Consider the following 56574-nt stretch of genomic DNA (forward strand, 5'->3'; position numbering starts at 1 on the left):
GCGAAACGCCCTTATCGGCTGCGGTTTGATCGGACCGTTATGGTCCAAAGCATGCGGTTCGGCTGGCCCCTCATGGCAAGCGGCGCGGTGATGTTTCTGGTGTTCAATGGCGAACGCGCCATCGTCGGGCGTCTTCTGGGGCTAGAGGCGCTGGCCCTGTTTTCCATGGCCGTCTCGCTGACACTGACCCCGTCGCTGGTCCTGATGCGCAGCACGATGAGCCTGTTTCTGCCCCGCCTGTCAGCCAGCACCGCGCGCCAGGAATTTCGGGCCCAGGCGATCACCACGATCCAAAGCCATATCGTGCTGGCTGCGGGAATGGTCATGGCAGTCAACCTGCTTGGCGGTTCCTTCGTGCACCATGTGTTGGGCGATAAATACCGCGCTGTGCTGCCCCTGCTGACGCTCTTGACGGCGGTTCAGGCGTTGCGGGTGGTCAAAGGCGGGTGTGCGATTGTCGCGCTGGGCGAAGGGTATCGCAAGACCGAGCTTTTGACGGACCTGTTGCGCATCGCGTTCCTACCCCTCGCGGCATGGGGTGTGCTGCAAGGCGCAAGCCTGCCCCATGTGGTGCATATCGCAGGACTGGGCGAAGCCGCGGGGCTGATGATTGCGCTGCTCTGGATGCACCGCGTGCAACGGGTGCCGCTATGGCCATTGGCCCCGCCACTGATCGGTATGGTCGCGCTATTGGCTTGGGCGGTTTTCACGCAGGACCAGCCGACGGGGTTTCGGGCCGCAGGCTTCGGTTTGTTGCTGGCCGGTCTGGCGATGGCGCTGCCTGACGTCCGCAGACTGATGATCAAGAAAGGAGCATCCGATGGGATGGAGTCCAAGGCGATACAGCACCGATAAGAAGACTTTGACCGCACAAGTGACATGCCGCGGCCAAAGCAACGGCAGCCGTTCACCATGAAGAGACGCGCCAAGCCGCCCCGCCTGTCCGAGCTTGCCATCGGGCGGGACAACCACTTTAACCTCATTCGCTTTCTGGCGGCGGTGGCTGTGTTGGTCTCTCACGCGTGGCCGCTCGCGCTTGGGCGCGGCACGGTTGAGCCTTTGAAAACAGCGCTTGGCTATTCGCTGGGGGAGCTGGCGGTTTTTGTGTTCTTTGGCCTGTCCGGCTTTTTCATCGCGGGCAGCTACGACCGGCAGGGGTCTGCCTTGTCCTTTGTCATGGCGCGGGCCGCGCGTCTGCTGCCGGGGTTGGCCGTGTCGATCTTGATCGTGGCGCTGATCATGGGGCCGCTGGTCAGCCGGTTAGATGCGGGTACGTACCTGTCTCATCCCGATACGGCGCGGTTTATCGTGCAAAATATACTCTTGTTTAAACCACAATATACCTTGCCGGGCGTGTTCACGACGAACCCCTATCCCACCGTAGAGGGGTCGATTTGGACGCTCGCGCATGAGGTCGCCTGCTATGCGCTTATCCTGTTCGTCGGCCTTGTCGGGGCCCTGTCCCGCCGGCGGGTGATGGCAGTGCTCTTGGCGCTATACCTGATTGCGTGGGTAGTCGCGCCGTATCTCGGCGATCTCATTCATCCGCGCCTACTGCAAACGCGGCTGCTGTCGTTGCCCTTTGTTTTCGGGGCCTCCTGCTGGATCTGGCGCGATTATATCACCTTGCGGTGGCCCTTCGTCGTTGGGTTGATCGTCCTGACATGGGCCGTGCACGCTACGGTTTTCGCTTTTCCAATGCTTGCACTGGCTGTGACCTACACCAGCCTCTGGGCGGGGTATTGCAAGCTAGACCCCCTGCTGATGTTCAATAGGGTCGGAGATTATTCATACGGAATATATATTTACGCGATGCCGCTGCAGGGGCTGGTGGTTTGGGTGTGGGGGGACATGACGCCAGCGCTGAACATCGCGCTGGCCTTGCCGTTGACGTTGCTTTGCGCGGTATTGTCCTGGCACTGGATTGAAAGACCCGCGCTGACCTTCGTGCGAGAGGGTTTTCTGCGCGGGTCTTTGATCACGCGGAGGATAGCACCGCGCCGATAAAGCCGCTATCGCCCAATGTATTTCCCACAAGGTCGCTCCCATAGGGGGCCTGCGCGGGTGATACTTTGGGCAGATCGGACAGTGCGTCGGGGCGGTAGTCACCGCTGCCTGTGTTGCTACCGGTGTGAGAGCGGTCGTCGACCCAAGGCGAGGCGATATGTGACGCCTCACCGATCGACGGCAGTTCCCCCAGCCACGAGGACGGGCCATAGCCGGGTTCATTACTTGACCCTGCGATTGCGACATTATGCGACCATCCAACCTTGTACCGCGCTGGCCAGTTGCCGGTAAGGGAGGTTTCGCCGGAAAATACATCGCTTTTGATATTGATGCGGTGAAACAGATTGTTCCGGAAAGAGCCCGACTTCGCCACGTTCTCGGTGCCGTCCAGATACAGCAAATTCGCGCGTTCCCCCGCGATGGTATTGTTGTGCACAACGATGTTTTGGGCTGCATTTGTGTCGCTGTCAGCGTTCAATCGCAGCGCCGCATTTGTGGAGCTCCCCCAGCTTTCCACGATGTTCCCTACAAAAGCAAAGCCCCGCGCGCCGATCTCGGCGCTTACGGAAACGATTGCATTGGTCGCGCTGCCATTGCTGAATGTGTTCCACCCTAAAAACGTGCCGGTCATGGCAGGCCGGTTGCCAATCGGCGCCCGGAGGGTAAATTCTTCAAGCCCCGAACAGCCGAGCGCCTGAAAGGTGATTGTTCCGGCACAGCTTTTGCAGCCGATCGCGGTGACCATGATTGCTTCGGTCGAAAAAGAATTGCCTTGGTGTGGATCTTCGTTGGGCACGAAGGAGCAGTTGATTTGTACAAAGCGCCCCACCCGGTAAATCCAAGCGCCGTAGCTGCCGAATCCGTTGGCGTCCCAAAGACAGTTCTTTGTTATCAAAAGATTGCCTGCGGAGTCCGCACCACTGTCCAGAAACACCGTGTTCGCCCCGCCTTTCTGCAAAGTGACATCACAAATCTTGAGGTGCGTTGGTATGCCGTTGAAATGATTGACCCCACCGTCGGTTAAGATCGTGCTATCCCGTTTGGACGGGTCTTCAGCCCTGATACACAAGGGCAGCTGTGCCGAGCGACCGGCAGCCTTGAAAGGCGTTAGGATATGCGCCCCCTCTGCCAGTAAAATCGTACCACCGCCCGCATCATCCACCCGCCCAAAATGCGCGGCATTAAATTCCTTGATCGCGTCGGCCGCGGCCGCGATTGACGCAAATGGGGCGGCAATGGCATCTGCGCGCGCAGACGCAGCCTGACCCGTCGCATCGTCGCCCATGGTTCCATCGACTTGGGCATAACATGCCCCATACCCGCCGCTCGTGTCGTTCAGCATCCGAAGCGTCGTCAGGTTGGGGGACGGATATTCATCGGCGTCGGCACTGATGGAAAAGGCGTGCCCCACCCATGGGTAGATGGTGGCATCTACAGTCAATAAATCTCCCTGGGCCAAGCCTGATAGATCAACCGTCGCTGCATAATGCGGAACATGGAGCCCCGACGCGTCAAATCCAAGACTGCTTTGCGACGACACAAGCTGCGATGCTTCGTTGCCAAGCGTATCGCGGACGATGAACCGCACCGCCGCGACGGGTTGCCCCTGTTGGGCGTATGCGTGGGCAACTGCCAGCCTTAGTATATGCGCATCATCTTCTATCCTCTCACGGTCGTGGTTTAACCACATGGCAATAGGCCGGGGCGCTGGCCTTGTGCTGTGATTGATTGCACCGTTGATAGTATCGCCCGCGTAAACAAAGTCTGAACACGCGACGGTCTTGTCAGTAAAATTTGAATGATCTGGGTAGGGCTGCCTGACACGGCTGGTGAGCTGCACAACCGAAGCCCTGCTGACAGCCGTCGCCGCCGTATCAAAACCGCGCCGGTTCACGGCCACATTCCGCGCCTCGGAAGTGGTGGAAAACGACGGTATATCTCGGTGCTCGGCCCGCCAACCATCTGCAAGAATTTCCGTGACGGGCGAAATCTTTAGCGGCAGCGACCCCGCCATCGTTTGCCCCAGTTTCATGCCCAGCCCGAGTGTCATCTGCATAGTCCATACCTTGCGATCAGAATTCGTAGGCATCGATACATATCAACCTCGCTGAACCGTTGCATTCGCAGGGAAAGAGGCGGAGGGCGGGTTAATCTTCACGCAATATTAAATGTTCAGCCCAATGGTGGTGGCACCGCCGATTCTTCTTACGAAAGGACAGATATGATTTGGACGTGAACCATATATACGCGACGGACCAGCACCGCTCTCTCAAGCGCATACGGCTATATCATCAACAGCCGGTATCACGGGTTGTGCTCGTGTATTTCGGGCTCCTGCTGGTGCCCGTCGGCTTCAATTTAGGGTCGGTCTATATGACCGGGACCAAGGCGTTGTTAGCAGTGCTGATTATTCCGCTAAGTCTCCGCCTGTTTTGCGGCCACTACGGGCGTGTTTTGTTGACAGACGTTCTGTTCTTTATGCATTTTCTCTGGGTTTCTCTGGCCTTAGCGGTCAACAACCCGGTGGAAGCGACCCAGAATGCAGGCTCAATCGGGGTGGAGTTTCTAGGCGGGTATTTGATCGGGCGCGCCTTTATCCGAGACAGACACAGCTTTGCCGCAGTGGTTAAGATCCTCACAGGACTGATCGTGTTATGCTTCCCTCTGGTTTTGATAGAGTCGCAAAGCGGGACATCTGTTCCCATTGAATTTTGGAAGATGACCGGGCTTACGACCCCGGTGGATCTGGCGATTGATCGCCGTATGGGGCTGGAGCGGGTGCAACTTTCGTTCGAGCATCCAATTCACTGGGGCTTGTTTTGTACAATCGCGACGTCCCTGTACTTTATTGGGCTGGCGGGACGGCACAGCTTGGGTTTGCGGTCCGTGGTTATGACGGTGATTTGCGCCAGCTGTTTTCTATCGCTGTCCAGCGGCGCGCTGCTGGCGGCAATCGTGCAGATAGGGCTGATATTCTGGAGCTACCTATGTCGCAGGATCGGGCGACGATGGCTAATCCTCTCAACCTGTTTTGTTATTTTTTACGTCGTGATTGATCTGCTTTCCAATCGAACCCCGATCCAAGTTTTCATGAGCTATGCGACATTTTCTGCCGAAAGCGCCTATTGGCGGTCGGCTATTTTCCAATGGGGTATGACCAATGTCTGGAGCGCGCCTGTATTTGGACTTGGGCTAAACGATTGGCTCAGGCCGGTTTGGATGCACACCTCGAGTATCGATAATTTTTGGCTATTTATCGCGATGCGTTTCGGATTGCCGGCGTTTACTTTTTTGACAGTCGGCTATGGCTATGCGCTTTGGCGTGTGGGGCGCAAAGATTTCACCATGGATCGGACCCTAGCGGCGCTACGGCTAGGCTGGATACTCTGCTTTGGCGGGCTCACGCTCACTCTGTCGACGGTGCACATTTGGGGCAGCATCTATGGCTTCGTATTCTTCATATTTGGGGCAGGACTGTGGATGTTGGATGCGAAGCCGCGATCCCCGCAGAGTGAACGTACAATTTGAAATATTGATCCTTTTCGGGTTTGCCAATTTTTCCACTTTGTAAATGAAATCACCCTACCACAGAAGTCAGGCCGCAAGGGGATGTCGGCCATGACGACTGATTGGTTTGGGGGAAGTGCAACGTGCAGACGCACAACATCTATGCCGCCGCGTTGCGATCACAGCTTGGGGGGATTGGGCTGCTTTTTGTGGTCAGTGGGTTGATCAACATCCTGCTGCTCACAGGATCGATTTACATGATCCAGATATATGACCGCGTTTTGCCTAGCGGGTCAGTGGTCACGCTGATGGGGCTCTTCGGGATTGTACTGCTTCTCTATTGTTTCTTCGGGCTTTTTGATCTGATCCGGCAACGGCTTTTGGCCCGTCTTTCGGTGCGTTTGGACCTGGCACTTGGGGCTGAGTGTTTCGCGGCTTGGGTCAGCAATGATGAAAAGAACAACGTACCGGCAAGCGCACAACAGCCCCTGCAACAACTGGGGCACCTTAGACGGCTGCTGTCTAGTCCCGCGTTCATAAGTGTCTGTGATATGCCGTTTGTGCCGATCTTTTTGCTGGCCCTTTACATCATTCACCCTTGGTTGGGGGCGATGGTTCTGGGCGGCGCGGCGTTGGCTTGTGTCGTGATGGCAACGGGCCGCTATTTGACGCGCAACACGATCAGTATCTCGGCAAATCAGGATCATACCCTCGCTGATATGTCCTATCACAGTCGCCGTCTGGCGGAGCCGCTGCGCGCCATGCGTATGCAAGATGATCTTGCCACATATTGGCGTGGGCTTCAGCGCAGCAGTCTGGCGTGGCACCAGCGTCTGCATGCCCCGCCGGATGCGCTGGCATCATTCAGCAAATCGTTCCGCCTGATGTTGCAATCCTCGATCCTGACAGTCGGGGCCATATTGGTCATTCAGGGCCAAATCTCGGCGGGGATGATTATGGCCGCTTCGGTCTTGGCGGGGCGCGTTCTGGCCCCTATCGACCAGATGATCAGCGGCTGGCGGGGGATTGCCTGCGGTTGGTCCGCGCACCGCCACCTGCACCGCCATTTTTCACAGAATATCCCGGCACGCGAGGGGGTTGCATTGCCTGAACCAAAGGGCCGGATTTCTTTCACCGCCGTTTCTCACGGGATCGAGGGGCGGGCGGAGAACAGGCTGAAGGATGTCTCTTTTGACCTGTCACCGGGGGATGGGCTGTGCGTGCTCGGCGGGCCAAATGCGGGCAAAAGCATATTGGCAAAACTGGCGGTTGGCGTTACGGCTCCTACAACCGGTGAGGTTCGGTTTGATGCCGTTAATCTGGCCCGATGGCCTTCCGCGCAGATTGGCCCTGCGATCGGCTATTTGCCCGATACCATTGATCTTCTGCCCGCGACGATTTTCGATAATATTTCCAGATTTCGCCCCGATACCACGGATGCGAAGGTGATCGCCGCTGCAAAGCTGGCCCGTGTTCACCACGCCATTATGGCTCTTCCGGATGGGTATATGAGTGTTGTGCGCGGCGGTGGGGGATCCTCGTTAACCCAAGGGCAGATACAGCAGATCGGGCTGGCGCGGGCGTTGGTCTGCAATCCGGCGCTGGTTGTGATGGATGATCCGCTGCGGTCGCTTTTCAGCTGTCCCGATGCTGAACAGATCGTGGCAGAGGTCGCATGCCATATGCGTGATCGGGGTAGCACGGTGGTGATCACGGCGCGCCAGCCCTGTGCAATTTCGGCGTTGAACAAAGTGCTAATATTGTCCGAGGGGCGGATAAGGCAGTTCGGCTTGACCAGTGATATCTTCGGGCGCGCTTTCCCTACGCGGGTGGCGGCGAAGGTTCAGACACTGCCGATCTTGGGCAATGGCACACCACGGGCGAGCGGGGGGTAATCATATGGTATAAAAAAGGGGCATTGCGCACGACCCAAGCCCCCTTCTATCGCTTTCTTCAAATGTCGCCCTATTCGGCCCAGGAAACACCGGTAAGATCGATGGCCTGCGTCGGGGCATTGCGCCAAAGGCCGGTCAGACCTGCCTTTGCAACGGACAGTGACGCCAGCTGGAACAGGAAACCATTGACGTGATCTTGGGCGATCATGGTCTGCGCCTCGCCCAGCAACGCGTTGCGTGCTTCCGGGTCGGTTGTCGTGTTCAGCTTGGTCATCAAAGCCTGAAAATCGGGGTTGTCATATTGGAAATAGTAATCAGGGTTGGCATAGATGCCGATATCCATCGGTTCGGTGTGACTTACGATTGTCATGCCGAAGTTCTTTCCCTTAAACACCGTCTCAAGCCATTGGGCCCATTCGACATTGTTGATCTTGGCGGTGATACCAACCTCGGCCAGCTGCGCGGCGATGATCTCTCCGCCGCGGCGGGCGTAGGAGGGGGGCGGCAGGTCCAGCGTGGTCTCGAACCCGTCGGCAAAGCCGGCTTCGGCCAGCAACGCCTTGGATTTTTCGATGTCATGCAGGCTCAGCGCGGTTTGATCGACATAGGCCGGGTTATGGGGCGCGAAATGCGTACTGATGGGCGTGCCGTATCCGAACATCGCACCGTCTATAATGGCTTGACGATCAATGGCATGGGCGACGGCGGCGCGCACCTTGGGGTCATCAAACGGCGGCTGTTTGTTGTTCATCGCCAGAATGGTTTCGCCCTCGGTAGAACCGACAAGCACTTGAAACCGCGGGTCCGCTTCGAATTGCGGCAGGTTCTCGGGCGCGGGGAAGCCGGCGAAGACATCAACATCTTCGGCCATCATCGACGCGAACGCGGCGGTCGGGTCAGAGATGAATTTGAACGTGGCGATATCCAGCGCGGCCGGGGTCCCCCAGTAGTTCGGGTTCTTCTCGATGCGGATATTGTCGCCCTGGGTCCAGCTGGTGAATTTGAACGCGCCGGTGCCGATGGGCAGTTGCTTGATATTGTCGATGCTTTCGGGTGCCACGATCACCGCGTCGCCCCATGCGAGGTTGAACAACAGGTTGCCGTTCGGCTCTGACAGTTTGATTTCGACGGTCGACGGGTCGACGACTGTCACCTCCGAGATCGCGCCAAACAGCGCCTTTTGAGCGTTTGCGCTGTCTTCGGCATTGATCCGGTCAAGCGAGAATTTGACGTCGGCGGCATCCATCGTCGTTCCGTCGTGAAAGGTCACGCCGCTTTGAAGTTTGAACGTATAGGTCAGGCCATCGTCAGAGATTTCCCACGATTGCGCCAGCCCGGGCACGACCGATCCGTCGCCCATAAAGCGGGTCAGCCCTTCGAAAACGTTGGAATAGAGCACCTGATCAATGGCCCCCGCCGCAGCGCTGGTCGGGTCCAGATGCGGTGGCTCAAGTTGCATCGCGACGGTGATGTCGTTTTTCGCGGCGACGCCGGTGGCCATCAGCGCGGCAGCGCAGGTGCCTAGAATAAGTTTGCGAAGATGGGCCATGGGTGTCTCCTGTTGGCAATAAGGAAAATGTTAACCAGTTCTGTCAGGTTTGACCAGCGTCGGGATGCTGTCGCAATTATCGGTTGTACCCAGCCTGTGCGCGGTTTATGCGCCGTTTTTTGAGGTTTTGAAGGGGCGCGCCATGGCTACGATGTCACCCACTTTGGGTATCGATTTCGGAACGTCCAACTCTGCCGTGGGCTATGCAGTAGACGGTGTGCCGCATTTGATTAACGTCGAGGCGGGGCAGAACACGCTGCCGACCGCGCTGTTTTTCGACAATGAGGAAAAGCGGATCATCTATGGTCGCGGTGCCCAAGAGGCGCTGATCGGCGGCGACGACGGACGCTATATGCGTGCGCTCAAAAGTCTGCTGGGCACGCCCTTGATGCGCGAAAGTCGGGTTCTGCTGGGCAAACGCATGGATTTCATCGCCATCGTGGCGCGCTTTCTGGCCGAGCTGAAGACGAAGGCAGAGCGCGCCACCGGCCAGCAGTTTGATCGGGCGCTGTCAGGGCGACCTGTGATGTTCCACAGTGCCGATCCGGCGCGGGACGCGCAGGCGCTGGTGGATTTGACCGAATGCTATCTGCAAGCCGGGTTCAAGCAGGTCCGCTTCATGCCCGAACCCGAGGCCGCGGCTCTGGCCAATCGTGCCGTGCTTGAACCCGGCGATCTGGGGCTGATCGTCGATATCGGGGGCGGTACGTCTGATTTTACCCTTTTCCGGCAGGAAGGTGACGCGGGCATTCATATCCTCGCCAGCAAAGGGGTGCGCATTGGCGGGACAGACTTTGACCGCGAGCTGAGCCTTCAGCATGTGATGCCGCATCTGGGGATGGGCAGCCAGATCAAACATGTGTTCGGTGATGAAACCCACGCCGCCCCTCATGCGGTCTTCGCCGATTTGGCGACGTGGCAGAAAATCCCGTTCCTTTACACCCGCGAACAGCGTCGCGCGGTCGAGGATCTGGCGAAATACGCGGTAGAGCCGACGCTGCTGAACAGACTGCAACGTGTGTTGGAGGATGAGCTGGGCCACGATATGGCCTTCGCGGTAGAGGCCGGCAAGATCGCGGCGAATGACCCCGATGCCAGCGCCCCGCCGCAGATCGACCTCAAGATCGTGGAGCGCGGGCTGACGGTCCCACTGCCACCGGCGATGATGGCGGCGAGTTTGGCGCAGATGGCGACAGAGATCGCGCAGGTTGCGACCGATCTGACGGCGCAGGCAGAGGTAAAACCCGATGCCGTGACCAAGCTGATCTTTGTCGGCGGGTCCAGTCTGATGGGCGTGATCGACCGCGCCATGCGCGATGCATTTCCACAGGCCGAACTGCACCGCGGGGCCGCGATGACCGCGATCGTCGACGGTCTGGCAATCGCCGCGCCACACGCCTTTGCTGACGGCTGACGGCTGAGGGCCTTAGTCTTTCGGAAGCAGCAGCGTCTCCAGCGCGGCGCCCATCACGCAGGCGCTGTCGACCATATCGTCGATGCCGATATATTCATCCGGCTTATGCGCCAGCTCTAGCAGGCCGGGGCCATAGGCGATGCAATTCTTGAGCTTGCCGATCCGGTCGATGTGTTTCTGGTCGTATGACCCGGGAGAGGCGACGTATTCAGGCGCTTTGCCTATGATATCCTCGATCGCATGGGCGACAGTTTGCACGACCGGCGCATCGCGGTCGGTCATCGACGGCAGGACCGAATTCAGCTCTGTCAGCTCGTAGTCAAAATCGACCCGCGTTTCGCGCAGACCTTCCAGCAGGGCGCGCACTTCGCCGCGCACCTGATCCAGCGGTTCTTCCAGCAAAAAGCGCCGGTCAATGGTGATGCGGCAGCTGTCTGGCACGCAATGGGCCGGTAGCCCGTCGAAATCCGGGTCGTTTTCCTTTTGCCCACCGTGGATCGAATTGATGTTCATGGTTGAGCTGCGCGCCCCTTCGGGGACCACGGGCATGTCTGTGTGACGGGCGGCCATGGCGGGGAACAGCTTGTTTTCGAACTCGGAGAGCACTGCGCCCATGTGGCGCACGGCGCAATCGCCCAGAAACGGCATGGAGCCGTGGGCGATCTCGCCCTTGGTTTCGATCTCGGCCCACCAGCCGCCCCGGTGCCCCAGACAGATACGGTCTTTCTGCAGCGGTTCGGGGATGATCACATGTTGCACGCGGTCCGGGTTGAAATGACCGTGCTCGGCCAGATAGGCGACACCGCCGTAGCCGCCGGATTCCTCGTCCGCTGTGCCCGAGATTTCGATTGCGCCGCTGAAATCGGGGTGCTGTTCGATAAAGGTCTCGGCCGCGATGATAGACGCCGCCAGCCCGCCTTTCATATCGCAGGTGCCGCGCCCGTAAATCTTGCCGTCCGAGATTTCGGCCCCGAATGGATCAAACGTCCAGCCGGCCCCGACCTCGACCACATCGGTGTGGCTGTTGAAGTGGACACATTCGCCCGCCCTGCGCCCTTCGCGGCGGGCGATGATGTTCCAACGGGGGTATTTCTCGCTATCGCCGGGGGTACCAAAGGCGCGGATCAGCTGCGTCTCGAACCCGTGCTTGCGCAGGCGGGTATCAAGGTATTCGCAGATCAGCCGATAGTCCTGACCCGGCGGGTTAAGCGTCGGGATGCGGATCAGATCTTGGGTCAGCGCGATCAGATCGTCACGCTTGGCGATAATGGCGGTAGAGAGAGTGCTTGTCATACCGCCATGTTTGAACGGGCGTTCATATATGGCAAGCGAAGTCTTCAGTTGCCCCGTCGGATTCGAGTTTATTTTGCAAAATGAAGCCGCAACCGGGCATTTATGCGGCGATGTCTTTCATCGCCGTGAGCAGGGCGCGGACTTCGTCCATGGAGTTATAATGGCAAAGCGACACACGCACCGCGGCATCAAGCCCGAGCGGGTTCAGGATGTTGCCGGAGTAGTGATCCGCCTTGCGCACATGGGTCCGGATGCCTTGGGCGTTGAGTTGGGCCACGATATCCGCCGCGGGCAGGGCGTCGAGCGTGAAGGACACAAGCCCCTCGCGGTCGGGGTTGTCGGTGCCGCCCAGGATCGTGACGCCCGCCAGATCGGCCAATCCGGCGAGGTTTCCTGTGCCGAACAGCAGCGCATTGGTCAGCTGTTGTTCGTGGTCGTGGATCGCAGCGGCGGCGGCCTCTATCCGCGCGCGGGGGGCTGTGGCGTCTGACACTTGGCTGCCGAGCCAGTCGAAATAGCGCACCACATCCGAGAATGTCGCATAGGCGCCCGTGTCACGGGTGCCCATTTCCCAATTCCCTGCGGGACCGTTCGCCAGTGTCTCGATCGGCAGCGCGGTAAGACGCTTGGACGCCCAGGCAATGCCATAGCCGTGGCGCGAGAACAGTTTGTACGGAGAGATGACATAGCCGTCGATGTCATAGCTGGCGATGTCGATATGCCCGTGGCTGGCGTGCTGGATGCCGTCGACAAAGATATAGGCGTCGCGGGCGATGGCGCGGATCGCGGCGCTGATGCCCGCCACATCATTGGCGATCCCCGTCACGGGGGAGGTGTGCAGGATCGTGGCGACTCGTACCTCGGGGGTCATCAAAGCGGCGTAGGCGTCGGGCGTTACCTGACCTGTCGCGTTATCGTGGGGCACACTGATATAGGGTTTGCCCGCCACATCGGCCCAGTGTTGCGCCGCGCTGCGCGATGCGGGGTGTTCCACAGTAGACCCGATGACGGCACCGGGGGCGCTGCCCATGACGGCTGTCCGGATCAGGCGGAACGACAGCTCTGTCCCGCTTTCGCCGACAAAGAACTGCCCGTCAGGCGCGTTGAAGAACAACGCCATATCGGCGCGGGCCTGTTTGATGATATCGACCAGCGCATGGGACGCGGGGTTGTCGCGCCCCTGATTGTCGGGGATGGCGGCGAATTTGGTCGAGGTCTCGACGACCGTGTTCAGCGTCAGCGCGCCGCCAGCGTTTTCGAAAAACACGCGCGGCCCCTGGAACGGGCAGCTGTCAACATGGGCAAAGCGGTCGCGGATTGCCGACATGAGTTTGGTATCTTCTGTGAACATTATGCGGCCCTGCTGCGTTACTTTCTGTGCTTATGCAGTTTCTGCGCTAGTTTGATGCTGGATCACAATCAGATTTTGCGGGCTCGGCCCCATTTGTTCGTAGTTTTCAGGAGCGCAGGAATGGCCCCTCTTATTCAACGCAGGGTTTCGCGTAAGAAACCACAGGACGCGCAAGCCGAGGAGAAATCGGTCAGCGAAGCGACGGCGCTGTCGCCCAAGCTGATCTACGAGGTGATCCGCCGTGAGGGCGAGGAAGAGCTGGCGCGCAGCAAACGGTCGTTGATCTGGTCGGGGATCGCGGCGGGGGTGATGATCAGCCTGTCGGTTCTGGGCGAGGCCGTGTTCCGGACCTATCTGCCCGATACCGCGCATCGTTTCCTGATCGAGAACCTGGGCTATTCGCTGGGTTTTCTGGCGGTGATCATGGGGCGGATGCAGTTGTTTACCGAAAACACCATCACCACCGTTTTGCCAATCATGCGGGCTAAGACCTGGCATTCGCTGATGTGCATGTTCCGCCTGTGGGGGATCGTGCTGGCGGCGAATGTGGTGGGGGCCTTTGCCGCGGCGATGCTGTTTCTCTGGACGCCCGCGATTTCGCCCGAGGTGCTGCCCGCCATTCTGGACCTGTCGCATCACGCAACCAGCATGGGGGCCTATCAGGGGTTCTGGCGGGCCATTCCGGCGGGGGTCATCGTCGCGCTTATCGTCTGGATGATGCCGCAGGCGGATGAGACGTCGTTCTTCCTGATCCTTGTGTTCACCTGGCTTATCGCCGCGGGGGATTTCGCGCATATCGTTGCGGGGTCGGTCGAGATGGCGGTGATGATACTGGACGGCCAGCTTGGCCTGATGGCGGCGGTGTTCGAGTTCTTCTTACCGGTGCTTGCGGGCAACATTGTTGGCGGAACGATCATCTTTACCCTCGTCGCTTGGGGTCAGGTGCGCGATGAGGTAGAAGAGGAAAAGTAGCGTAAATGTGATGTGGCAGGGGCCGCAGCCGTGGGGAACGAGGATCAAGGGTTTTGACACAGAAATCGGTGGGCACCGTAAAGCTGTACTGGGATGCGCTGAAAGCGGCGCTGGTTGATATCTCTGAAAAGAACGTCTCGCTTATCGCGGCGGGGGTCGCTTTTTATGCGATGTTGTCGCTGTTTCCCGCCCTTGCCGCGTTGGTCACGATCCTGAGCCTGATCTCTGACCCTGTGGTTGTCATCGCCCAGCTGGAAGACATGCGGGGTCTGCTGCCCGATGACGTCTATGATATTCTCAATGATCAGGTGGTGTCGTTGGTCACGACCAGCACCGGCAAACTGGGGTGGGCTGGTGCGGCTTCGGTTCTGGTGGCGATGTGGTCGGCGCGGGCAGGTGTGGGCGCGATGATGATCGGCCTGAACAGCGTGTATAGTGAACGCAATCGCAACGCCGCGCGACACTATCTACGTGCGCTGATGCTGACCTTTACCTTGGTGATGGTGGGGCTGATTGCGCTGATCACTGTGGTGATCGCACCGATTGTGCTGTCGTTCATCCCCCTGGGGGTATTCGGCTATTTCGTCGCCGAGATCATCCGCTGGAGCATCGCGATACTGGTGCTATTGGCCGGTGTTGGGGTGCTGTACCGCTTTGGCCCGAACCGTCGTGCGGCGCGCATCGGCTGGCTGACATGGGGGGCCGTTTTCGCGGTGTTTTCATGGGCGGTGGTGTCGATCGGGTTCAGCTATTACGTTGCGAACTTCGGCAATTACAATCAGGTCTACGGGTCTATTGGCGCTGTGATCGCCATGCTGGTCTGGCTGTGGATCAGCAGTTTTCTGGTGCTAATGGGGGCATCGTGGAACGCGCAGGTTGAACTGCGCACGCGCCCTGACAGCACCATTGGCCGTGACCGGCCGCTAGGCAAACGCGGGGCTTATGTGGCGGATAATCTGGTAAGTATGAGCGAGGAATAGCGCCTACATCAAGGGGCGCTTGGCCGGTTTGCTGCGCTCTGTCTCGGCGACGTCGGCGAGCTTGTCGAGGTCATTGACCTGCAGCACCTGATCCGACCAGGACGCGAGTTGCTGGTCCCGCAGCTTCGCGAGGGTTTTGTTGGTATGGACAAGCGATAGACCCAATGCATCCGCCAGATCGCGTTGCGTGAAGGGCAGGGTCATTGTGTTATTTGTCACCAACCCCAGCCCCATTCCGCGTTCAAAAAACTTGAGCATTGCCCATGACACCGCTTGCAGCGCGGTGCGTTGGCCGACAGTGGCAAGCGTTTCGCCAAGGAAATGCTCCTCTATCGCGGCGAGCCATGTGATATCGAACGCGCGGCTGGGGTTGCTGCGAAAGAAGGTCCAGAAATCCGACCGGTTGAACACGCACATGCGCATATGTGTCCGCGCCTCTACGCTGTGGCCCATTTCGCCAAGCATACCGGCCTGAAGCCCCATGAAATCGCCGGGGAAGACAAAGTTAATGACCTGCCGTTCACCATTATCCAGCGACTTATGCCGGATGCCCATGCCGGACAGCACCGTATAGAGTTGGGGGGAGTTGGACCCCTGCATCAGGATTGTCGTGCCGGGGTCGACGCTAAGCTCACCGACCTTGAATTTCTGCATGAACTCAAGCTCTTCCCTTGTCATGGTGACAAAGGCGTCCTTTTTGTGAAGCGGACAATAGCGGCAATCGATACCCATGAAAAAATTCCTAACTCGTATGTCATAGTTTAACGCGGCGCTTTGGAAATATTGCTACCTTTGCGGGATTAGAAAGGCGCGATGTGATTCCTTTTTTCGTATTCGATACTGACCCGATCGTTCGGGCGGATGTGATCGACATGCTGGAACAGGCATTCGGTGACGCCGCATTGTCTGTGTCCGAAACCCTTTCCGCTTTTATCTCTGAACTGCGTAGCTGTTCGTCTCAGGCCGTGGCGCTTGTGTCCGGCACGTCGAATGACCTGTCGGAACTCTTTGCCGCAGACCTGCCCACGAAAGATGTCGCCTATATTCTATACGGCGAAGGTCAAAGCATTCCCGACACCTACATCTATTCCGTCGTAGACCGGCCTTTCACCAATGACACCATGGTGCAAGGCATTAGCGACGCGCTTGCTTCCCTGCGTTCAGACCGTTGACGAAAGCCGTGATGATCGCGGCAATTCCGCCGACGCCGCCGGTGGCTTGCGCCTGTTGCATCGCCTGCGCGCGCAAGGCGGCTTCGCGTTTCTGACGCCGGATTGCACGGGCCCGGATCGACAGGGCCGCAATCAATACAAGGCCAACACCGAAAAACAGGCTGCCCATAATCAGACAGGCTACCAGCGGTGTGGTGATGGTAAGCAAGAACAGCCACGCGGCGACGGCAAGAAACGCCCCGCCCACAATCAGGCAGAGCATTGCGCCAAAGCCGATGGCGGCAGTTTGCGCCGTTCGGGTTGCCTTCTGGGCAACCCTATCCGTCACATATTCGAACATTAGCGGCGTGTCGCGAACAGACCGGCGATAAAGCCGACACCGGCAGCGATACCCAATGCGGCGGCTGGTTGGGTACGTACAAAATCTTCGGCTGTTTGCTGCGCTTCCAATGCCTTGTCACGGCCGGAGTTCGCCAAATCCTGCGCTGTGGATTTCGCTTGGTTGGCGGCTTCGGCGCTTTTGGCTTTGGTCAGATCGGCCATCGTGCTTGTCAGCGACGCGATGTCGTCTTTCAAAACGGCCAGCTGGACCGAGATATCATCGACAGACAGGTTGCTTGTGTTGGTTACGTCCTTGGCCATGGTGGTCTCCATTATTCATGTGTTCACCAACCAAACGCGCCCTGTAGATATAAGTTCCTTAAAGGCGTGGCTTGCGTCACACAGTATCGATAAAAAAAGGCCACGGTGGAACCACCGCGGCCTCGTTTGTTTGCGTGTATGCCGGTTTAGCTGTGCAGCGTCTCTGTCGACGAGAAGAACATCGCTTGCGAAACAGCCGATACGACCTGATCCACCGTGTAGGGCTTGGAGATCAGGAACGCGGGTTCGGGCTTGTCGCCGGTCAGCAGGCGCTCGGGGAATGCGGTGATGAAAATCACCGGACGGTTACCCAAATCGCGCAGCAGGTCGTTCACGGCATCGATCCCGGAGGAGTTATCGGCCAGCTGGATATCCGCAAGGATCAGGTCTGGCACATCCGCCTTGCCCAGTTTGACAGCTTCGTCACGCGTGCGCGCAACACCGGTCACACGATGGCCCATTTCGGCGACGATAGATTCGATGTCCATCGCGATGATGGCCTCGTCCTCGATGATCATGACCGAACCGGTAACGCTATCTGCCATTTCGCGGCGGGCAATTTGCACCAGCTCGCTGGCTTCGCCTTCTTCAACACCGATGATCTGGCCGACTTCCTTAAAGGAGAACCCTTCGATCGTGTGCAGCAACAACGCTTCGCGGCTGTGGTTGGTCAGTTTGGCGAGGTGCTTTTGCGCCTTGGCGCGGGGGCCGCTTTCACCTTCCTCGACAGGCGCACCGGCGCTGGCCCAGATGCCGTACAAAACGCGGAACACACCTGTGCGGGTGTCTACACCATCCAGAACCGACCGGTCCGTCAAAATCGCTTCGAGCGAGGCGGCTGCAAAAGCGTCGCCGCTGTTTTGGCTGCCGGTCAGTGCGCGCGCGTAGCGACGCAGGTAAGGAAGGCATTCACCCAACGCATCGCTGACACTTGGTGTTTCGGTGACATCCGTCATTTATTGTCGTCCTTTTAAAATATTTCTGGAACCAAACCCCCTAACGCTGTGTTTGGTTCCGTGTCATATGTATAAATACAGTATTTAAAGAAGGCAGGAAACTTGTTCATGCAATCAGGCCAAAACGACGAGCGTGAGCGCTTTATCGACGAAAATCTTCGCCGCGTTTATGACGAGACGATGGAAGAAGGGATTCCCGATAAATTTAAAGACCTGCTTAATCAGTTGAAAGAACAGGATAAAAACGCTGGTAAAAAAGGATGAGCAATTCTGATCCCCGCGACCAACTGGTGGAGCATTTGCCCGCCATGCGCGCCTTTGCCATCAGCCTGACCCGGAACGGTGCCGTCGCGGATGACATGGTTCAGGATACTCTGGTCAAAGCCTGGACCAACATCGAAAAATTTGAAGTCGGCACAAATATGCGCGCTTGGCTCTTCACAATTTTGCGGAACACCTATTATTCTTCCCGTCGTAAAGCCAACCGCGAGGTCGCTGATGTGGATGGTGTGTTCACCGAAAGCCTTGCCGAAAAGCCGGCGCATGACGGGCATATGCAAATGACCGATTTCCGCAAAGCTCTGGGTTTGCTGAAAGACGAACAGCGCGAAGCATTGCTGCTGGTCGGTGCATCGGGCTTTTCCTACGAGGAAGCCGCCGAGATGTGTGGTGTTGCCGTCGGTACGATCAAAAGCCGGACGAACCGTGCCCGTGCGCGGCTGGCTGAGCTGATGGGCCTGCGCGATGACGAAAGCCTCGAAATGACGGATGATGCGACGATGTCGGTTATCTCGGCATCTAAAGTGTCTTCTTTCTGATCGTGACGTCGGGGTTTCTGTCCACAAATATCTTTCGTGGCCTCGCGTTTCGCGTGCTGCTTTTTCTATCGCTTGCGTTGCTGCCCATCGGTTTGATCGCCGTTGTGCAGACTCGAGAGATTGCGGAGCAGAACCTCGAGAATGCCGAACTGTCGCTGCTTGCCATTACAGAGCAAGCGTCGGCGAAGGAAAGCGGCACCATTCAGGAAGCGTTCGGCGCAGCGGCGGCTTTGGCGTCCGTGGTCAAACTGATCAAGTCTGACAATGTATCCTGCAGCGCTTTCATGCGGGAATATCAGCGATCCTCCGACCTTTATACAGTCGCAAGCTTCATCCAAAACGACGGGCGGATGGATTGTGTGTCGACAGGCGTTTCAGGAAACGTGTCGGACCGGCCTGTATTTCAGAAGATGATCGAACACAAAAGTCGCATGGCGAATGTCACCAGCACGCCGGCGCAAAGCAAGGAACCGGTGCTGATCGTCACCAACCCGCTTAAGGTGGAAGAAGAGCTGATCGGCTTTATCAACCTGTCCATTCCCGAAAAGGTTTTTCACGACGCACCGGTGCCCGAGACAGGGTCGCAGCCGATCGCGATGCTGACCTTCAACGCGCAGGGCGACATCCTGACGACCAAAAATGGCGTTGAAGCGGCCGAGCAAGAGCTGCCCTCCTTTGCCGCGTTGAAATGGTATGTGGGCCAGTCTGGTCGCGTCTTCCATGATACCAACCAGCAAGGGCAGGACCGCGTCTATGCCGTTTTGCCCATCGTCCCCGGTGTTGCCTACGCCATGAGCGTCTGGCCCGAGGATTCCCCGCTGCTTCAGGCGGGGGCGATGACAACGCTTAGCTTCGTGCTGCCAGTGGCGATGTGGCTGGCAAGCCTTGTCGTGGCCTTCTGGGCGCTGAACCGTCTGGCCATTAAACACATCCGCAAACTTGGTCGGCAGATGCGCCATTTCGCGTTGAACAGAACCTTGCCGCGCACGCCCTTGGGGGGTGTCGTCCCGACCGAGATCGTGAATATGGAGCATGCCTTTGTCGGTATGGCGGAATCGATCCTGCGGGATGAAGCGTCGCTAGAAGACAACCTGCGCCAAAAGAATATTCTGCTGAAAGAAGTGCATCACCGGGTGAAGAATAACCTTCAGCTGATCTCTTCTATCATGAACATGCAGATCCGTCAGGCGACCACATCGGATGCGAAACGCGTGTTGCAGCGTTTGCAGGACCGGATACTCAGCCTCGCGACAGTGCACAAAAGCCTTTACCAGAACGACAACCTGACCCGCGTCGACGGTGGCGCGCTCATGCATGAGATCGTGAACCAGCTCCTTAGCGTAGGTCTGCCGTCCGGCTCTGGCGTGACGGTGTCGCAAAACTACGAGGCGGTTCAGCTTGACCCCGACGACGCCGCACCGCTGACGTTGCTGGTGTCCGAGGCGATTACCAATGCGCTGAAATATGTCGCCGCCGACGGCAAGGCAAAGGGACATATCGAGGTAAGCCTGTCTCATACCCAGCCGGAAATGGCATTGCTGTTTGTTAAGAACACCACCGGCAATATTGATCCCGAAGCAGGGACCGGCCTTGGTTCTCGGTTGATCAACGCGTTCTCGCGTCAGTTGAACGGGCAGGTAGAGATCATCGATGAAGAGGGCACCTATACGCTGAGCGTTGAATTCCACGTGCCGCTGCAGGCGAAAGAAGTCTACGACTACTGAGGGTTCGGCGCAGAAAACTCGGTAAAATTAAATTTATTTTCAGTATGTCGGCGGTGAATCCTTCGCGTCCCGGCGAGCGGGGCCTGTTGGGGTTCAACCTGCGGGATTCATGGGACTTTCGGTGGTTTCGCGATGGATGTGGTCCCGATTGCGTATGTCAGGCGACATTCGCCGTCTCAGCAAAGCGCCGCGCAAACTCTGCAATGCAGCAATTGCGCCCTCCAGCCTGTGGAACCATGTGACCCGTGGGCTGTTAGTCTCCTGAACGAGCCACACAAGCGAACAGGAGGCATCAATGACGACAGATTTGTTTATCGCTTCATTTTTGATTCTCGCTTTGGCCGCAATCGCTATCGTTTCGCTGACCACGCAACGGGGCAGCGAAGAGAAAAAGCGCCAAAGATCGTCATTGCATAGCCATTCCCGGCGCGACGACGAACGATAATCAAAGGTTTAGTGCGGGCCATCCGCACGTCAAGAAAACGAATTCAAAAACTCGGCGGCGTACATGCACTTACGACAATGCATTGTACGTCGCCGATGTTTCTGAACCGGTGCGGCAAGCGGCTGTCAAAAAGATAGCCATCCCCCGGTGCCAGCACGGCGACGGCATCATCGACCGTCACCTCGATCTCTCCGGAAATAACGACACCAGCTTCTTCGCCCTCATGCACCAGCAGTTCGGGGCCTGTATCCGCGCCGGGCGGGTAGGTTTCGTGCAGCACCTGCAAGGAGTGTTGCTCCGCATTGCCAAGCTGGCGCAATGACACCTGACCGTCATAGGTTGGGGAGACTTTGGTAAACTCACTCTCGCGGTAAAAGACCTTGGGCGATTGCGTATCTTCCAGCGTTGAAAAGAATTCAGCCATGCTGATCGGGATCGCGTCCAGCAGGCTTTTCAAAGACGCGACCGAGGGGCTCGTCTTGTTCTTCTCGATCAGGGAGATGGTGCCATTGGTCAGCCCTGCCTTGGTCGCCAGTTCGCGCTGAGACAGGCCGCGTTCTTCTCGAATCGATCTTAGTCTTTGACCTATGTCCACGTCCGGTCCCCGGATTATTTCTGTCAGCTTCCTAACCCGTATCTTGGTGCGATCACAGGCAAATTTTGGCGCAGCCGATTCAACTGACGCGCGCTGAGGCAAATCTATATTGACAATTAAATTAAACGCAATAAGAGGATTTTAAACGCGGGTCGCGTTTCAACAAGAGGATTTGTATATGCCTAGTACTGTCAAAAAGCAGCCGCGCAAGGCCGCTGCAAAGAAACCGGCAAAAAGCAGCGTCGTGCCCGACATGCTCGATGCAAATGTATCTGTCGAAACCAACGCTCAGTTGATCGCCCGCCGTGAACAGGCTGTTCCACGTGGCGTTGCCTCTGCGGCGCCGATCTATGCGAAATACGCCGAGAACGCGGAACTTTGGGACGTGGATGGCAACCGCTACATCGACTTCGTTGGCGGCATCGGCGTGCTGAACACCGGCCACCGTCACCCCAAGGTGATCGCGGCAGCCAAGGCGCAGGAAGACCAATACACGCACACCAGCTTTCAGGTTGTGCCCTACGCCCCCTATATCGAACTAGCGGAAAAGCTGAACGCGCTGGCCCCCGGTGACGCGCCCAAGAAAACGCTGCTGGTCACAACCGGTGCCGAGGCGGTGGAAAACGCGGTCAAGATCGCGCGGGCTGCAACCGGCCGCCCCGGTGTGATCGCCTTTACCGGCGGCTACCACGGGCGCACGCTGCTGACGTTGGGGATGACGGGGAAAATCTCTCCTTACAAAAAAGACGTGGGTCCCTTCCCGTCCGATATCTTCCGCGCGCCTTTCCCATCGCCCCGCGACGGGATCACGGTCGAGGATGCGATCACCGGCCTGAAGAACCTCTTCCTGACCGATGCGCAGCCCGAACGTGTGGCCGCCATCATCATCGAGCCCGTCTTGGGCGAGGGTGGTTATACCCCCGTGCCCTTCGAGATGATGCACCAGCTGCGCGAGATCTGTGACCAGCACGGTATCATGCTGATCGCCGACGAAGTGCAGGCGGGCTTTGGCCGGACCGGCAAATGGTTCGCCATCGAACACTCCGGCGTTACCCCCGATCTGATCACCGTCGCAAAGTCGATGGCGGGTGGCTATCCACTGGCGGGTGTCATTGGCCGCGCTGATGTGATGGACGCGATGATCCCCGGCGGGTTGGGTGGCACCTACGGCGGCAACCCCGTCGCCTGTGCCGCAGCGCTTGCCGCGATCGAGGCGATCGAGGAAGAAGGCCTGCTGCAGCGGTCGCTGGACATGGGTGAACACCTCAAGGCGCGCTTTGCCGAGATCGGCGCACGCTCTGCACCTTTCCGCATGTGGGATATCCGCGGTCTGGGTGCGATGGTCGCGGTCGAGTTTGTGACCGACTTTGACACGGCGACACCGGACGGTGATTTCACCAAACGTGTTATTGCGCACGCGCTCAAGCGCGGTCTGCTGCTGCTGAGCTGTGGCATGCAGGGCAATGCCGTGCGTGTGATGGTGCCGCTGACCGCGTCGGATGCGATCATCGAAGAGGGGCTTGGGATTTTCGAAGCCTCCGTCGCTGCCGCGGTCGCCGAAGAAGCAAAATAAGCTCTGTCGTCATAATGAAAGGCGCGCCGGGAAACCTGCGCGCCTTTTGTGTTTCCGGTCTTGGGCGCGTTTAATCAAACGGTACAAAGCTGTCGGCCTGCGCCCGCGCCCAACGGGTTTTATTGCCGTTATAGTCGGGCGATTGATCATCCAGCAGATAGCCTTCGGGCAGGTAGCCATAGACCTGATCACCCTGCACCATGCTGTTATCGCTTTGCCGCATCATCATATGGCGGGGTAGGAAATCGCTGGGGTGCTCTAGACCGGCGGCACCTGTCATCTCGCCCAAGGCTATCAGCGTATTGCGGTGGAACCGCGCGACACGCTGGCTTTTGTCATCCACATCCAAGGCGCGCTGGCGGGTGGGGTCTTGGGTCGCGACGCCGACGGGGCAGTGATTGGTGTGGCACGCTTGCGCCTGGATACAGCCCACCGCAAACATGAACCCGCGGGCGGAGTTGCACCAATCCGCGCCCAAAGCCAGCGCACGGGCGATATCAAAGGCCGATACGACTTTGCCCGCCGCGCCCAGTTTCACCTTATCGCGGATGCCGGCACCGCGCAGGGTGTTGTGCACAAAGGTCAGCCCCTCGACCATCGGCATGCCGACGTGGTTGGCGAATTCAAGCGGGGCAGCGCCCGTGCCGCCTTCGGTGCCGTCGACGACGATGAAGTCAGGCACGATCCCCGTATCCAGCATCGCCTTGACCATACACATGAATTCACGCTGGTGGCCGATGCACAGCTTGAACCCCACAGGCTTGCCGCCCGACAGATCGCGCAGCTTGCCCAGAAACTCCATCATCTGCACAGGAGAGGTGAACGCCGAATGGGCGGCGGGCGAGATGCAATCGTGCCCCATCGGGATGCCCCGTGCCGCCGCGATCTCGGCACTGATCTTCGACGCGGGCAGCATGCCACCGTGACCGGGTTTGGCACCCTGGCTCAACTTAAGCTCGATCATCTTGATCTGGTCGCTTGCGGCCTGCTCCTTGAATTTGTCGGGGTCGAACTGCCCGTCTTCTGTACGGCAGCCAAAATAGCCCGACCCGATTTCATAGATCAGGTCGCCGCCCCCCTCGCGGTGATAGCGGCTGATCCCGCCTTCGCCGGTGTCATGGGCGAACTGGCCCATCTTGGCCCCCTTGTTCAGGGCGCTGATCGCATTTGCCGACAGCGACCCAAAGCTCATCGCCGAGATATTGTAGATCGACGCGTCATAGGGCTGCTTGCAGTCCTTGTTGCCAATGGTCACGCGAAAATCCGTGTCGGTGATATGGACCGGCTGGACCGAATGGGTGACCCATGAATACCCCGCATCATAGACCCGCATCCGCGTGCCAAAAGGCCGTGCGTCTTCCACGCCTTTGGCGCGTTGATAGACCAGCGACCGGTCATCACGGCTGAACGGCTCTTCGTCCTGATCGGATTCAATCAGATACTGCCTGATTTCCGGGCGGATACCTTCAAAGAAAAACCGCATGTGTCCCAGCACCGGATAGTTGCGCAGGATCGAATGTTTGGTCTGGATCAGGTCGTACACCCCCATCACCGCGAGGATGCCGAAGATCACCGACGGGAGAACCATCCACCACGACCACAGCGCTGTGAGCATCGCGAACGCGCCGAAAAGGACGACGACAGTCGCAAAAAGGCCAAAGCGGCCGAGGGATTTGAGTGCTTTCATGTGGGGCTCCTGCTGGCGCGTCTGGGTCGAAAATCGCTGCTTTTTCGGTTATATAGCACAAATAACCCGAAAGTACCGCGCGGCGAAGGCAGATGTCCGGCACATATTCCGGCCCGCAGTTTTGATTTTGTGCCGCTGCGCGCTAGTATTTTTAGGCACGGGATTGGGGGAAGTGAAATAAATATGGAAAATCAGTTTATTACATCGTTTTTCGCGTTGCGATTTACCATCCGCGTCCCCTAAATGACGGGGGCCATGTGTACCGCATAGTGAAAATAATTCATGATTTCACGCCGCGATTCGCACAGGGTCAGAGCATTATTTCGGGGAAAAATCGCAATAAATCAGCTTGTTTTGCTTCGGAATATCTGCGCTCATTTCAACCATGACGGAGAGCATGCGCATCAATGACGTGTGTTCAGACAATTAAGTTGGGAGACTTCAAATGACTATTTTCAAGTCCATCGCCATCGCCTCTGCACTGGTCGCGGGTACCGCCGCCACCGCGCAGGAGAAATTCATCACCATCGGGACCGGCGGCCAGACCGGCGTCTACTTTGTCGTGGGTCAGTCGATCTGCCGCTTGGTAAACCGTGACAGCGCCAAAACCGGCCTGAAATGTACCGCTCCGTCCACCGGTGGTTCCATCGCCAACATCAACGCCATCAAGGCGGGTGACATGGACATGGGTGTTGCCCAGTCCGACTGGCAGTTCCACGCGTACAACGGGTCTTCGCAGTTCGAAGGCGACAAGTTCGACAAAGAGCGCGCGGTCTTCTCTGTACACGCCGAACCCTTCAACGTCATCGCGCGTGCCGATTCCGGCATCGAAAGCTTTGACGACCTGAAAGGCAAACGCGTCAACGTCGGTAACCCCGGTTCCGGTCAGCGCGCCACGATGGAAGTCGTTCTGGACGCCAAAGGCTGGACCATGGATGACTTCGCGCTCGCATCCGAGCTGAAGCCAGCCGAACAGGCCGCCGCTTTGGGCGATAACAAGGTCGACGCGATCATCTACACCGTGGGCCACCCCAACGGGTCGATCCAGGAAGCCGTGTCCACCGTCGACGCCAAGCTGGTGCCGGTTGAAGGCGAAGCGATCGACAAGCTGGTCGCCGATAACCCCTTCTACGCATACTCCACCATCCCCGGTGGCATGTACAAAGGCACCGACGCGGATGTGAAAACATTCGGCGTGAAAGCGACCTTTGTGACCTCCGCTGATGTGGACGAGGAAGTCGTGTACGAAGTTGTAAAAGCTGTGTTCGACAACTTTGACCGCTTCAAAAAGCTGCACCCCGCGTTTGAGAACCTCAAAGAAGAAGAGATGATCAAGGACGGTCTGTCCGCCCCTCTTCATGATGGTGCGGCGAAGTACTACAAAGAGCGTGGCTGGATTGAATAAGCCCGCCGCTTGACCATTCGCGAACGCGAGGAGGGCCTCGCGTTCGCATCCTGCGGCAACGACCGCAGTCGACCGACAATAAACGTGCACCTGTCCTGATACGGGGCCACCAAGGGGACGAAGATGTCACAGAACGATCAACACCAAGCCGCCGCTGTAGAAGCCGAAGCCGCCGGAAAAGGCGGGCTGAGCCAAAGCGAACTGGACGAACTTGTCGCGTCTTCGGACACGGGCGGCAGGTCAGCGACCGGAAGCGTTGGCGTCTTTCTGGCGTTGACCGCGCTGGCGTGGTCGCTTTTCCAGCTGTGGATCGCCTCCCCGCTTCCTTTTGTTTTCGGCTGGGGTGTTTTTAACGATACCGAAGCCCGGTCAATCCATCTGGCCTTTGCTATCTTCCTTGGCATCGCCGCCTTCCCCGCCGCGCGCACCAAGGTGCAGCTGGGGCTGGGAATTATCGTGCCCGTCGTGCTGGCCTATCTGTTCATGGTCGCGGCCAAAGACGGCACGCCGACCTGGTGGATCCCGCTGGTCGCCATCGTCATTGTCGCATGTGTCGTGCTTGGATCGCCCAAAGACCGTATCCCCTTGTGGGAATGGGCCTTGGCGCTGGTTGGCGCGGCCGCTGCGTTGTATCTGTTTGTATATTATCGCGAAATCTCGGGCCGTGTCGGTGCGCCGAACATGCAAGATACGGTTGTTTTCGTGATCGGCATCATGATCCTGCTAGAGGCAACGCGCCGCGCCCTTGGACCCGCGCTGATGATCGTTGCGTCGGTCTTCCTTGTCTACAACGTCTTGGGGCCGATGATGCCGGATATCATCGCGCATAAGGGTAACTCGCTTTCCGAGATTGTGAACCACCAGTGGATCACCACCGAAGGTGTGTTCGGCATCGCGCTTGGTGTGTCGACGTCTTTCGTATTCCTCTTCGTCCTGTTCGGCGCGCTGCTGGATAAGGCCGGTGCCGGTAACTATTTCATCCAGGTCGCTTTCAGCATGATGGGCCACATGAAAGGCGGGCCTGCGAAGGCTGCTGTGGTGTCCTCTGCCATGACGGGGCTGATCTCTGGCTCCTCTATCGCCAACGTCGTGACCACGGGGACATTTACCATTCCCCTGATGAAAAAGGTGGGGTTCAGCTCTGAAAAGGCCGGCGCGGTCGAGGTTGCGTCTTCGGTCAATGGTCAGATCATGCCGCCCGTCATGGGGGCCGCGGCCTTCCTGATGGTTGAATATGTGGGCATCCCCTATTTTGATGTGGTGAAACACGCGTTTCTGCCCGCGGTGATCTCTTACATCGCGCTGGTGTATATTGTGCACCTCGAAGCGCTGAAGGCCGGTATGGTCGGGTTGGAACGCCCCTATACGCCCAAGCCGATTGTGCAGCGCTTGCTGGTGTCCGCCTTTATCATCGCCTGCATCTGCGCGCTGAGCTTCGCTGTCTACTATGGCATGGGCTGGCTGCGTCCTGCCTTCCCCAACAGCGCGGGCTATATCATCTTTGCCTTGCTGACCGCGGTCTATGCCGGTCTGCTGTATATCGGGTCGAAGGAAGAGCCGCTGGTACTGGATGATCCGAACGAGCCGGTGACGCGTTTGCCCTTGCCTGGTCCAACGGTGCGGTCGGGCCTGCACTTTATCCTGCCGATTGTCGTTCTGGTCTGGGCCTTGATGGTGGATCGTCTGTCCCCTGGCCTGTCGGCGTTCTGGGCCACGACCTACATGATCTTTATCCTCGTGACACAGCGTCCGCTGATGGCGATTTTCCGGGGCGAAAGCCAGTTTGCCAATGATGTGGTCGCGGGGGTGCGTGACCTGATCGACGGCTTGGTCGTCGGGGCGCGCAACATGATCGGTATCGGTATCGCCACCGCGACCGCTGGTATCATCGTGGGCGTGGTCAGCCAGACCGGCGTTGGGTCGGCGCTTGCCGATGTGGTCGAGGTTCTGTCGGGCGGCAATATCCTTGCGATCCTGTTCCTGACCGCGATCCTGTCGCTGATCCTTGGGATGGGGTTGCCGACAACGGCAAACTATATCGTTGTGTCGGCCCTGCTGGCACCTGTCATTGTGACACTGGGGCAGCAGAACGGTCTGATCGTGCCGCTGATCGCGGTGCACCTGTTCGTATTCTACTTTGGCATCATGGCTGATGTGACGCCTCCGGTCGGGCTGGCGAGCTTTGCCGCCGCGGCTGTGTCCGGTGGGGATCCGATCAAGACCGGTGTCGTCGCGTTCTTCTACAGCTTGCGGACGGCGGCGCTGCCGTTCCTGTTCATCTTCAACACCGAACTGCTGTTGATTGATGTGACGATGGTGCAGGGTATATTCGTCTTCATTGTCGCGACCTTTGCGATGCTGTTGTTTGCAGCGGCGACCCAGGGCTGGTTCCTTGCGCGAAACCGCTTCTACGAGACGATTGCCCTCTTGCTGATCGCCTTTACCCTGTTCCGGCCCGGTTTCTGGATGGATATGGTCTTTCCGCCCTATACCGAAGAAGCACCGGCCGAGATTGTGCAGGCCGCGGCCGACACACCGCTTGGTGAGGATCTGCGCCTGCGCGTCGCCGGTATCAATGATCTGGGTGATCCGATCGAATTTGTCGCCCTTCTGCCAATCAACGAAGGCACCACGGGCGAAGAACGGCTGGAGGCTGCCGGCGTGATTACCCGTGTCGAGGGCGACCAGATGTTCATCGACGACGTTTCGTACAACTCTGCCGCGCAATCGGCGGGTCTGGATTGGGACCAAGAGGTGCTGCGCGTGCTCAAACCCGTCGCAACCCCAAGTAAATACTGGATGTTTATCCCCGCGCTGTTGTTGCTGGCCCTCGTGGTCGTCATGCAACGGGGCCGCAATGCACGTGCGGCCCGCAAAGCAGCGGTGGTGTAACAGATTAGTTTGTGCATGTTACGCATAGAAGCCATGCAAATGACGGTGGGTTCGCCATCACGTCACGTGTTTAATATTCCCAACAATGGGGGTATGGACTTGTCACCTTGGGCGTATGGGCGGAGTATTTCCGGCCCCTTCCGCCCGTTTGGACGGAGTGACAAGTTATGACACCTTTTGCGATTGCAGGCGTGCAGATGTACGTCAACGCGCTGGAGTCCAACGTCGATGGCATGATCCAGCGACTGGACATCCTGATGGCGCGTTTTCCCTGGACCCAGATGGTCCTGTTTTCCGAGCTGGCCCCCTTTGGCCCGCTTGACCGGTTTGCATTGCCCCCCGAGAATGAAACGCTCGAGGTGTTTCAGGCCGCTGCGCGCAAGCACCGTGTCTGGCTGATCCCCGGCTCCATGTTCCTCAAGAACCCCGAGGACGGGCGCGTGTACAACACCGCCGTTGTGATCAACCCCGAGGGCGAAATCATCCGCCGCTACGCCAAGATGTTCCCGTTCCGGCCCTATGAATCCGGCATTGCGGCAGGCACCGAATTCTGTGTTTTCGACGTGCCGGAAGTCGGGCGTTTCGGCTTGTCGATCTGCTATGACATGTGGTTCCCCGAAACCACGCGCCAGCTGACCAGCCAAGGCGTCGAGGTTCTGCTGACACCGGTTCTGACCGGCACCACCGACCGCGACGCAGAGCTGGCGATTGCCCGCGCGACCGCGGCGCAGTTCCAGTGCTATGTCTTTGCGGTCAACGGTTTGGGCGCAGGTGGCGTCGGCAAATCGCTGGTCGTCGATCCGACATCGATGGTCCTGCACCAGTCCGCCGGTCAGGAAGACATGTTCCCGATCGAAGTCGATCTGTCGATGGTGCGTCGTCAGCGCGAAACCGGCATGAAGGGTCTGGGGCAGGTACTTAAATCTTTCCGCGACCGGTCTACCGACTTCTCGATCTATGACCGTTCCAGCGGGACGGACGCCTATCTGAACACGCTTGGCCCGCTTGAGGTGCCTCATCAGGGGACCCGCGCTGGTCTGCACGTCGATGTGCCCGCGCAGCGGGTACCGGATGCGCCCGTGTTCAAAGGGCATGAAACAACGACACCTGCGGTTCAGCCGGGCTTTGCCCCCGAACCGCTACCAAATCCAACGGCGGGGACTGCCAATATCACGGCCCCTGCCGAAACACCTGTGGCTCCGGCTGCAGCGACACCAAATCCACCCGTAAAGCCCGGTGATCTGCCGGGCAGCGGGCCGACATCTAGCGGCTAGGCTGCGGCGTTCAGGTCCGGCGCTTTTCAAAAGTGCCGGACACCGGGATGCAGCAGTCGACCGCCCAAAGCGGAGTACGATTGATGCATTCTATGAACGATTATTCGTCGGCAATTCAGCTGAGGTCCGACCGATGGAGCGCGCTGCGTGAAGCGGCGAGCGGCCTGACCCGCGCCACCACAGCCAAGGAAATCGAAGCCCTGCGCAGCAAATGCGCCGCGCTGTTTGACTCCCTCTCGCTGATCGAACCCTATTGGGCCTTTCCGGGCATGGCGGCGTTCGAACACCTGCAGCGGATGCTGAATAACAACAGCTTTGACGACATGGCCTTTGCGGTGAACCGTATCACGCGGGCGCTGACAACAGGGGCCTATCGCCGTCGCACCATCCCGCTGGAACGCGACAGCATCGATCACGACGAACATGACGACGAGGCGATGCTCTCTCCCGAGGCGCGGGCGCTGACCAAACCGTATTTCGAAGTGCTGATCGTCGATGATGTGAACGACCAGCAAGAGCGCTGGCTGAAATCCAACGTCAGCCGGATGCGCCGCCCCGAAGACCCGTTCCACTACGAAGCCGTGGTGGTCAAATCCATCGAAGACGCGCTGATCGCGGTGCTGTTCAACCACAATATCCAGGCCATCGTGGTGCGCCCGGGGCTGACGCTCAAGTCCAAGATGGACGAGACGATACTGGTCCGCTACCTCGCCCGCGCCGGCGGGCAAGAAGAGATCGACAAGCTACAGCCCGAAAACTACGGCCCCGAGCTTTGCCGGATGATCGCCAAGGTTCGCCCCGAGCTCGACGCCTATCTGGTGACCGAACGGTCGGTCGAGGATATCGCGGGTCTGGATCTGGGGATCTGCCGTCGGGTCTTTTACAACCAAGAAGACTTTATGGAGCTGCACCTGAACATTCTGCGCGGGGTGCAGGCGCGGAACAAATCGCCGTTCTTCACGGCGCTTGTCGAATATTCCAAACAGCCCACGGGCGTTTTCCACGCGATGCCGATCAGCCGCGGCAAGTCGATCACGCGGTCGCATTGGATTCAGGACATGGGCGCCTTCTACGGGCCGAACATCTTTTTGGCCGAAACCTCTGCCACCTCGGGCGGGCTGGACAGCTTGCTTGAACCCCACGGGCCGATCAAAGAGGCGCAAGAGCTTGCCAGCCGCGCCTTCGGGTCCAAGCAAACCTTCTTTGCCACCAATGGCACTTCTACCTGCAACAAGATCGTGGTGCAGGCTCTGGTGCGCCCCGGTGACATCGTGCTGGTCGACCGCGATTGCCACAAATCCCACCACTACGGGATGGTGCTGGCGGGGGCGCAGGTGTGCTATCTTGATAGCTATCCGCTGAATGAATATTCGATGTACGGTGCCGTGCCCCTGCGCGAGATCAAGCATCAGCTTCTGGCGCTCAAGGCCGCGGGCAAGCTGGATCAGGTGCGCATGTTGCTGCTGACAAACTGCACCTTTGACGGGCTGGTCTATAACGTCGAACGGGTGATGGAGGAATGTCTGGCGATCAAGCCTGACCTCATTTTCCTGTGGGACGAGGCGTGGTTCGCTTTTGCCCGTTTCAACCCGACCTATCGCCAGCGTACGGGCATGAACGCAGCCAATACGCTGCGCGCGCGGTTCAAGTCGGACGACCACCGCATCGCCTATGAAAAGCAGCAGGCTGAACTGAAGGATGCCGACGACGAGACGCTGCTGAACACGCGTTTGATCCCTGCGCCGGATTCGAGGGTGCGGGTCTATACCACGCAATCGACCCATAAAACGCTGACCTCCCTGCGGCAGGGGTCGATGATTCACGTGAATGATCAGGACTTTAAAGGCGAGGTCGAACAAAGCTTCCACGAAGCCTATATGACCCATACCTCGACCTCGCCGAACTACCAGATCATCGCCTCGCTGGATGTGGGCCGACGACAGGTAGAGCTTGAAGGCTTCGAATTCGTGCAGCGCCAGATCGAGGCCGCTTTGTCCATGCGTCGTGCGATTGCCGACCACCCGCTGCTGAGCAAATACTTCAAGGTGCTGACAGCGGGCGACATGATCCCCGAGGAATACCGTGAAAGCGGGGTGACCAGCTATTACCATCAGGAACAGGGCTGGACCGATATGTGGGACTGCTGGGAGAAGGACCAATTCGTCCTTGATGCCAGCCGTGTGACGCTGCTGGTCGGCGGGACGGGCTGGGACGGTGACACGTTCAAGACCGATATCCTGATGGATAAATACGGCATCCAGATCAACAAGACCTCGCGCAACACGGTCTTGTTCATGACCAATATCGGCACCACGCGGTCCAGCGTCGCCTATCTGATCGAGGTGCTGGTCGAGATCGCGAAATCGCTGGATGACCGTCTGGATGACGCCAGCAAGATGGAGCGTCGGTCTTTCGACAACCGCGTCGCCAACCTGATGGAGAACTACCCGCCGCTGCCGGACTTCAGCCGCTTCCACGAGGCCTTCCGCAACGACGACGTCACCTCCGAAGGGGATATCCGCACGGCGTTCTTCCTCGCTTATGACGAGAAGAACACCGATTACCTGGAGCTGAACGGCACGCTGAAAGAGGCGATGGACGCCAATCAGACGGTCGTGTCCGCCAGCTTTATCATCCCCTATCCCCCCGGCTTTCCCATCCTTGTCCCCGGACAGGTGGTAAGCCAGGAAATCCTGTCGTTCATGCGGAATTTGGACGTCAGCGAAATCCACGGTTACCGCCCCGATCTGGGGCTGCGCGTCTTTACGGATGCGGCGCTGAAACGGGTGCGCAAGAAAAACCTGTCGTCTTCACCTGACTAAGATTAAGCAAAGGACCAAATATCATGGCAACGACTGTTCTCAAGAATATCTCGGAAATTCGTCGGTTCTTTCACCGTAACGAAGACCCTGTTTACTTTATCTCGGCCACGAACTTTAACCTTCTTGGTCTCGATGAGTGGGTGAAAAACTTTAAGTATATCTGCTACATCGACTGCTACGGCGGCAAGCACCCCAATGTGTTCTGCCCCTCGGAACAGCCCCACGCTGAATTCCAGAGCATCGAAGACATCAACAACTATCTGTTGCAGCACAAAGAAGTCATCGATTTCGTCAAGCGGCGCGGTGGCAAGCCCAAGTTCGTGTTCCTGATGTTCGACGAGGAAACCGAACGCCTGTCGAAAGAGCTGGGGGCGGATGTCTGGTTCCCCAAGGCCAAGCTACGCCAAAAGATGGACAACAAGATCGAAACCGTGCGGATCGGCAACAAGGCCGGTGTGCCGTCGGTGCCGAACGTGCTGGCCGAGGTCAAGGATTACGAAGACCTCAAGAAGACCTGCGAGAAGGCCGGGATCGGCCATGATCTGGTGCTGCAATCCGCCTTTGGTGACAGTGGCCACACCACGTTCTTTATCAAGTCCGAAGCTGACTTCCGCCGTCATGAATCCGAGATCGTCGGCGAGGGCGAGATCAAGATCATGAAGCGGATCGACTGCCGCGGTTCCGCGATCGAGGCTTGTGCCACCAAAGAAGGCACGATCGTTGGCCCCTTGATGACGGAACTGGTCGGGTTCAAGGATCTGACGCCCTATCGCGGGGGCTGGTGTGGCAATGAAATCCTGTCGACAGCCTTCCCGCCCAAGGTCCGTCAGAAAGCGCGCGAGCTGACCTATAAGTTCGGCGAACAGCTGCGCAAGGAAGGCTATCGTGGCTATTTCGAGCTCGACTTCCTGATCGACAAAAAGACCGGTGACATCTGGCTCGGCGAGTTGAACCCGCGCATCACGGGCGCGTCGTCGATGACGAACCACGCGGCCTTTGCCCATGCGGATGCGCCCTTGTTCCTGTTCCACCTGCTGGAATTCAGCAAGAAGAAGTTCAATCTGGATGTAGAAGAGCTGAACAACCGTTGGGCCGACCCCGAGATGATCGACGGCTGGAGCCAGATGGTTATTAAACACACCGAAGACAGCGTCGATATCTGCACCGAAGCGCCCGAGACAGGCATTTACAAGATGCTGGAAGATGGCCGCGTTGTGTTCGACCGTTTCGATTATCACCGTCGCGCCGTGGAATCCGAGAACGAAGCGTTCTTCCTGCGCATCCTGCAACCGGGTGATTACCGCTATGAAGGGGCCGATATTGGCATCCTTGTGACCCGCGGTCGGTCGATGACGAAGTCTTTTCAGTTGAATGAGCGCGCGAAAAAGTGGATTCACGGGATCAAGCAATCGGTGAACGGTCGTCCTCTGCCCGTCGCAGAGGCGGGTCCGGCGATGTCTGATCCGGCGTTCAAAATCCTCTAAGCACCGAAAGGGCAGCACATGCTGTGGCGTGCCATTTCAGAAGAATTGCCCGGTCCCAAATGGGCCGGGCTTTTCGCCGAATACTGGCCTCACTACCGTAAATGGTGGCTGAAGGAGGGCGAGCCCGCGCGCCCGACCTATGCCGAATGTCGTCGTGCGCTCAAGGCGCATATGCCCGACCTCATCCCGCTGTACGAAGATCTATGTGATCAGGCGGGCGGGGGTGATCTGGCGGCAAGGTTCCTGAGCTTTTACTGCCCGCCGCCCTATCTGTCGGGATGTAGTCAGGCGGTCTGGGGCGGCAAGGAACCTGTCATGGTGCGCAATTATGACTATAACACCAATGCTTTCGACAGTCTGGTGCTGCACACCGGCTGGAAGGGGCGCCGCGTGATGGGCACCTCTGACGGGTTGTTCGGGCTTGTAGACGGGGTGAACGATGCGGGGCTGTCGATCTCGCTCACCTTTGGGGGCCGTCGTGTGGTGGGGGTGGGCTTTGGCGTGCCGCTGATCCTGCGCTATGTGCTGCAAACCTGCGAGACTGCCGAGCAAGCGGGCGAAATTCTGGCACGTGTGCCGACCCACATGAGCTATAACGTCACCGTGCTGGACCGCAAACGCAAGTATCTGACGGCGCTGATGGCACCGGACCGGCCTGCGATCATCACCAAGGCAGCGGTGGCGACCAACCATCAGGAAAACGTCGAATGGATCAGCCATGCGCGCTTTACGGCGACGGTTGAACGCGAGAGATATCTGCTGCAACGGTTGCGGTTCCACCGTGATCCGGAAGAGAAATTCATCAACACGTTCCTGAAACCGCCGCTCTATTCGCACCAGTTCAACGCAGGCTTCGGCACGCTTTATACCGCTGTCTATCGCCCCCGCAAACGCGAGATGGAGCATCGCTGGCCCGGAACCGTCTGGCATCAGAAGCTGGACGCGTTCGAGGAAGGGTCGCGCAACGTCCTGATGCCGGGGGTTGTGGCGTAACTCTATCCCTGCACATGAAAAAGGCGGGGCACATACCCCGCCTTTGTGTTTCGCTGTCGCCGGATTTAAGCGGCTTTGCGGTTGTGTTCACCTTCTTCGACTTCCTCGACGATCTTGGCGATAAACGCATCCAGATCTTCCGGGGAGCGGCTGGTGATGATGCCTTGGTCCACGACGACTTCGCTGTCCTCGTAATGCGCACCGGCGTTTTTCACATCCGTCGCGATTGAGGCGTAGGAGGTTGCGGCGCGGCCTTTGATAATGCCTGCTTCGATCAGCAGCCAAGGGGCGTGGCAGATCGCGGCAACGGTCTTGCCCGCGTCAGCAAAGCTTTTGATCAGCGATACGGCGTCCTTGTTGGCGCGCAGTAGGTCGGGGTTGATCTGACCGCCGGGCAGGACAATCGCGTCGTAGTCATCAACAGTGACATCCGACAGGGCTTTGTCGGCAGCAACTGTGTTGCCCCAGTCGTCTTTGTCCCAGCCCTTGATGTCTTTGCCATCAGGGGTGGCAACATGCACCGTGGCCCCTTTGGCCTTGAGGTCATTCAACGGGCGCTCCAGCTCGGATTGCTCGAAACCATTGGTGGATAGGATCAGAATTTTCGCGTCTGTGATCTGTGTCATTAGAAAGCTCCTTTCATGTTCGCTATCTTCACCGACACAACAAAGACACTGCGCGAATGTTCCAGCGCTGGAACCTGCATTGACGGGATTCCGCCGATGCCGAGAATGAATTTTTCGTGTCCAGAATTCGATACACACGGTTTGTGATCTCCTTTATACCAAGGGGATGAAAGACACCGTCGACCCTGCACCATCCGTCAATCTGGAGGAGATCATCGTCTGCCCCCAATGCGACGCCGTGTATCACCTCAAGGTGCCCAAGGTTGGCGAGAAGGCGGTGTGCGAACGGTGCCACACCGTGTTGATCGAACCGCGCAAAAAGGCGGGGCTGAAGATCATTGCCATCGCCATTGCCACCTTCGTTCTGATCCTTGGCGCGACGTTCTTTCCGTTTCTGGATATTGATGCGGCGGGCAACAAGAACTCTGTCTCTGTGATGGACGCGGCGCTGGCGTTTTCCAGCGGGCCGCTTTTGCTGCTGTCGCTGGCGACGGCTGCCTTGATCATGCTGGTGCCCCTGGCGCGGGTGATGCTGACGCTCTATGTACTGGTGCCCATCGTGCTGGACCTGCCGCCCGCACGCCACGCCATGCAGGCGTTCCGCCTGTCGCAAGCGTTGCAACCGTGGTCGATGGCCGAGATTTTCGCGCTTGGCTGTGCCGTGGCGCTGGTGAAGATTGCCGATCTGGCTACTGTGGGGTTTGGGCCAGCTTTCTGGATGTTTTGTGGTTTGGTTGTTCTGATTGTGGCGCAGGACAAATTCATGTGTAAATGGTCGGTATGGAATTCGCTGGAAAATCCCAAAAAATCCTAAGCGCCCGCGAAATGGGGTTGGTGGCCTGCACACGGTGTACCCGTGCGTGGCCTATCGGCACGCCTGTCTGCCAACGCTGCGGCCACAAGATGCTGTCGCGCGACTTTGGCAGTATGCAGCGGGTCTGGGCGTTCTGGGTCGTGGGGCTGATGTGCTATATCCCCGCCAATATGTACCCGATGCTGAAAACGCGGACCCTGTTTCAGGTGGATGAAAGCACCATCGTCGGCGGTGCGGTCGAACTGGCGCATCACGGCTCTTACGGTATTGCCTTTATCATCCTGCTCGCGTCGGTCGCGATCCCGCTGGCCAAGTTCTGGGCAATCGCCTATCTGGCGGTCAGCGTTAAGACGCGTAATGCGGCGGCACATCGGTCGCGCCATGTGATGTATGAAATCGTCGAGTATATCGGCCGCTGGTCTATGATCGATATCTTTGTGGTTGCGATCCTTTCGTCGCTGGTGCAACTCAAAACCCTTGCGACCATTAACCCCGGCCCTGCGAGCATGTTTTTCGCCTTGTCGGTCATTTTTACCATGCTTTCTGCACAGGCCTTCGACTCCAGACTGATCTGGGACACGAATGCTTTCGATGGGGACTCCGATCAACATGTCTGACACGCCACCCGAGGTTAAGGTTAAATCCGCGCGCAAACTGTTCCTGAGCAGCGCGTCGATCGTCTGGATCATTCCGATCCTGGCGTTGGTTGCGGCTTTGGGCGTTGCGTTCAGCAGCTATAATTCCCGCGGTCCGGTGATTTTTGTCGAATTTGACAAAGGCGCCGGCATCAAGGCGGGCGAGACCGAATTGCGTTACCGTGACGTGACCGTTGGCCGGGTCGAGGAAGTCGGCTTTACCACCGGTCTGGGCAAGGTCGTCGCGTCGATCCGCGTGGACAAGAATGTGGCCCCCTTTATCGACGCCAGCGCATCTTTCTGGATCGTCCAGCCCGAGGTTTCGGCGCAGGGGATCTCGGGGTTGGGTACGGTGCTCAGCGGCGTCTATATCGAGGGCAGCTGGAATGACGAAGTGGGCGATTTTGCCGAACGGTTCGTCGGGTCGGATTCGCCACCGCTGATCCGCGCCGGACGATCCGGTCTGCAAATCGCCTTTCGCACCGTCGGCAACGGCACCCTGACCGATGATGCCCCGATCCTGTATCGCGGGATCGAGGTGGGCCGTCTGGGCAAGGCAGAGATCGCCCCACGCGGGAACTTTGCCATCGTAGAGGCGCTAATTTACGAAGAGCACCGCAACCTGATCAACAGCAGCACACGTTTCTGGGACAGCTCTGGTTTCAGCCTCTCCCTCGGGCCAGGTGGTGCCGAGATCGACTTTCAGTCCATTGCGACGCTTATCGGGGGCGGGGTGACGTTTGATACATTCGTTTCCGGCGGCGACCGCGTGCAAGACGGCACCGTCTTCGACATTTTCCCAAGCAAGGAAGACGCCCGTAGCGCGGTTTTCAACGCCTCGGAAGTCGAGCCGCTGCTGATCAACGTGATCTTTGATGAAAACGTCTCCGGGCTGGCCGTCGGCGCCCCTGTCGAGCTGAGCGGTCTGAACATCGGCGAGGTCGACTCCCTTGCCGGTATCGTGGATTACGACCAGTTTGGTGACAGCCGCGTGCGGTTGAACGTGACGCTGGCCATCCAGCCCGCGCGGCTTGGCCTGCCGGGGGATGTATCTGCCGAAAGCGCGCTGGCGTTCTTGCAGGACCGTGTTGTGAACGGTCTGCGCGCGCGGCTTGCCTCTGCCAGCCTGTTGACCGGTGGTCTGAAGGTTGAACTGGTGGTGGTCGAAGACGCGCCAAGCGGGCGTCTGGTGGCCGCGGGCGAAAACTTCCCTGTTATGCCGACGACCAAGAACGAAACATCAGATGCCGCTGCCACTGTCGAAGGTGTCTTTAGCCGTATCAACAACCTGCCCATCGAAGAGCTGTTGAACAGCGCCATCGGTCTGATGAATTCGCTACAGGCTTTTGTTGGCAGTGACGAGCTGCAACAGACCCCGCGCGATGTCCGCACGTTGATCAACGAGGTCACGGGGCTGGTATCGTCGGACTCGGTGCAGAATATCCCCGTATCGCTGAACGCCACGCTGCTGCGTGTCGAGACGCTGGTCGCGACACTCGAGGAAGAGCAGATGGCGAAACGTCTGCTGGATGCGGTCGACTCCGTCTCGGAAGCCGCCACCTCCTTCAGCACCTCGACCGAGGGCGTGCCCGAACTGGTCGAAGAGATGCAGGCCGTCGCCGCCAAGGCAAGCGAGCTGGAACTGCAACAGCTGGTGGACGAGTTGACCGCGCTGACCCGCTCTGCCGATCAGGTGATTGGTACACCGGACGCCGTGGCGCTGCCCGGATCGCTGAAAAACGCCCTGGACGAGCTGAACTATACGCTGCAAGAACTGCGCGAAGGCGGCGCGGTCGAGAACGTGAACCAGACGCTGGCATCCGCGCGTAACGCGGCGGATAACATCGCGGTGTCGGCACAAGACCTGCCACAGATCGTGAACCGTCTGTCGACCCTGTTCACGCAGGCAGAGCGTACAATTGAAGGGTACAACAAGGGTGATCAGATCAGCCGTACCGCACAGGAAACCATGCGCGATATCCAAAAAGCAGCCGATGCGCTTGCATCCTTGGCGCGCACCATTGAACGTAACCCCAATTCATTGTTGCTGGGACGGTAAAATATGAACGTTGTAAAAAGTATCGCAAGCCTTGGTCTCGTGGCCTTTCTTGCCGCTTGTGGATCCGCAGATCGCTATGCCGTGGACATGCCCCCGGTCACAGAGCAGGTGAGCATCCGCTTCAACTCTGTCGAAGTGCGTGACGTATCGCTGCCCAGCTATGCGGCTGCCGATGAAATCCACGTGCGCAAATCGAACGGCACGTTGGTGAGCTCTTCCGACGAACTTTGGGCGGATTCGCCCGAACGGGCCGTCGCATTGGAATTGAGCGAGAACCTGTCGCGCCTCACCAACCGCCGGATCGCATCCGAGCCTTGGCCATTCGAAGCCTACCCCGATGCCCGGCTTGAGCTGCGGTTCACCGAATTGCTGGCCGCTGAAACAGGCCAGTTCCGCGCCTCGGGCCAGTATTTCGTCGCCGTATCCACCGGTGGAAGCGAACGATCGGGGTTGTTTGACCTGACCGTAGCTTTCGACCCCAAGGGGGGTCCGGCTGCCATAGCGGCGGCACGGGGGCAACTGATCCTTGATTTGGCCAGCTACATCGCCAAGAATGGACTAAAGTGACGTAATTCCAGCGCGATTTCCCGATAGGGGACAATTTTACACGACTTTTGATTGAATTTTTTTCATAAGGATTTAGCAAGGCCGCCATCACCCTTTGGGCGCAATCGCATAACAGGCAGACCTTCTTCATCTCATGCCCGTTGACGCTACCTGCGATACCGCGGGCATCTTGCCTGATACATTACTTTTAGCCAGTTCTGGCCATGATCAACGGACCACATGCATATGATGAACCAAAGCCAATCGAACTTTTCCGGGCCCAGGGACGAAGATGACGACACCATCGATCTTGGCGCGCTGATTGGTACGTTGTGGCGCGGCAAACTGATTATCGCTGCTGTCACACTGATTTTCATGCTGCTGGCGGGGTACTATGCCTATGGCGTGGCTGTGCCGACCTATCGGTCCACCGCGGTTGTGGTGCTGGACACCAAGGAAGACAGCATCGTGGACCTGCAGGCCGTGGTTGGCGGATTCTCCGGCGATAGCACCGAGGTCAATACAGAGGTCGAAGTGCTGCGGTCCCGTGGGTTGGCGGGCAAAGTTGTCGACCGGCTGAACCTGATTGATGACCCTGAGTTCAACGGCGAACTGCGCGAACCATCCATGATCGGTGGCATGATCTCTGGCCTCAAGGGGATGCTGTCTTCGGGGCCACCCGAAGAAGAGTTGGACCCTGAACTTCAGAAAGCCAAAACCCGCGATGCGGTTGTGCAGGCTTTGCTGGACAAGGTCTCGGTTTCTAACATCCGCCAAAGCCTTGTGTTCAACGTCACGGCTGAAACGGAATCTCCGGTTAAATCTGCCCAGATCGCGAATACGATTGTTGAACTGTACATCCTCAACCAGATCGAAGTGAAATTCGAGGCGACGGAAAAAGCGACTGAATGGCTAAGCAACCGTGTGTCCGAGCTTCAGATCGAGCTTGAGAATGCCGAGAAGAAAGTATCCGAATTTACGGCGCGCACCCAACTGGTTTCGATCGAGGGCCTGCAAGCGCTTGAGCGTCAGATCAAAGAGCTCCGTGACCGCATTGATGGTGCCGCCCTGACCCGCGAGGCGCTTCAAACACGCCTTGCTGACCTAGAGGCCGCGCAAACGCCCGATGAAAAGCTCGACGCCGCGCAAGACGCCGCACTGACGCGTATCTTTAGCAACGGGCTGTCGTCGGAAACGAACCAGACGGCATTTGACCTGCGATTTGATACGGTGATGACACGGGTTCGGGCCGATCTTGTGCGCAGCACGCAACAACTTGAGGCGCTGCGCAACTCGGAAGAAGAGCTTGCGGCGCAGCTGGCCTCGCAAGGGCAAGACCTGATCGAGTTGCAACAGCTGACCCGTGAATCCGAAGCAACGCGTCTACTGTATGAATATTTCCTGACCCGCCTTAAAGAGACCTCTGCCCAAGAAGGCATTCAGAAGGCCGACAGCCGCATGCTGTCCAGCTCGGTCGTGCCAAATTCACCAAGCGCGCCGAAGAAATCGCAGATCATTGCGCTGGCGATGATCCTTGGGGCGATGGTCGGCTCGGGGCTCGTACTGCTGCGCGAATTCAGAACCCGCACGTTCCGCACCGCGAACGAGCTTGAGCAACACACCGGCTATACCGTGATCGGGCAGATCCCGCTGATCCCTACGCGTCATCGCAAGGACACGCTCAAGTATCTGTCGGACAAGCCAACGTCTGCCGCCGCCGAAGCGATCCGCAACCTGCGCACCTCGCTGATGCTGTCGAACCTCGACAAAAAGCCGCAGGTCATCGTATCGACCTCGTCCATCCCGGGAGAGGGTAAAACCACCGTCTCGCTGTCGCTGGCGAAATTCCTGTCCGGTCTGGGCAAATCCGTCCTGCTGGTCGAAGGCGATATCCGCCGCCGCACGCTGAACGAATACTTCCCCGATATGCCGCGCAACGGCATCGCGTCTGTCCTGAACGGCGATGTGAAATTCGCCGATGCGATCCATACGCCTGACGGTTTTGGCGCGGATGTTCTGGGCGGCGAAAAGACCAATGTGAACGCGGCGGATATCTTCTCCTCCGATCGGTTCAAATCCTTCATCTCCGAGATGCGCGATCAGTATGACTTCATCATCATCGACACGCCGCCTGTGCTGGTTGTGCCGGATGCACGTATCATCTCGCAGAATGCCGACGCGATCCTGTTCTCTGTCAAATGGGACAGCACGAACAAGGGTCTGGTCGAGGAATCCATGCGTTTCTTCCACAACTCGAACCAGCGGATCACCGGTCTTGTGCTCAGCCAGATCGATGAGAAGGGCATGAAACGTTATGGCTATGGCGGCGAATACGGTGCCTATGGGGCCTACGGCAAGGGCTATTACGACAGCTAAGCAAGGCTTGGGCATGCCTCAAAACTGCCCAAATCTTTCCCCTCAAGGGTCATAACAGGGCCGCTCTGCTAAGCGATATTCATTGGGAAGTTATCCCAGTGAGGACCCTCAGATGGCACGTATGAAAGAGATCGCAACAGCTGCTGGCACGCTCGCCTGCGCTTTGGGCATCGGCTACGTGATGCAAAGTTCTGACGCTGCGACAGCCCGCTATGGCTCTGACGCCGCTGTGAAAGAGCAAGAGCTACGCCGGCTAAGCAACGAGAACGCCGTGCTCGAGGTCGAAGACATCGTCCTCACCTCGGCCGAGTTCAATGCAGCCCCGCTGGAGCCCACGGTGGAGCTGCCCGATTCTGCCCCCGTCATGTTGGCCGCTGCAAGCGCGGACGAACCGATCTCTCGCCCAGTTTCCGCCCCAATTGCGACGGAACCAGCGGCCACACAGACCTGCGATATCACCGCGAACGCGCGCCCCGTCGCGGCAGCTATGGTGAACCTGACACTGGCGGCACCCTGCATGCCAAACGAACGGATCACAGTGCATCACAGCGGCATGATCTTTACCCAAACCACATCTGACACCGGCGCGCTGGACATTACCGTTCCGGCGCTTGCGCAGGATGCGACCTTCGTCATTGCTTTCGGAAACGGCGAAGGCGCGGTTGCGGATGCGAAGATTGATGATCTGGCCGAATTTGACCGCGTGGTTCTGCAATGGAAGGGCGACACGGGTTTCCAGATGCACGCCCGCGAATTCGGGTCCGACTATGATGGTTCGGGCCATGTCTGGGCTGGCAAGCCGCGCAGCGTTGCCGCCGCGATCACCGGTGAAGGCGGATTTATGACTGTGAACGGCGACCTCAGCGCGGCAGAGCCACTGGTGGCCGAGGTGTACACATTCCCCGCTGCGATGGAAAACGCCGATGCCCGCGTTGCGCTGACCGTGGAAGCCGAAGTGATCCAGGCGAACTGCGGCCAGGAGATAGAGGCGCAATCGATCGAACTGCTTGGCGATGCCACGCTTAGAACGCGCGACCTAAGCGTCGCAGTGCCGGATTGTGATGCGGTCGGCAGCTTTCTTGTGTTGAATAATCTGCTCCAAGACATGAAGGTTGCGGGACACTAACGCAACGCTTGGGGTCTTATGATCACGATTATACGTGCGGCGGTTCTCGCCGCACTTTTCTTATGTTCGGCGACGCTGTCCGCAGGGGCGCAGGATGTCGCGCTGTCCTCCCGTGATGGCAAGATTGAACTAAGCGGCACCTTGCTGGGCTTTGATGGCGAGTTCTACCGCGTCGAAACCGAGTATGGCGAGCTGACGGTCGACAGCACCGGCGTTCAATGCGAAGGGCCGGGCTGCCCCAATCTGGATCCTTTCGTCGCCGAGCTGCAGCTTTCGGGTTCGGCCACGATGGGCGAAGTGTTGATGCCTGCCTTGATCGACGGGTTTGCGCAGCGCAACGGCTATGCCGCTGTGCGCGAGGATGAAGACGAACACCGCTTTACCTATCGGTTGATCGACGAAAAAAGCGAACAAACCGTTGCACTGTTCATGTTCCGGGCCAGCAACAGTGACGAAGGCTTTGCCGATCTTCTGGCGGACGAGGCGGATATCGTGATGTCCCTGCGCGAAATGCGCCCCGAAGAGCGGGTCCGCGCGCGCGAGGCGGGGTTGGGTGATATGACGGGCCTGAACCGCAGTCGCGTGCTGTCGCTTGATGCTGTGGTGCCGGTGGTGTCGGCCTCGAACCCGGTCAAGCAGATCTCTCCGTTGATGTTGGCGCGGGCCTTTGCGGGGAAGGTGACCAATTGGCAGGCGCTTGGCGGGCCGGACGCACCCATTGATCTGCATCTGCCTGACACCAGCAGCGGGCTGGCGCAAGCGATCAGTGATCAGGTGATGCGGCCCGCGACGCTCAAGTTCACCGACGATATCACCCGCCACGCCCGCCCCGCCGATCTGGCGGAAGCGGTGGCAAACGACAGTTTCGCGCTTGGCATCACCAGCTATGCCGAACAACGTGACACCGATGTGTTGACGCTCTCTGGCAGCTGTGGCTTTGCGCTCGATGCCTCGCGCCGCACCATCAAGACCGAAGATTACCCGCTGACCGCGCCGATGTTTCTGTACTTTCCGGCCCGCCGTCTGCCGCAGGTGGCGCGTGAGTTTCTGGCCTTTACCCGCAGCCCTGCGGCGCAGATCGTGATCCGGCGCGCGGGGTTTGTGGATCAGACGCCCGAAGAGATTCCCGTCGAGGATCAGGGCAACCGATTTACAAATGCGATTGCTGTCGCGGGGCCCGAAATCACGCTTGAGGAACTACAGCGGATGAATGCGGCGTTGAAGCCCATGGCGCGGCTGTCGACGTCTTTCCGGTTCGAGGCGGGATCGGTGCGTCTGGATGCACAATCGCGGTCAAACGTGCAGCAACTCGCCCGTGCGCTCGAGGTGGGGCAGTACGACGCGCGCCGTCTGTTGTTCGTGGGGTTCAGTGACGGGCAGGGCGCGTCTTTCGCCAACCGTGACATCGCGCTGCGTCGGGCAGAAGCCGTGCGGCAAGCGGTGATCACCGCGGCGGTTACCGCCAATCTGGAACGTGTGACGCTGGATCTGGACGCCTTTGGAGAGGCGATGCCAATGGCCTGCGATGATACCGCTTGGGGGCGTCAGGCCAACCGGCGGGTAGAGGTCTGGGTGCGCTAAGCCCTAGCGAAACTGGGGCGGGGCGTATTTCAACAACACCGGCACGACCAGTTCTTCCTCGTCGATCAGATGGCGGTTCAGCATGGGTTTGAACGCATCCAGCCGCTGTTTCATGGCCGCGGTACTGTCGAGGAAACCTGCCGCGTCCCCCTCATGGCGCAGGACGGTATTTGCCGTCTCGGCCAGATCGTTCAAAATACCATCAAGACTGTGGTGGTCGCGATCCAAGATCTCGAACCCCTGCGCCGCACCTCGGTCAAGCTGCGCCATCACCGGAAAATACTGGGCATCCTCGATATGGTGGTGACCGTGCAGATCGTTGATCAACATCCCGCCGAAACGCGACAGTTTGCGTTTGTAGGTCTCGGGCGGCTCGACGCGGTCCATCGCCAGTTGCGCGTCCCCCTCCATCTGTTCCAACAGACGGCGGAACATCATATGACGATCCAACCAGAACGCGATCAGGCGGGAGTAATTCGGGTTCTCCTCCCAACCGTCGCGGGGGAAGGCTTTGATCAACGCACGCAACGGATCGGGCAGGCCATCGCGCTGCATCAGGGAAAGCGGGTCGGGGGGCGGCGTATTGGACATAGATCAAAGCTAGTGCCGGGGGGTGATCCGGTAAACTCCGCAAATTCGAACACGACAGTTGCGCTTATAAGTACCCTTCGCTGCGAAAGCTAAGCTCGCGTGATTTGCCGATGATCAGATGGTCGTGCAGGGTCAGCCCAAGGGCGCTGCAGGCTGCGAAAATCTGCTGCGTCATGTCGATGTCGGCTTGGGATGGGGTAGGGTCGCCCGAGGGGTGGTTATGCACCAGAATAAGCGCGCTGGCGTTCAGCTCAAGCGCGCGTTTGGCGACCTCTCGCGGGTAGACGGGGACGTGATCGACAGTGCCCTTGCCCTGTTCCTCATCGCCGATGACGACGTTCTTGCGGTCCAGATAAATGACGCGGAACTGTTCGGTTTCGCGGTGCGCCATCGTGGTGTGGCAATAATCAAGCAGAGCGTCCCAGCCTGAGAGCACATGCTGCCGCATTACCCTGGAACGCGCCATACGGTGGGCTGCGGCTTCAATCACCTTAAGCTCGACAATCACTGCGTCGCCCACGCCCGAGATATCCCTAAGCCGTGGTTCAGGTGCGGTGATCACGCGGTTGAAGTCACCGAACCTGTCCATCAGCGCACGGGCCAGCGGTTTTACATCACGGCGCGGGATGGCGCGGAAGAGCACCAGTTCAAGCAGTTCATAGTCCGGGATCGCTGCGGCACCGCCCTGCATAAAGCGTGCGCGCAAACGTTGTCGGTGATCCGCGATATACGACGGCTGTTTGCCCGATGCTGGCGGTGCGGGCACCGCTTCGTCCCCCAGAAAAGGCAGGCGCGGGTCAGAGAAGTGAGCGTTGTTGCGTCCCATTGGCCCAGCTTGCGGCCAAAGAGGTTATCATCCCGTTAACGCGGGCAGGGGCAAAAACAAAAAGGGCGGAGCCTGCGCCCCGCCCGATGTTTTGTGCGATCAGGTCTTACCCTTTCATCGAATCCCAGAAGGATTTCACCGACGAAAAGAAGCTGCTGCTTTCAGGATTGTTGTTGGAGGATTCCTTTTCGAACTCCTGCAACAATTCCTTTTGGCGGCTGGTCAGGTTCACCGGCGTCTCGACTGCCAGTTCGATGATCATGTCGCCCGTACCACCCCCACGCAGCGGGGGCATACCCTTGCCGCGCAGACGCATCTGGCGACCGGACTGGCTGCCCGCCGGGATTTGCACGCGGCCACGGCCACCGTCGATCGTTGGCACCTCGATGCTGCCCCCAAGGGCGGCGGTGCTCATCGACACGGGAACGCGGCAAAACAGGTTTGGCCCGTCGCGTTCGAACAGCTTGTGGTCCTGCACCTCGATAAAGATGTACAGATCACCCGACGGCCCGCCGCGCATGCCTGCTTCGCCTTCGCCGGCCAGACGGATACGTGTGCCGGTTTCAACGCCCGCAGGGATGTTCACCGACAGCGCACGGTCTTTTTCAACACGCCCGGCTCCGCGGCAGGATTTACAGGGGTTCTTGACGATCTGGCCCATGCCCGAACAGGTCGGACAGGTGCGTTCGACCGTGAAAAAGCCCTGCTGAGCACGGACCTTGCCCATACCGGAACAGGTGGGGCAGGTGGTCGGCTCTGCGCCGCCTTCTGACCCGGAACCGTTACAGGAATCGCAGGCCACAGAGGTGGGCACGTTGATCGACTTCTGCATGCCCCGATACGCGTCTTCGAGCGTAATCCCGAGGTTGTAGCGCAGATCGGCACCGCGCGCAGCACGGCGTCCGCCGCCGCCCCGCTGGCCACCCATGAAGTCGCCGAACAGGTCGTCAAACACGTCAGAGAACGCCGAAGAGAAGTCGCCCTGACCGCCGCCGCCAAAGCCGCCGCCACGATGGCCACCGCCACCGCCCATACCCCCTTCAAAGGCCGCATGACCATAACGGTCATAGGCAGCTTTCTTTTCGGGGTCTTTCAGGACTTCGTAAGCTTCGTTCGCTTCTTTGAACTGGGCTTCGGCATTGGGGTTGTCGGCATTGCGATCGGGGTGCAATTCCTTGGCTTTGGTGCGGTAGCCCTTTTTGATCTCGTCGGCAGAGGCACCTTTAGCGACGCCGAGCGTCTCGTAGTAATCACGTTTGGCCATGAATTAGCTCCTACGCTGGAACGTGACGGGCCGGCCCGGCAAGCGGACCGGCCCCTTCAGTGGTTCCGTGGGCGTGCTTACGCGCGCTTGTTATCGTCCAGATCTTCGAAATCGGCATCGACGATATCGTCGTCACCTTCGGGTGCATCCGCAGCCGGGGCAACGTCTTCGTTTTCGTCCTGAGCCGCCTTGTAGATGGCTTCGCCCAGTTTCATCGCTGCTTCGGTAACGTTCTGGATACCGTTGTTGATCTTATCAACATTGTCGGTCGCCAGTTCGTCGTTCAACGCAGCAATGGCCAGTTCGATCGCTTCGACGGTGGTCGGGTCAACCTTGTCAGAATGCTCTTCCAGCGACTTCTCGGTCGAGTGGATCAGCGATTCCGCTTGGTTTTTCGCCTCGATCAATGCGCGGCGCTCTTTGTCGGCGTCGGCATTTTCTTCGGCGTCTTTCACCATCTTTTCGATATCCGCATCGGACAGACCGCCGGACGCTTGGATCGTGATCTTCTGCTCTTTGCCTGTGCCTTTATCCAGCGCGCCTACGGCAACGATACCGTTTGCGTCGATGTCAAAGGTCACTTCGATCTGGGGCATACCGCGGGGTGCGGGTGGGATGCTTTCCAGATTGAACGCGCCAAGGATCTTGTTGTCCGCGGCCATTTCACGCTCCCCTTGGAAGACGCGGATGGTCACGGCGCTTTGGTTATCCTCAGCGGTCGAGAAGACCTGCGACTTTTTCGTCGGGATCGTGGTGTTGCGGTCGATCAGACGGGTGAACACGCCACCCAGCGTTTCGATACCAAGGCTCAGCGGTGTCACGTCCAGCAGAACAACGTCTTTGACGTCGCCTTGCAGAACACCGGCCTGAATGGCCGCACCCAAGGCAACAACCTCGTCAGGGTTCACACCCTTATGGGGCTCTTTGCCGAAGAACTTGGTCACTTCCTCGATGACGCGCGGCATACGGGTCATACCGCCGACCAGAACGACTTCGTCGATCTCGGATGCGGATACACCGGCATCTTTCAACGCGGCTGCGCAAGGCTTCATCGACGCTTTGATCAGGTCACCAACCAATTGCTCCAGCTTGGAGCGGGTCAGCTTCATCACCATGTGCAGTGGCGAGCCATCTTTGCCCATCGAGATGAACGGCTGGTTGATCTCTGTCTGGCTTGCGCTGGACAGTTCGATCTTGGCCTTCTCTGCCGCTTCTTTCAGACGCTGAAGCGCCATCTTGTCTTGGGTCAGGTCGACGCCGTTGGTCTTTTTGAATTCATCCGCAAGGTAGTTCACGATGCGCATGTCGAAGTCTTCACCGCCGAGGAACGTGTCACCGTTGGTGGATTTCACTTCGAACAGGCCATCGTCGATTTCAAGGATGGTCACGTCGAACGTACCGCCGCCAAGGTCATAGACCGCGATGGTTTGCGTGTCTTTCTTGTCCAGACCATAGGCCAGGGCCGCCGCTGTCGGTTCGTTGATGATCCGCAGTACTTCCAGACCGGCAATCTTGCCCGCATCTTTGGTCGCCTGACGCTGAGCGTCGTTAAAGTAGGCAGGCACAGTGATCACGGCCTGGGTGACTTCTTCGCCCAGATAGGATTCCGCTGTTTCCTTCATTTTGCCAAGGATGAACGCAGAGATTTGCGAGGGGGAGTATTTCTCGCCCTTGGCTTGTACCCATGCGTCACCATTCCCACCGTCCATGACGGTGAAGGGCAGGTTCTTTTTGTCCTTGGCCAGATCCGCGTCGTCATTGCGACGGCCGATCAGGCGTTTCACGCCGAAAATTGTGTTGTCGGGGTTGGTAACCGCTTGCCGTTTGGCAGGCTGCCCAACCAGACGTTCGTCGTCTGTGAACGCAACGATGGAGGGCGTGGTGCGTGCGCCTTCGGCGTTTTCGATAACGCGAGGCTGGCTGCCGTCCATGATGGCGATACAGCTGTTTGTCGTTCCTAGGTCGATACCAATAACTTTGGCCATGTTTGATCCCTCTTTTACTCAAGGCGATGACACGAAGCGCAGGCCCGTTGTGGCACCTTTGCCCCGATCTTTTTCACCAAAGGCCGGATGCCTTTAGCGGTTCTCGGCGTATATAAGGAGCAGATATGGACCCTGCAACCGTTGCATGAGAAAGGAGAGGCGGATTCTGCGTGGATTTTTCGCGAAAGCAGGCAAGAAGGGCGTTTAGATGACGATATTGCGGTTACGCGGCTTCGAAATTCACAAATCTTACCTTACGTTGTCGGCGCAGCGCGGGCTGTTGGATGCCGTGCGCGGGGTGGTCAAACAGGTGCCGTTCTTCCGCCCCGTCATGCCAAGCGGGCAGCAGATGTCGGTGCGTATGACCTCCGCGGGGGACTATGGCTGGCTGTCCGATACGCAGGGCTATCGCTATGCGCCAACCCACCCCAACGGGACCCCGTGGCCTGCGATCCCGCCCGAGGTTTTGACGATCTGGAATGACCTGACGGGGTTGGAGCGGCAGCCGGAGTCCTGCCTTATCAACTATTACGCGTCAGACGCGAAGATGGGCCTGCATCAGGACAAGAACGAGACGGATTTCCGCTGGCCTGTCGTGTCCATCTCGCTTGGCGACGAAGGGATGCTGCGCGTCGGCGGTCAGAAGCGCGGTGGCAAGACCGACAGCCTTTGGCTGCAATCGGGCGATGTTGTCGTCATGGGCGGCGAGGCACGGCTGAACTATCACGGGATCGATCGCATTCGTGCGGGGTCATCGACGCTGTTGCCCAAAGGCGGGCGGATCAACATCACGCTGCGGGTCGTGACCTGAGCCTAGCGTCGCGCGCTCCAGCTCGCGGAGGCATGTTTACGGGTGTAGAATTCACCCATCAGCCCGATCACCATCAGGACCACACCGACCCAAACCGCATATTCCCAGTTACTGTAGCGCGGGTTGTAGTTGATAAACGCATATCCGCGCGCCTGGTCGATGACGTGGAACAAGGGGTTCCAGTCAAACATGGCCAGCATGAAGGACGGCAGCGAATTGGCCAGAAACATCTTGCCCGAGGCGATCATATTCGCCCGCTGGTAAATCGTCGTGAAGATCTGTGTAAAGGCCGGTGCCCAGGGTTTGATGGCCAGCAGCACCATCCCCACGGCCACGCCCGTAAACCACGCGATCATCAGCATGAACATCACGCCCGACGGGTCGTAGATCACCACCGGATTGAAGGCGAGGTGATAGACCGACATGATCAGGATCAGCGATAGCATCTGAATATACAGCGCGCCCAAGGCCGCCGCAGCCAGTGCGATCATCGTGGTCATCGGCGCGTGTTTCATCATCGCACTCGCCGGTCCCTCGGCAGCGGCGACGGCGGCAACCGTTTTGGTGTGCACCATAAACAAAAAGATGCCGGTCATGATGTAGATCACGAAATCGCCCCGAATGGCCGCCCCGCGCATCCCCAGAACCGAGAACATGACATAGAACACGCCAACAAAGATCACCGCTTGCAGGATGTTGATCCCGATGGCGGCAAAGGCATTGTTGTGCTGCTTGCGCACAGAGCGCACGACGGAGTGGTAGACGAGTTCGAAAAAGTTAACGGCCGAGCGGAAATTGCCCGTGTTGGTGCGCCTTGGTTGAAACATCGTAAAGCCTCTTTGTGACGTACCCTCGCACGGAATTCTTGCTGTTCCGTCAAGGCGCAATCATAAGGGGTTTGCGCAAAGTAATCAACGAAACTGAAAAGGCCGCGACATTATGGATTATGAGCAACTGGTAACGGTGATGCGCCGTTTGTCGATCGAAGCAGGCGACAAGATCATGGAGATTTACGGCGCGGATGATTTCGAGGTCAAAACCAAATCCGACGAAAGCCCCGTGACCATTGCCGACGAAGCGGCGGACAAGATCATCTCGGACGGGCTGCGCGCGGCGTTCCCTGATGTGATGCTTGTCACGGAAGAGCAGTCGGCCACCCATTCGGCGTCGGGCGATACGTTCCTGATCGTGGACCCGCTGGACGGCACGAAAGAGTTCATCAACCGTCGGGGCGATTTCACCGTGAACATCGCGCTGGTCGAAGGCGGCGTGCCGACACGCGGTGTTGTCTATGCCCCCGCCCGTTCGCGCATGTTCTTCACGCTGGCCGATGGCAGCGCGGTCGAGGAAACTGGCGATTTCCCAAAAGACAGCATGGGCCCTGTGCAGCCGATATCAGTCTCTACGCCGGATAATGCCGCGCTGATGGTCGTCGCGTCCAAGTCGCACCGCGATCAGGCGACCGATGACTACATCGCGAAATACGATGTGCGCGACATGAAAAGCGCGGGCTCGTCGCTGAAGTTCTGCCTGATCGCCACGGGCGAGGCGGATCTGTACCCTCGGGTCGGGCGCACGATGGAATGGGACACGGCTGCAGGCCACGCGGTTCTGACCGGCGCTGGTGGGGCCGTTGTGCGCTTTGACGACCTGACCCCGCTGACCTACGGCAAAGCCGATTTCGCCAACCCCTTCTTTATCGCCCATGCACCGGGCGTTGAACTGAAAGCCTCCTGATGTCGGTCCTTATTGTCATTCCCGCCCGCTATGCCTCTACCCGCTATCCGGCGAAACCGCTGGCGCTGTTGACAGGGGCGAGCGGTACGGCACGCAGCCTGATCGAACGCAGCTGGCGTGCTGCCTGCGAGGTTCAGGGCGTCGACAAGGTTGTTGTGGCCACCGATGATGATCGCATCAAGGACGCCGCCGAAGCCTTCGGGGCCGAGGTGGTGATGACCTCGGTCGACTGTGCCAACGGGACAGAGCGTTGTGCCGAAGCCCATGCGGTTCTGGGCGGTGGCTATGACATCGTGGTGAACCTGCAAGGCGACGCGCCGCTGACACCACATTGGTTTGTCGAAAGCCTTGTACAGGGTCTGCAAGGCGACCCTAATGCCGGTATCGCGACGCCAGTATTGCGCTGCGATGGCGCGGCGTTGAACGGGCTACTGGCCGACCGCAAAGCAGGTCGGGTGGGGGGCACCACCGCCGTTTTCGCAGCGGATCATGCGGCGATGTATTTTTCAAAGGAAGTCGTGCCGTTCACGTCGAAAACCTATGAGGATACCGATGCCACGCCGGTGTTCCACCACGTGGGCGTCTATGCCTATCGCCCCGACGCGCTGGCGGCCTATCCGTCATGGAAGGTCGGTCCGCTTGAACAGCTTGAAGGGTTGGAGCAGCTGCGCTTCATGGAAAACAGCCACAAGGTGCTCTGCGTCGAGGTCGAGGCCAAGGGCCGCCAGTTCTGGGAGCTGAACAACCCCGAAGATGTGCCAAAGATCGAAGCGATGATGGCCGAGATGGGGTTGGCGTAATCGCACCGCCCCACCGCCATCGCCAATATTGCGGTGGGGCGTGCAACCTGTAATGAATAAAGCCACGGCGATCCGACGTTTTGATTTATTTAACGAAAACGGCGGATAAGGCGCAAAGATGTGCAAGCTGCGGCATAAAGGGGCTTTTGACCGCAAAATCAGCAAGAAGCCGCCATATTTTAGGCGCTGCCCATATTTAGGGCTGGCAGCATGGTGGTTTGCAATTCAATGAGCGCTAACTCGGTTATCCGCACGTAAATGTATAAAGGCGACGATTTCACATGGCTAAGAAAGTAACAAAAGCGATTTTTCCGGTGGCTGGTTTGGGAACGCGGTTTTTGCCCGCGACGAAATCTGTCCCCAAAGAGATCATGACGTTGGTCGATCGTCCGCTGGTGCAATACGCCATCGACGAGGCCCGCGCGGCGGGCATCAAGGAATTCATCTTTGTCACCTCCCGCGGCAAGGGCGCGCTGGAAGATTACTTTGATCACTCTCCCGTGCTGGAACAGGAACTGCGCTCCAAGGGCAAGACAGAGCTGATGGAGATCCTGAAAAGCACCAATATGGACAGCGGTGCCATCGCCTATATCCGCCAACACAAAGCGCTTGGTCTGGGCCACGCGGTATGGTGCGCCCGTCGTCTGATCGGCAACGAACCTTTTGCGGTGATGCTGCCCGATGATGTGATCGCTGCCGACAAACCCTGTCTGCAGCAGATGATCGAAGCCTATAACGAGACCGGCGGCAACATGGTTGCGGCGATGGAAGTGAACCCTGAAAAATCCTCCTCCTACGGGATGCTGGACATCGACGAGGGCCAAACCGATGGTGAACTGGTCAAGGTGAAGGGCATGGTCGAAAAGCCCAAAGCCGAAGACGCGCCGTCGAACCTTGCCGTCATCGGGCGCTATATCCTGTCGCCAAACGTGCTGAAGAACCTGAACCAGCTGAAGTCCGGCTCGGGTGGGGAAATCCAGCTGACCGACGCCATCGCAGCAGAGCTGACCCAAGGCAACGATGTCTATGGCTACCGCTTCAAGGGCCAGCGTTTCGACTGCGGTTCCAAATCCGGTTTCCTGCAGGCGACCGTGTCCTTCGGGCTGTCACGTGAAGAGCTGCGCGATGATCTGCGTGCGTATTTGCAAGACATCATGCAGGGTGAAACCGCGGCGCAATAAGCGCTGGGCGATAGGGACGGGCGTATGGCGAATATCTTGGTCACCGGCGGTGCGGGCTATATCGGGTCGCACGCGTGCAAGGCGCTGGCCGCTGCAGGGCATACCCCCGTCACCTTCGATAATCTGGTCACCGGCTGGCGTGACGCAGTAAAATTCGGCCCTTTCGTGCAGGGTGACCTGCTGAACCGCGCCGAGATTGACGCCGCGTTTGAACAATACCAGCCGGTCGCCGTCATGCATTTTGCCGCGCTTAGCCAAGTGGGCGATAGCATGAAACAGCCCGGCACCTATTGGCGCAACAACGTCGAAGGGTCGCTGAACCTGATCGAGGCGACGGTCGCCGCAGGCTGCAAACACTTCGTCTTTTCGTCCACCTGTGCGACCTATGGCGATCAGGATAATGTCGTGCTGGATGAAAATAGCGCGCAACACCCGATCAACGCTTACGGGGCCTCCAAACGCGCGATCGAAGATATCCTGCGCGACTTCGAGGCCGCTTATGGTCTGCAAAGCGTGATCTTCCGCTATTTCAACGTGGCCGGTGCCGACCCCGAAGGGGAGGTCGGCGAATTCCACCAGCCCGAGACACATTTGATCCCGCTGATGCTGGACGCTATCGACGGCAAACGGGATGCGCTGACGATCTTTGGCACCGATTACGACACGCCCGATGGCACCTGCATTCGTGATTATGTGCATGTCTGCGATCTGGTCGATGCCCATGTTCTGGGGCTGAACTGGCTGCGAGAGGATAAGGGCAGTCGCGTGTTCAATCTGGGCACCGGCACCGGGTTTTCCGTGCGCGAGGTTGTGGAACACAGCCGCGAGGTCACCAACCGCGCCGTGCCCATGACCGAAGGCGACCGGCGGCCGGGCGATTGCACCAAGCTGGTCTCGGGCTCGGTCCGCGCCGAGACAGAGCTGGGCTGGCGGCCCACGCGGTCGACCCTGCAGCAGATGATCACCGACGCGTGGAGATGGCACCAGACCGGCCACTATAGCGCATGACCGACAGCGCCGCTGTTCCCGCGTCGCGAGGGGCCCGGCTATGGGGTGCCTATCGGATGCGGTTGAAACGGCGGCGGCTGCTGTGGCGTGCATTGCGGTCGCGGCATCAGTTGAAAGCGCCAAGGCGGCCCGCCATTCCGCGCGACGGCGTGCTCGCCTTTGTCGTGCTGCGCAACGAGGCCGCGCGGCTTCCATATTTTCTGGATCACTACCGCGATCTTGGCGTTGCGCATTTTCTGATGATCGACAATGGCAGTGACGATGGCAGTACCGAAATGCTGGCGGCACAGCCCGATGTGACCCTGTGGCAAACCTCTGCCAGCTATCGCGCGTCGCGGTTCGGGCTGGACTGGCTGAACTGGCTGCTGTGGCGGCATGGGCACGGGCGCTGGTGTCTGACCGTCGATGCGGACGAGCTGCTGGTCTATGACCAGATGGAGACGCGGAAACTGCCCGCATTGACCGATCAACTTGAGCGTAAAGCGCGCAAAGGGTTCGGCACGCTGATGCTGGATATGTTCCCGAAGGGCCCATTGGGCGCGCAGTTCTATGCCCCCGGCCAAGACCCGGCGCAGGTGCTGGATTGGTTCGACCCCGCTCCCTATCGGGCGGTACGTCAGTGGCCGATGAACAACCTTTGGGTGCAGGGCGGTGCCCGCGAGCGGGTTTTCTTTGCTGATCGTCCCACGCAGTCACCGACGCTGAACAAGATACCGCTGGTCCGCTGGCATCGGCGCTATGTCTATGTGAATTCGACCCACTCCCTCCTGCCGCCCGCGCTGAATGACATCTACGATGGGCCGGGGGGGAAGACGGCCTCGGGGGTTTTGCTGCACAGTAAGTTCCTGCCAGAGATCATTGCGAAGTCCCGTCAGGAAAAGGCACGGGGGCAGCATTTTCACAACCCGGAACAGTTTGACGGTTACTATGACCAGATCACCGACGCCCCCGATCTGTGGCACGCAGATGCGCGGCGCTATACCGGGCCGGCGGATCTGGAAGACTGCGACCTGATGCGCAGCCCCTGGGCCTGATATTCCCCGGCCTGACCGTCATCCCGGCAACGCGTAACTGTTTCAAAGTACGTTGTTTATGAACACGGCCCATGACATATTGGCTTGGAACCTGATGGAATGAAGGCCCTAGGCCGGCGGGGCA

49 protein-coding genes are annotated in these 56574 nt (G+C 58.6%); 33 read left to right on the plus strand and 16 right to left on the minus strand.

Annotated features, from left to right (window positions below; translation table 11 throughout):
• Together B3849_RS06360 and B3849_RS06365 are read left to right on the plus strand one after the other, a co-directional pair.
• The coding region (locus tag B3849_RS06360) for an oligosaccharide flippase family protein (RefSeq protein ID WP_286779922.1) at window positions 1–855 on the plus strand (855 nt) is incomplete at its 5' end.
• A gap of 57 nt (window positions 856–912) precedes the next feature.
• Complete coding sequence (locus tag B3849_RS06365; RefSeq protein ID WP_278424632.1) at window positions 913–2007, plus strand: acyltransferase family protein; 1095 nt, start codon at window positions 913–915, stop codon at window positions 2005–2007.
• On the opposite strand, the gene B3849_RS06370 is transcribed toward B3849_RS06365, so the two are convergent.
• A complete protein-coding gene (locus B3849_RS06370; protein ID WP_286779923.1) occupies window positions 1979–4063 on the minus strand; it encodes a hypothetical protein in 2085 nt (694 codons plus the stop codon). The two genes, B3849_RS06365 and B3849_RS06370, sit on opposite strands and share 29 nt — an antisense overlap.
• Before the next feature lie 176 nt (window positions 4064–4239).
• Here B3849_RS06370 and B3849_RS06375 point away from each other — a divergent pair, with 176 nt between their 5' ends.
• The gene (locus B3849_RS06375) at window positions 4240–5535 is read left to right on the plus strand and encodes an O-antigen ligase family protein (RefSeq protein WP_286779942.1); all 1296 of its coding nucleotides are present in this window, start codon (window positions 4240–4242) and stop codon (window positions 5533–5535) included.
• Between the two features lie 122 nt (window positions 5536–5657).
• Window positions 5658–7409 (plus strand): type I secretion system permease/ATPase, encoded by a 1752-nt coding sequence (locus B3849_RS06380; RefSeq protein WP_286779924.1) that lies wholly within the window; start codon window positions 5658–5660, stop codon window positions 7407–7409.
• 70 nt (window positions 7410–7479) lie between these two features.
• Here the strand turns inward: B3849_RS06380 and B3849_RS06385 are convergent, their stop codons facing one another.
• On the minus strand, window positions 7480–8958 hold the full coding sequence (locus B3849_RS06385) for an ABC transporter substrate-binding protein (RefSeq protein ID WP_278424637.1): 1479 nt from the start codon (window positions 8956–8958) through the stop codon (window positions 7480–7482).
• A 142-nt stretch (window positions 8959–9100) separates the two neighbouring features.
• Between B3849_RS06385 and B3849_RS06390 the strand changes: the two genes are divergently transcribed.
• Window positions 9101–10372, plus strand: coding sequence for an Hsp70 family protein (locus tag B3849_RS06390; RefSeq protein WP_278424638.1), 1272 nt, complete (start codon window positions 9101–9103; stop codon window positions 10370–10372).
• Window positions 10373–10384: 12 nt separating this feature from the next.
• On the opposite strand, the gene B3849_RS06395 is transcribed toward B3849_RS06390, so the two are convergent.
• Both B3849_RS06395 and B3849_RS06400 read right to left on the minus strand, forming a co-directional pair.
• Window positions 10385–11665, minus strand: coding sequence for an acetylornithine deacetylase/succinyl-diaminopimelate desuccinylase family protein (locus B3849_RS06395; protein ID WP_278424640.1), 1281 nt, complete (start codon window positions 11663–11665; stop codon window positions 10385–10387).
• 100 nt (window positions 11666–11765) lie between these two features.
• A complete protein-coding gene (locus B3849_RS06400; protein WP_278424641.1) occupies window positions 11766–13016 on the minus strand; it encodes an aminotransferase class V-fold PLP-dependent enzyme in 1251 nt (416 codons plus the stop codon).
• Window positions 13017–13136: 120 nt separating this feature from the next.
• Between B3849_RS06400 and B3849_RS06405 the strand changes: the two genes are divergently transcribed.
• A complete protein-coding gene (locus B3849_RS06405) occupies window positions 13137–13988 on the plus strand; it encodes a formate/nitrite transporter family protein (protein ID WP_009825653.1) in 852 nt (283 codons plus the stop codon).
• Between the two features lie 53 nt (window positions 13989–14041).
• Window positions 14042–14968: a YihY/virulence factor BrkB family protein gene (locus tag B3849_RS06410; RefSeq protein WP_278424642.1), complete on the plus strand. Its 927-nt coding sequence runs from the start codon at window positions 14042–14044 to the stop codon at window positions 14966–14968.
• Window positions 14969–14971: 3 nt separating this feature from the next.
• Here B3849_RS06410 and B3849_RS06415 read toward each other — a convergent pair whose 3' ends face one another.
• A complete protein-coding gene (locus tag B3849_RS06415) occupies window positions 14972–15700 on the minus strand; it encodes a Crp/Fnr family transcriptional regulator (RefSeq protein WP_005850638.1) in 729 nt (242 codons plus the stop codon).
• 83 nt (window positions 15701–15783) lie between these two features.
• On the opposite strand from B3849_RS06415, the gene B3849_RS06420 reads away from it, so the two are divergent.
• Window positions 15784–16140 (plus strand): hypothetical protein, encoded by a 357-nt coding sequence (locus B3849_RS06420; protein ID WP_278424644.1) that lies wholly within the window; start codon window positions 15784–15786, stop codon window positions 16138–16140.
• Here B3849_RS06420 and B3849_RS06425 read toward each other — a convergent pair.
• The 3 genes from B3849_RS06425 to B3849_RS06435 form a co-directional block, all read right to left on the minus strand.
• Window positions 16103–16480 (minus strand): hypothetical protein, encoded by a 378-nt coding sequence (locus B3849_RS06425; protein ID WP_037965603.1) that lies wholly within the window; start codon window positions 16478–16480, stop codon window positions 16103–16105. The genes B3849_RS06420 and B3849_RS06425 overlap by 38 nt on opposite strands.
• The gene (locus tag B3849_RS06430; protein WP_235183729.1) at window positions 16480–16782 is read right to left on the minus strand and encodes a DUF883 family protein; all 303 of its coding nucleotides are present in this window, start codon (window positions 16780–16782) and stop codon (window positions 16480–16482) included. Before B3849_RS06430 ends, B3849_RS06425 begins: the two co-directional genes overlap by 1 nt.
• Before the next feature lie 146 nt (window positions 16783–16928).
• Window positions 16929–17738, minus strand: coding sequence for a response regulator (locus tag B3849_RS06435; RefSeq protein WP_005850634.1), 810 nt, complete (start codon window positions 17736–17738; stop codon window positions 16929–16931).
• Window positions 17739–17846: 108 nt separating this feature from the next.
• On the opposite strand from B3849_RS06435, the gene B3849_RS06440 reads away from it, so the two are divergent.
• From B3849_RS06440 to B3849_RS06455, 4 genes are all read left to right on the plus strand, one after another.
• Window positions 17847–18002, plus strand: coding sequence for a NepR family anti-sigma factor (locus B3849_RS06440; RefSeq protein WP_005850632.1), 156 nt, complete (start codon window positions 17847–17849; stop codon window positions 18000–18002).
• Window positions 17999–18556 carry an RNA polymerase sigma factor gene (locus B3849_RS06445; protein ID WP_005850631.1) on the plus strand — a complete coding sequence of 186 codons (558 nt, stop codon included), beginning with the start codon at window positions 17999–18001 and terminating at the stop codon, window positions 18554–18556. Before B3849_RS06440 ends, B3849_RS06445 begins: the two co-directional genes overlap by 4 nt.
• A gap of 53 nt (window positions 18557–18609) precedes the next feature.
• Entirely contained in the window at window positions 18610–20280 is a 1671-nt protein-coding gene (locus B3849_RS06450) for a sensor histidine kinase (protein WP_286779925.1), read from the plus strand.
• Between the two features lie 295 nt (window positions 20281–20575).
• Window positions 20576–20725 carry a hypothetical protein gene (locus B3849_RS06455; RefSeq protein ID WP_005850628.1) on the plus strand — a complete coding sequence of 50 codons (150 nt, stop codon included), beginning with the start codon at window positions 20576–20578 and terminating at the stop codon, window positions 20723–20725.
• Window positions 20726–20768: 43 nt separating this feature from the next.
• On the opposite strand, the gene B3849_RS06460 is transcribed toward B3849_RS06455, so the two are convergent.
• Window positions 20769–21320, minus strand: a complete 552-nt coding sequence (locus B3849_RS06460) for a cupin domain-containing protein (RefSeq protein WP_009825647.1) — start codon at window positions 21318–21320, stop codon at window positions 20769–20771.
• 178 nt (window positions 21321–21498) lie between these two features.
• Here B3849_RS06460 and gabT point away from each other — a divergent pair, with 178 nt between their 5' ends.
• Window positions 21499–22893, plus strand: coding sequence for a 4-aminobutyrate--2-oxoglutarate transaminase (gene gabT / locus B3849_RS06465; RefSeq protein ID WP_174226591.1), 1395 nt, complete (start codon window positions 21499–21501; stop codon window positions 22891–22893).
• A gap of 70 nt (window positions 22894–22963) precedes the next feature.
• Here gabT and B3849_RS06470 read toward each other — a convergent pair whose 3' ends face one another.
• Window positions 22964–24580 (minus strand): FMN-binding glutamate synthase family protein, encoded by a 1617-nt coding sequence (locus B3849_RS06470; protein WP_278424649.1) that lies wholly within the window; start codon window positions 24578–24580, stop codon window positions 22964–22966.
• On the opposite strand from B3849_RS06470, the gene B3849_RS06475 reads away from it, so the two are divergent.
• The 7 genes from B3849_RS06475 (at window position 24581) to B3849_RS06505 (ending at window position 35450) form a co-directional block, all read left to right on the plus strand.
• Entirely contained in the window at window positions 24581–24823 is a 243-nt protein-coding gene (locus tag B3849_RS06475; protein ID WP_286779926.1) for a hypothetical protein, read from the plus strand.
• Window positions 24824–25025: 202 nt separating this feature from the next.
• Entirely contained in the window at window positions 25026–25985 is a 960-nt protein-coding gene (locus tag B3849_RS06480) for a TAXI family TRAP transporter solute-binding subunit (protein ID WP_005850616.1), read from the plus strand.
• Between the two features lie 123 nt (window positions 25986–26108).
• Window positions 26109–28877 carry a TRAP transporter permease gene (locus tag B3849_RS06485; protein WP_286779927.1) on the plus strand — a complete coding sequence of 923 codons (2769 nt, stop codon included), beginning with the start codon at window positions 26109–26111 and terminating at the stop codon, window positions 28875–28877.
• 167 nt (window positions 28878–29044) lie between these two features.
• A complete protein-coding gene (locus B3849_RS06490; protein ID WP_009825643.1) occupies window positions 29045–30151 on the plus strand; it encodes a carbon-nitrogen hydrolase family protein in 1107 nt (368 codons plus the stop codon).
• Between the two features lie 83 nt (window positions 30152–30234).
• Window positions 30235–32973, plus strand: coding sequence for an aminotransferase class I/II-fold pyridoxal phosphate-dependent enzyme (locus tag B3849_RS06495; RefSeq protein WP_005850610.1), 2739 nt, complete (start codon window positions 30235–30237; stop codon window positions 32971–32973).
• Window positions 32974–32996: 23 nt separating this feature from the next.
• The gene (locus B3849_RS06500) at window positions 32997–34457 is read left to right on the plus strand and encodes a biotin carboxylase (protein WP_009825641.1); all 1461 of its coding nucleotides are present in this window, start codon (window positions 32997–32999) and stop codon (window positions 34455–34457) included.
• Between the two features lie 18 nt (window positions 34458–34475).
• Complete coding sequence (locus B3849_RS06505; RefSeq protein WP_037965586.1) at window positions 34476–35450, plus strand: C45 family autoproteolytic acyltransferase/hydolase; 975 nt, start codon at window positions 34476–34478, stop codon at window positions 35448–35450.
• Between the two features lie 65 nt (window positions 35451–35515).
• Here B3849_RS06505 and B3849_RS06510 read toward each other — a convergent pair whose 3' ends face one another.
• Entirely contained in the window at window positions 35516–36076 is a 561-nt protein-coding gene (locus tag B3849_RS06510) for a type 1 glutamine amidotransferase domain-containing protein (RefSeq protein ID WP_064217270.1), read from the minus strand.
• Window positions 36077–36242: 166 nt separating this feature from the next.
• Between B3849_RS06510 and B3849_RS06515 the strand changes: the two genes are divergently transcribed.
• From B3849_RS06515 to B3849_RS06545, 7 genes are all read left to right on the plus strand, one after another.
• Window positions 36243–36890, plus strand: a complete 648-nt coding sequence (locus B3849_RS06515; RefSeq protein WP_005850602.1) for a paraquat-inducible protein A — start codon at window positions 36243–36245, stop codon at window positions 36888–36890.
• A gap of 11 nt (window positions 36891–36901) precedes the next feature.
• Complete coding sequence (locus tag B3849_RS06520; protein ID WP_278425006.1) at window positions 36902–37507, plus strand: paraquat-inducible protein A; 606 nt, start codon at window positions 36902–36904, stop codon at window positions 37505–37507.
• A complete protein-coding gene (locus tag B3849_RS06525) occupies window positions 37500–39584 on the plus strand; it encodes an MlaD family protein (RefSeq protein ID WP_278424997.1) in 2085 nt (694 codons plus the stop codon). The genes B3849_RS06520 and B3849_RS06525 overlap by 8 nt, the downstream gene beginning before the upstream one ends.
• 3 nt (window positions 39585–39587) lie before the next feature.
• The gene (locus B3849_RS06530) at window positions 39588–40151 is read left to right on the plus strand and encodes a PqiC family protein (RefSeq protein WP_074636576.1); all 564 of its coding nucleotides are present in this window, start codon (window positions 39588–39590) and stop codon (window positions 40149–40151) included.
• A 219-nt stretch (window positions 40152–40370) separates the two neighbouring features.
• Window positions 40371–42506 carry a GumC family protein gene (locus B3849_RS06535; protein ID WP_286779928.1) on the plus strand — a complete coding sequence of 712 codons (2136 nt, stop codon included), beginning with the start codon at window positions 40371–40373 and terminating at the stop codon, window positions 42504–42506.
• Window positions 42507–42618: 112 nt separating this feature from the next.
• The gene (locus B3849_RS06540) at window positions 42619–43632 is read left to right on the plus strand and encodes a hypothetical protein (RefSeq protein WP_278424993.1); all 1014 of its coding nucleotides are present in this window, start codon (window positions 42619–42621) and stop codon (window positions 43630–43632) included.
• An 18-nt stretch (window positions 43633–43650) separates the two neighbouring features.
• Window positions 43651–45213, plus strand: a complete 1563-nt coding sequence (locus B3849_RS06545; protein ID WP_278424991.1) for a phosphate ABC transporter substrate-binding/OmpA family protein — start codon at window positions 43651–43653, stop codon at window positions 45211–45213.
• A 3-nt stretch (window positions 45214–45216) separates the two neighbouring features.
• Here the strand turns inward: B3849_RS06545 and B3849_RS06550 are convergent, their stop codons facing one another.
• The 4 genes from B3849_RS06550 to dnaK form a co-directional block, all read right to left on the minus strand.
• Entirely contained in the window at window positions 45217–45804 is a 588-nt protein-coding gene (locus tag B3849_RS06550) for a hemerythrin domain-containing protein (RefSeq protein WP_278424990.1), read from the minus strand.
• A 64-nt stretch (window positions 45805–45868) separates the two neighbouring features.
• Window positions 45869–46630, minus strand: a complete 762-nt coding sequence (gene radC / locus B3849_RS06555; protein ID WP_005850587.1) for a RadC family protein — start codon at window positions 46628–46630, stop codon at window positions 45869–45871.
• Between the two features lie 106 nt (window positions 46631–46736).
• On the minus strand, window positions 46737–47894 hold the full coding sequence (gene dnaJ, locus B3849_RS06560) for a molecular chaperone DnaJ (protein ID WP_005850586.1): 1158 nt from the start codon (window positions 47892–47894) through the stop codon (window positions 46737–46739).
• 77 nt (window positions 47895–47971) lie between these two features.
• Window positions 47972–49879, minus strand: coding sequence for a molecular chaperone DnaK (gene dnaK, locus B3849_RS06565; protein ID WP_005850585.1), 1908 nt, complete (start codon window positions 49877–49879; stop codon window positions 47972–47974).
• Between the two features lie 208 nt (window positions 49880–50087).
• Between dnaK and B3849_RS06570 the strand changes: the two genes are divergently transcribed.
• Window positions 50088–50690, plus strand: a complete 603-nt coding sequence (locus B3849_RS06570) for an alpha-ketoglutarate-dependent dioxygenase AlkB family protein (RefSeq protein WP_286779929.1) — start codon at window positions 50088–50090, stop codon at window positions 50688–50690.
• 2 nt (window positions 50691–50692) lie between these two features.
• Here the strand turns inward: B3849_RS06570 and B3849_RS06575 are convergent, their stop codons facing one another.
• A complete protein-coding gene (locus B3849_RS06575) occupies window positions 50693–51517 on the minus strand; it encodes an ABC transporter permease (RefSeq protein WP_005850582.1) in 825 nt (274 codons plus the stop codon).
• Between the two features lie 112 nt (window positions 51518–51629).
• Here B3849_RS06575 and cysQ point away from each other — a divergent pair, with 112 nt between their 5' ends.
• The 5 genes from cysQ (at window position 51630) to B3849_RS06600 (ending at window position 56450) form a co-directional block, all read left to right on the plus strand.
• Window positions 51630–52427 carry a 3'(2'),5'-bisphosphate nucleotidase CysQ gene (cysQ, locus tag B3849_RS06580; protein ID WP_278424988.1) on the plus strand — a complete coding sequence of 266 codons (798 nt, stop codon included), beginning with the start codon at window positions 51630–51632 and terminating at the stop codon, window positions 52425–52427.
• Window positions 52427–53227 (plus strand): 3-deoxy-manno-octulosonate cytidylyltransferase, encoded by an 801-nt coding sequence (locus B3849_RS06585; protein ID WP_005850579.1) that lies wholly within the window; start codon window positions 52427–52429, stop codon window positions 53225–53227. The genes cysQ and B3849_RS06585 overlap by 1 nt, the downstream gene beginning before the upstream one ends.
• Before the next feature lie 281 nt (window positions 53228–53508).
• A complete protein-coding gene (gene galU, locus B3849_RS06590) occupies window positions 53509–54408 on the plus strand; it encodes a UTP--glucose-1-phosphate uridylyltransferase GalU (RefSeq protein WP_278376324.1) in 900 nt (299 codons plus the stop codon).
• A 24-nt stretch (window positions 54409–54432) separates the two neighbouring features.
• Entirely contained in the window at window positions 54433–55416 is a 984-nt protein-coding gene (galE, locus tag B3849_RS06595) for a UDP-glucose 4-epimerase GalE (protein WP_009825625.1), read from the plus strand.
• Window positions 55413–56450, plus strand: a complete 1038-nt coding sequence (locus B3849_RS06600; RefSeq protein ID WP_278424986.1) for a glycosyltransferase family 2 protein — start codon at window positions 55413–55415, stop codon at window positions 56448–56450. Before galE ends, B3849_RS06600 begins: the two co-directional genes overlap by 4 nt.
• Window positions 56451–56574: the final 124 nt, after the last annotated feature.

The sequence above is a fragment of the Sulfitobacter sp. UBA4523 genome, from assembly GCF_002388305.1.
Taxonomy (GTDB): Bacteria; Pseudomonadota; Alphaproteobacteria; order Rhodobacterales; family Rhodobacteraceae; genus Sulfitobacter; species Sulfitobacter pontiacus.

What these genes read in the sequence shown, in the direction of transcription:
- B3849_RS06365 (WP_278424632.1), top strand. Translation starts at nt 913, where the DNA reads ATGAAGAGACGCGCCAAGCCGCCCCGCCTGTCCGAGCTTGCCATCGGG.
- B3849_RS06370 (WP_286779923.1), bottom strand. Translation starts at nt 4,063, where the DNA reads ATGCAGATGACACTCGGGCTGGGCATGAAACTGGGGCAAACGATGGCG.
- B3849_RS06385 (WP_278424637.1), bottom strand. Translation starts at nt 8,958, where the DNA reads ATGGCCCATCTTCGCAAACTTATTCTAGGCACCTGCGCTGCCGCGCTG.
- B3849_RS06390 (WP_278424638.1), top strand. Translation starts at nt 9,101, where the DNA reads ATGGCTACGATGTCACCCACTTTGGGTATCGATTTCGGAACGTCCAAC.
- B3849_RS06395 (WP_278424640.1), bottom strand. Translation starts at nt 11,665, where the DNA reads ATGACAAGCACTCTCTCTACCGCCATTATCGCCAAGCGTGACGATCTG.
- B3849_RS06400 (WP_278424641.1), bottom strand. Translation starts at nt 13,016, where the DNA reads ATGTTCACAGAAGATACCAAACTCATGTCGGCAATCCGCGACCGCTTT.
- B3849_RS06405 (WP_009825653.1), top strand. Translation starts at nt 13,137, where the DNA reads ATGGCCCCTCTTATTCAACGCAGGGTTTCGCGTAAGAAACCACAGGAC.
- B3849_RS06415 (WP_005850638.1), bottom strand. Translation starts at nt 15,700, where the DNA reads ATGGGTATCGATTGCCGCTATTGTCCGCTTCACAAAAAGGACGCCTTT.
- B3849_RS06425 (WP_037965603.1), bottom strand. Translation starts at nt 16,480, where the DNA reads ATGTTCGAATATGTGACGGATAGGGTTGCCCAGAAGGCAACCCGAACG.
- B3849_RS06430 (WP_235183729.1), bottom strand. Translation starts at nt 16,782, where the DNA reads ATGGCCAAGGACGTAACCAACACAAGCAACCTGTCTGTCGATGATATC.
- B3849_RS06435 (WP_005850634.1), bottom strand. Translation starts at nt 17,738, where the DNA reads ATGACGGATGTCACCGAAACACCAAGTGTCAGCGATGCGTTGGGTGAA.
- B3849_RS06440 (WP_005850632.1), top strand. Translation starts at nt 17,847, where the DNA reads ATGCAATCAGGCCAAAACGACGAGCGTGAGCGCTTTATCGACGAAAAT.
- B3849_RS06445 (WP_005850631.1), top strand. Translation starts at nt 17,999, where the DNA reads ATGAGCAATTCTGATCCCCGCGACCAACTGGTGGAGCATTTGCCCGCC.
- B3849_RS06455 (WP_005850628.1), top strand. Translation starts at nt 20,576, where the DNA reads ATGACGACAGATTTGTTTATCGCTTCATTTTTGATTCTCGCTTTGGCC.
- gabT (WP_174226591.1), top strand. Translation starts at nt 21,499, where the DNA reads ATGCCTAGTACTGTCAAAAAGCAGCCGCGCAAGGCCGCTGCAAAGAAA.
- B3849_RS06470 (WP_278424649.1), bottom strand. Translation starts at nt 24,580, where the DNA reads ATGAAAGCACTCAAATCCCTCGGCCGCTTTGGCCTTTTTGCGACTGTC.
- B3849_RS06480 (WP_005850616.1), top strand. Translation starts at nt 25,026, where the DNA reads ATGACTATTTTCAAGTCCATCGCCATCGCCTCTGCACTGGTCGCGGGT.
- B3849_RS06485 (WP_286779927.1), top strand. Translation starts at nt 26,109, where the DNA reads ATGTCACAGAACGATCAACACCAAGCCGCCGCTGTAGAAGCCGAAGCC.
- B3849_RS06490 (WP_009825643.1), top strand. Translation starts at nt 29,045, where the DNA reads ATGACACCTTTTGCGATTGCAGGCGTGCAGATGTACGTCAACGCGCTG.
- B3849_RS06495 (WP_005850610.1), top strand. Translation starts at nt 30,235, where the DNA reads ATGCATTCTATGAACGATTATTCGTCGGCAATTCAGCTGAGGTCCGAC.
- B3849_RS06500 (WP_009825641.1), top strand. Translation starts at nt 32,997, where the DNA reads ATGGCAACGACTGTTCTCAAGAATATCTCGGAAATTCGTCGGTTCTTT.
- B3849_RS06505 (WP_037965586.1), top strand. Translation starts at nt 34,476, where the DNA reads ATGCTGTGGCGTGCCATTTCAGAAGAATTGCCCGGTCCCAAATGGGCC.
- B3849_RS06510 (WP_064217270.1), bottom strand. Translation starts at nt 36,076, where the DNA reads ATGACACAGATCACAGACGCGAAAATTCTGATCCTATCCACCAATGGT.
- B3849_RS06515 (WP_005850602.1), top strand. Translation starts at nt 36,243, where the DNA reads ATGAAAGACACCGTCGACCCTGCACCATCCGTCAATCTGGAGGAGATC.
- B3849_RS06520 (WP_278425006.1), top strand. Translation starts at nt 36,902, where the DNA reads ATGGGGTTGGTGGCCTGCACACGGTGTACCCGTGCGTGGCCTATCGGC.
- B3849_RS06525 (WP_278424997.1), top strand. Translation starts at nt 37,500, where the DNA reads ATGTCTGACACGCCACCCGAGGTTAAGGTTAAATCCGCGCGCAAACTG.
- B3849_RS06530 (WP_074636576.1), top strand. Translation starts at nt 39,588, where the DNA reads ATGAACGTTGTAAAAAGTATCGCAAGCCTTGGTCTCGTGGCCTTTCTT.
- B3849_RS06535 (WP_286779928.1), top strand. Translation starts at nt 40,371, where the DNA reads ATGCATATGATGAACCAAAGCCAATCGAACTTTTCCGGGCCCAGGGAC.
- B3849_RS06540 (WP_278424993.1), top strand. Translation starts at nt 42,619, where the DNA reads ATGGCACGTATGAAAGAGATCGCAACAGCTGCTGGCACGCTCGCCTGC.
- B3849_RS06545 (WP_278424991.1), top strand. Translation starts at nt 43,651, where the DNA reads ATGATCACGATTATACGTGCGGCGGTTCTCGCCGCACTTTTCTTATGT.
- B3849_RS06550 (WP_278424990.1), bottom strand. Translation starts at nt 45,804, where the DNA reads ATGTCCAATACGCCGCCCCCCGACCCGCTTTCCCTGATGCAGCGCGAT.
- radC (WP_005850587.1), bottom strand. Translation starts at nt 46,630, where the DNA reads ATGGGACGCAACAACGCTCACTTCTCTGACCCGCGCCTGCCTTTTCTG.
- dnaJ (WP_005850586.1), bottom strand. Translation starts at nt 47,894, where the DNA reads ATGGCCAAACGTGATTACTACGAGACGCTCGGCGTCGCTAAAGGTGCC.
- dnaK (WP_005850585.1), bottom strand. Translation starts at nt 49,879, where the DNA reads ATGGCCAAAGTTATTGGTATCGACCTAGGAACGACAAACAGCTGTATC.
- B3849_RS06570 (WP_286779929.1), top strand. Translation starts at nt 50,088, where the DNA reads ATGACGATATTGCGGTTACGCGGCTTCGAAATTCACAAATCTTACCTT.
- B3849_RS06575 (WP_005850582.1), bottom strand. Translation starts at nt 51,517, where the DNA reads ATGTTTCAACCAAGGCGCACCAACACGGGCAATTTCCGCTCGGCCGTT.
- cysQ (WP_278424988.1), top strand. Translation starts at nt 51,630, where the DNA reads ATGGATTATGAGCAACTGGTAACGGTGATGCGCCGTTTGTCGATCGAA.
- B3849_RS06585 (WP_005850579.1), top strand. Translation starts at nt 52,427, where the DNA reads ATGTCGGTCCTTATTGTCATTCCCGCCCGCTATGCCTCTACCCGCTAT.
- galU (WP_278376324.1), top strand. Translation starts at nt 53,509, where the DNA reads ATGGCTAAGAAAGTAACAAAAGCGATTTTTCCGGTGGCTGGTTTGGGA.
- galE (WP_009825625.1), top strand. Translation starts at nt 54,433, where the DNA reads ATGGCGAATATCTTGGTCACCGGCGGTGCGGGCTATATCGGGTCGCAC.
- B3849_RS06600 (WP_278424986.1), top strand. Translation starts at nt 55,413, where the DNA reads ATGACCGACAGCGCCGCTGTTCCCGCGTCGCGAGGGGCCCGGCTATGG.